This is a genomic window from Streptomyces sp. NPDC023723, assembly GCF_040639815.1.
Classification (GTDB): domain Bacteria; phylum Actinomycetota; class Actinomycetes; order Streptomycetales; family Streptomycetaceae; genus Streptomyces.
This window is the reverse complement of record NZ_JBFAAP010000002.1, coordinates 1-56,621: the sequence shown is the minus strand read 5'-3', so window position 1 is coordinate 56,621 and position 56,621 is coordinate 1. Positions and strand designations below refer to the sequence as shown.

The 56,621-nt window shown below is 73.0% G+C and carries 52 protein-coding genes and 2 pseudogenes (1 of these 54 running past the window's edge); 33 read left to right on the top strand and 21 right to left on the bottom strand.

Translation table 11 applies throughout. The features are described from left to right. From AB0G32_RS03040 to AB0G32_RS03015, 6 genes and pseudogenes are all read left to right on the top strand, one after another. Positions 1-408 carry the 3' portion of a LysR family transcriptional regulator gene (locus AB0G32_RS03040; protein ID WP_361157308.1) on the top strand. 513 nt of this gene lie to the left of the window's left edge, so only the last 408 of its 921 coding nucleotides appear in the window; the start codon falls outside the window, past its left edge; the stop codon is at positions 406-408. Positions 409-622: 214 nt separating this feature from the next. Continuing rightward, positions 623-2,157 (top strand): annotated as a pseudogene (locus AB0G32_RS03035) (aldehyde dehydrogenase family protein). A 129-nt stretch (positions 2,158-2,286) separates the two neighbouring features. Then, positions 2,287-3,843 (top strand): GMC oxidoreductase, encoded by a 1,557-nt coding sequence (locus tag AB0G32_RS03030; RefSeq protein ID WP_361157305.1) that lies wholly within the window; start codon positions 2,287-2,289, stop codon positions 3,841-3,843. After that, positions 3,840-4,916: a glycine betaine/L-proline ABC transporter ATP-binding protein gene (locus AB0G32_RS03025; protein ID WP_361157302.1), complete on the top strand. Its 1,077-nt coding sequence runs from the start codon at positions 3,840-3,842 to the stop codon at positions 4,914-4,916. The genes AB0G32_RS03030 and AB0G32_RS03025 overlap by 4 nt, the downstream gene beginning before the upstream one ends. A gap of 58 nt (positions 4,917-4,974) precedes the next feature. Continuing rightward, entirely contained in the window at positions 4,975-6,909 is a 1,935-nt protein-coding gene (locus AB0G32_RS03020) for an ABC transporter permease subunit (RefSeq protein WP_361157300.1), read from the top strand. Position 6,910: 1 nt separating this feature from the next. Further along, positions 6,911-7,873, top strand: coding sequence for an ABC transporter substrate-binding protein (locus AB0G32_RS03015; protein WP_361157297.1), 963 nt, complete (start codon positions 6,911-6,913; stop codon positions 7,871-7,873). Between the two features lie 66 nt (positions 7,874-7,939). Here the strand turns inward: AB0G32_RS03015 and AB0G32_RS03010 are convergent, their stop codons facing one another. Next, positions 7,940-8,458 (bottom strand): carboxymuconolactone decarboxylase family protein, encoded by a 519-nt coding sequence (locus tag AB0G32_RS03010; protein WP_361157295.1) that lies wholly within the window; start codon positions 8,456-8,458, stop codon positions 7,940-7,942. A 46-nt stretch (positions 8,459-8,504) separates the two neighbouring features. Here AB0G32_RS03010 and AB0G32_RS03005 point away from each other — a divergent pair, with 46 nt between their 5' ends. After that, positions 8,505-9,896: a PLP-dependent aminotransferase family protein gene (locus AB0G32_RS03005; RefSeq protein WP_361157293.1), complete on the top strand. Its 1,392-nt coding sequence runs from the start codon at positions 8,505-8,507 to the stop codon at positions 9,894-9,896. A gap of 81 nt (positions 9,897-9,977) precedes the next feature. Here AB0G32_RS03005 and AB0G32_RS03000 read toward each other — a convergent pair whose 3' ends face one another. Beyond that, positions 9,978-11,150, bottom strand: coding sequence for an FAD-dependent monooxygenase (locus tag AB0G32_RS03000; protein WP_361157291.1), 1,173 nt, complete (start codon positions 11,148-11,150; stop codon positions 9,978-9,980). A gap of 79 nt (positions 11,151-11,229) precedes the next feature. Between AB0G32_RS03000 and AB0G32_RS02995 the strand changes: the two genes are divergently transcribed. The 6 genes from AB0G32_RS02995 (at position 11,230) to AB0G32_RS02970 (ending at position 17,340) form a co-directional block, all read left to right on the top strand. Next, positions 11,230-11,925: a TetR/AcrR family transcriptional regulator C-terminal domain-containing protein gene (locus AB0G32_RS02995; RefSeq protein WP_361157289.1), complete on the top strand. Its 696-nt coding sequence runs from the start codon at positions 11,230-11,232 to the stop codon at positions 11,923-11,925. Positions 11,926-12,227: 302 nt separating this feature from the next. Continuing rightward, complete coding sequence (locus AB0G32_RS02990; RefSeq protein ID WP_361157287.1) at positions 12,228-12,542, top strand: hypothetical protein; 315 nt, start codon at positions 12,228-12,230, stop codon at positions 12,540-12,542. A 6-nt stretch (positions 12,543-12,548) separates the two neighbouring features. Beyond that, positions 12,549-13,733, top strand: a complete 1,185-nt coding sequence (locus AB0G32_RS02985) for a glutathionylspermidine synthase family protein (RefSeq protein WP_361157285.1) — start codon at positions 12,549-12,551, stop codon at positions 13,731-13,733. Positions 13,734-13,984: 251 nt separating this feature from the next. Then, entirely contained in the window at positions 13,985-15,436 is a 1,452-nt protein-coding gene (locus AB0G32_RS02980; RefSeq protein ID WP_361157282.1) for a glycine hydroxymethyltransferase, read from the top strand. Between the two features lie 174 nt (positions 15,437-15,610). Further along, on the top strand, positions 15,611-16,624 hold the full coding sequence (trpS, locus tag AB0G32_RS02975) for a tryptophan--tRNA ligase (RefSeq protein ID WP_361157280.1): 1,014 nt from the start codon (positions 15,611-15,613) through the stop codon (positions 16,622-16,624). A gap of 137 nt (positions 16,625-16,761) precedes the next feature. Continuing rightward, a complete protein-coding gene (locus AB0G32_RS02970; RefSeq protein WP_361157277.1) occupies positions 16,762-17,340 on the top strand; it encodes a 2'-5' RNA ligase family protein in 579 nt (192 codons plus the stop codon). Positions 17,341-17,390: 50 nt separating this feature from the next. Here the strand turns inward: AB0G32_RS02970 and AB0G32_RS02965 are convergent, their stop codons facing one another. Next, positions 17,391-18,146, bottom strand: a complete 756-nt coding sequence (locus AB0G32_RS02965) for a decaprenylphospho-beta-D-erythro-pentofuranosid-2-ulose 2-reductase (protein WP_361157275.1) — start codon at positions 18,144-18,146, stop codon at positions 17,391-17,393. 9 nt (positions 18,147-18,155) lie between these two features. Next, the gene (locus AB0G32_RS02960; protein WP_361157272.1) at positions 18,156-19,511 is read right to left on the bottom strand and encodes an FAD-binding oxidoreductase; all 1,356 of its coding nucleotides are present in this window, start codon (positions 19,509-19,511) and stop codon (positions 18,156-18,158) included. Positions 19,512-19,664: 153 nt separating this feature from the next. On the opposite strand from AB0G32_RS02960, the gene AB0G32_RS02955 reads away from it, so the two are divergent. The 4 genes from AB0G32_RS02955 to AB0G32_RS02940 are packed head-to-tail and all read left to right on the top strand — an operon-like array spanning position 19,665 to position 22,450. Beyond that, positions 19,665-20,180, top strand: a complete 516-nt coding sequence (locus AB0G32_RS02955) for a phosphatase PAP2 family protein (RefSeq protein WP_361157270.1) — start codon at positions 19,665-19,667, stop codon at positions 20,178-20,180. Next, entirely contained in the window at positions 20,173-21,120 is a 948-nt protein-coding gene (locus AB0G32_RS02950; protein ID WP_361157268.1) for a decaprenyl-phosphate phosphoribosyltransferase, read from the top strand. Before AB0G32_RS02955 ends, AB0G32_RS02950 begins: the two co-directional genes overlap by 8 nt. Further along, the gene (locus tag AB0G32_RS02945; protein WP_361157266.1) at positions 21,114-21,545 is read left to right on the top strand and encodes a GtrA family protein; all 432 of its coding nucleotides are present in this window, start codon (positions 21,114-21,116) and stop codon (positions 21,543-21,545) included. Before AB0G32_RS02950 ends, AB0G32_RS02945 begins: the two co-directional genes overlap by 7 nt. Next, on the top strand, positions 21,533-22,450 hold the full coding sequence (locus tag AB0G32_RS02940) for a YihY/virulence factor BrkB family protein (protein ID WP_361157263.1): 918 nt from the start codon (positions 21,533-21,535) through the stop codon (positions 22,448-22,450). Before AB0G32_RS02945 ends, AB0G32_RS02940 begins: the two co-directional genes overlap by 13 nt. Here the strand turns inward: AB0G32_RS02940 and AB0G32_RS02935 are convergent. Then, positions 22,398-23,693 (bottom strand): D-alanyl-D-alanine carboxypeptidase, encoded by a 1,296-nt coding sequence (locus AB0G32_RS02935; RefSeq protein WP_361157261.1) that lies wholly within the window; start codon positions 23,691-23,693, stop codon positions 22,398-22,400. The two genes, AB0G32_RS02940 and AB0G32_RS02935, sit on opposite strands and share 53 nt — an antisense overlap. 91 nt (positions 23,694-23,784) lie before the next feature. Between AB0G32_RS02935 and AB0G32_RS02930 the strand changes: the two genes are divergently transcribed. Together AB0G32_RS02930 and AB0G32_RS02925 are read left to right on the top strand one after the other, a co-directional pair. Then, the gene (locus AB0G32_RS02930; RefSeq protein WP_361157258.1) at positions 23,785-24,024 is read left to right on the top strand and encodes a hypothetical protein; all 240 of its coding nucleotides are present in this window, start codon (positions 23,785-23,787) and stop codon (positions 24,022-24,024) included. 35 nt (positions 24,025-24,059) lie between these two features. Next, positions 24,060-25,406, top strand: coding sequence for a metallophosphoesterase (locus AB0G32_RS02925; protein WP_361157256.1), 1,347 nt, complete (start codon positions 24,060-24,062; stop codon positions 25,404-25,406). Positions 25,407-25,447: 41 nt separating this feature from the next. On the opposite strand, the gene AB0G32_RS02920 is transcribed toward AB0G32_RS02925, so the two are convergent. Together AB0G32_RS02920 and AB0G32_RS02915 are read right to left on the bottom strand one after the other, a co-directional pair. Beyond that, on the bottom strand, positions 25,448-26,914 hold the full coding sequence (locus AB0G32_RS02920) for a HAMP domain-containing sensor histidine kinase (RefSeq protein ID WP_361158205.1): 1,467 nt from the start codon (positions 26,912-26,914) through the stop codon (positions 25,448-25,450). A gap of 5 nt (positions 26,915-26,919) precedes the next feature. Beyond that, entirely contained in the window at positions 26,920-27,609 is a 690-nt protein-coding gene (locus AB0G32_RS02915; protein ID WP_361157253.1) for a response regulator transcription factor, read from the bottom strand. Positions 27,610-27,781: 172 nt separating this feature from the next. Here AB0G32_RS02915 and AB0G32_RS02910 point away from each other — a divergent pair, with 172 nt between their 5' ends. Then, positions 27,782-30,181, top strand: a complete 2,400-nt coding sequence (locus AB0G32_RS02910; protein ID WP_361158202.1) for an MMPL family transporter — start codon at positions 27,782-27,784, stop codon at positions 30,179-30,181. Here the strand turns inward: AB0G32_RS02910 and AB0G32_RS02905 are convergent. From AB0G32_RS02905 to AB0G32_RS02860, 10 genes are all read right to left on the bottom strand, one after another. After that, complete coding sequence (locus AB0G32_RS02905; protein ID WP_361157250.1) at positions 30,174-30,932, bottom strand: TetR family transcriptional regulator; 759 nt, start codon at positions 30,930-30,932, stop codon at positions 30,174-30,176. The genes AB0G32_RS02910 and AB0G32_RS02905 overlap by 8 nt on opposite strands. A 9-nt stretch (positions 30,933-30,941) precedes the next feature. Beyond that, positions 30,942-31,424: a DCC1-like thiol-disulfide oxidoreductase family protein gene (locus AB0G32_RS02900; RefSeq protein ID WP_361157247.1), complete on the bottom strand. Its 483-nt coding sequence runs from the start codon at positions 31,422-31,424 to the stop codon at positions 30,942-30,944. 4 nt (positions 31,425-31,428) lie between these two features. After that, positions 31,429-31,836, bottom strand: coding sequence for a hypothetical protein (locus tag AB0G32_RS02895; RefSeq protein ID WP_361157244.1), 408 nt, complete (start codon positions 31,834-31,836; stop codon positions 31,429-31,431). 94 nt (positions 31,837-31,930) lie between these two features. Next, positions 31,931-32,341, bottom strand: a complete 411-nt coding sequence (locus AB0G32_RS02890; protein WP_361157241.1) for a VOC family protein — start codon at positions 32,339-32,341, stop codon at positions 31,931-31,933. Positions 32,342-32,382: 41 nt separating this feature from the next. Further along, on the bottom strand, positions 32,383-33,003 hold the full coding sequence (locus AB0G32_RS02885) for a Uma2 family endonuclease (RefSeq protein ID WP_361157238.1): 621 nt from the start codon (positions 33,001-33,003) through the stop codon (positions 32,383-32,385). Positions 33,004-33,158: 155 nt separating this feature from the next. Then, positions 33,159-33,938: a succinate dehydrogenase iron-sulfur subunit gene (locus AB0G32_RS02880; RefSeq protein ID WP_361157235.1), complete on the bottom strand. Its 780-nt coding sequence runs from the start codon at positions 33,936-33,938 to the stop codon at positions 33,159-33,161. Next, entirely contained in the window at positions 33,938-35,692 is a 1,755-nt protein-coding gene (gene sdhA / locus AB0G32_RS02875; protein WP_361157232.1) for a succinate dehydrogenase flavoprotein subunit, read from the bottom strand. The genes AB0G32_RS02880 and sdhA overlap by 1 nt, the downstream gene beginning before the upstream one ends. Before the next feature lie 17 nt (positions 35,693-35,709). Continuing rightward, positions 35,710-36,192: a succinate dehydrogenase hydrophobic membrane anchor subunit gene (locus tag AB0G32_RS02870; RefSeq protein WP_361157229.1), complete on the bottom strand. Its 483-nt coding sequence runs from the start codon at positions 36,190-36,192 to the stop codon at positions 35,710-35,712. A 5-nt stretch (positions 36,193-36,197) separates the two neighbouring features. Further along, positions 36,198-36,578 carry a succinate dehydrogenase, cytochrome b556 subunit gene (sdhC, locus tag AB0G32_RS02865; protein ID WP_361157227.1) on the bottom strand — a complete coding sequence of 127 codons (381 nt, stop codon included), beginning with the start codon at positions 36,576-36,578 and terminating at the stop codon, positions 36,198-36,200. Positions 36,579-36,810: 232 nt separating this feature from the next. Then, positions 36,811-37,305, bottom strand: a complete 495-nt coding sequence (locus tag AB0G32_RS02860; RefSeq protein ID WP_361157224.1) for a 2-oxo-4-hydroxy-4-carboxy-5-ureidoimidazoline decarboxylase — start codon at positions 37,303-37,305, stop codon at positions 36,811-36,813. A gap of 291 nt (positions 37,306-37,596) precedes the next feature. On the opposite strand from AB0G32_RS02860, the gene AB0G32_RS02855 reads away from it, so the two are divergent. From AB0G32_RS02855 to AB0G32_RS02830, 6 genes are all read left to right on the top strand, one after another. Further along, positions 37,597-39,177: a glycoside hydrolase family 20 protein gene (locus tag AB0G32_RS02855; protein WP_361158200.1), complete on the top strand. Its 1,581-nt coding sequence runs from the start codon at positions 37,597-37,599 to the stop codon at positions 39,175-39,177. 183 nt (positions 39,178-39,360) lie between these two features. Further along, the gene (locus AB0G32_RS02850) at positions 39,361-39,867 is read left to right on the top strand and encodes a hypothetical protein (RefSeq protein WP_361157221.1); all 507 of its coding nucleotides are present in this window, start codon (positions 39,361-39,363) and stop codon (positions 39,865-39,867) included. A 94-nt stretch (positions 39,868-39,961) separates the two neighbouring features. After that, a complete protein-coding gene (locus tag AB0G32_RS02845; RefSeq protein WP_361157219.1) occupies positions 39,962-40,387 on the top strand; it encodes a hypothetical protein in 426 nt (141 codons plus the stop codon). Positions 40,388-40,546: 159 nt separating this feature from the next. Then, entirely contained in the window at positions 40,547-41,167 is a 621-nt protein-coding gene (locus tag AB0G32_RS02840) for an RNA polymerase sigma factor (protein WP_361157217.1), read from the top strand. Between the two features lie 324 nt (positions 41,168-41,491). Continuing rightward, positions 41,492-42,214: an RNA polymerase sigma factor gene (locus AB0G32_RS02835; RefSeq protein ID WP_361157215.1), complete on the top strand. Its 723-nt coding sequence runs from the start codon at positions 41,492-41,494 to the stop codon at positions 42,212-42,214. Beyond that, complete coding sequence (locus AB0G32_RS02830; RefSeq protein WP_361157212.1) at positions 42,214-43,494, top strand: hypothetical protein; 1,281 nt, start codon at positions 42,214-42,216, stop codon at positions 43,492-43,494. The genes AB0G32_RS02835 and AB0G32_RS02830 overlap by 1 nt, the downstream gene beginning before the upstream one ends. 148 nt (positions 43,495-43,642) lie before the next feature. Here the strand turns inward: AB0G32_RS02830 and AB0G32_RS02825 are convergent, their stop codons facing one another. Then, positions 43,643-44,473: a L,D-transpeptidase family protein gene (locus AB0G32_RS02825; RefSeq protein WP_361157210.1), complete on the bottom strand. Its 831-nt coding sequence runs from the start codon at positions 44,471-44,473 to the stop codon at positions 43,643-43,645. Between the two features lie 201 nt (positions 44,474-44,674). Between AB0G32_RS02825 and leuE the strand changes: the two genes are divergently transcribed. The 4 genes from leuE to AB0G32_RS02805 all read left to right on the top strand — a co-directional run bounded on the left by leuE (position 44,675) and on the right by AB0G32_RS02805 (position 48,254). Continuing rightward, a complete protein-coding gene (gene leuE, locus AB0G32_RS02820; protein WP_361157207.1) occupies positions 44,675-45,325 on the top strand; it encodes a leucine efflux protein LeuE in 651 nt (216 codons plus the stop codon). A gap of 42 nt (positions 45,326-45,367) precedes the next feature. Further along, positions 45,368-46,561: a histidine kinase gene (locus AB0G32_RS02815; RefSeq protein ID WP_361157204.1), complete on the top strand. Its 1,194-nt coding sequence runs from the start codon at positions 45,368-45,370 to the stop codon at positions 46,559-46,561. Further along, complete coding sequence (locus AB0G32_RS02810) at positions 46,558-47,238, top strand: response regulator transcription factor (protein ID WP_361157202.1); 681 nt, start codon at positions 46,558-46,560, stop codon at positions 47,236-47,238. Before AB0G32_RS02815 ends, AB0G32_RS02810 begins: the two co-directional genes overlap by 4 nt. Positions 47,239-47,348: 110 nt before the next feature. Further along, the gene (locus AB0G32_RS02805; RefSeq protein ID WP_361157199.1) at positions 47,349-48,254 is read left to right on the top strand and encodes a CPBP family intramembrane glutamic endopeptidase; all 906 of its coding nucleotides are present in this window, start codon (positions 47,349-47,351) and stop codon (positions 48,252-48,254) included. 6 nt (positions 48,255-48,260) lie between these two features. Here the strand turns inward: AB0G32_RS02805 and AB0G32_RS02800 are convergent, their stop codons facing one another. After that, complete coding sequence (locus AB0G32_RS02800; protein ID WP_361158197.1) at positions 48,261-49,673, bottom strand: FAD-dependent monooxygenase; 1,413 nt, start codon at positions 49,671-49,673, stop codon at positions 48,261-48,263. Positions 49,674-49,765: 92 nt separating this feature from the next. Between AB0G32_RS02800 and AB0G32_RS02795 the strand changes: the two genes are divergently transcribed. Continuing rightward, positions 49,766-50,485: a TetR/AcrR family transcriptional regulator gene (locus tag AB0G32_RS02795; RefSeq protein ID WP_361157196.1), complete on the top strand. Its 720-nt coding sequence runs from the start codon at positions 49,766-49,768 to the stop codon at positions 50,483-50,485. Here the strand turns inward: AB0G32_RS02795 and AB0G32_RS02790 are convergent. After that, positions 50,445-51,536, bottom strand: coding sequence for an acyltransferase (locus tag AB0G32_RS02790; protein ID WP_361158195.1), 1,092 nt, complete (start codon positions 51,534-51,536; stop codon positions 50,445-50,447). The genes AB0G32_RS02795 and AB0G32_RS02790 overlap by 41 nt on opposite strands. A 250-nt stretch (positions 51,537-51,786) precedes the next feature. On the opposite strand from AB0G32_RS02790, the gene AB0G32_RS02785 reads away from it, so the two are divergent. Together AB0G32_RS02785 and AB0G32_RS02780 are read left to right on the top strand one after the other, a co-directional pair. Beyond that, positions 51,787-53,244 (top strand): glycosyltransferase family 29 protein, encoded by a 1,458-nt coding sequence (locus tag AB0G32_RS02785; protein WP_361157194.1) that lies wholly within the window; start codon positions 51,787-51,789, stop codon positions 53,242-53,244. After that, complete coding sequence (locus tag AB0G32_RS02780) at positions 53,241-55,574, top strand: glycosyltransferase (protein ID WP_361157192.1); 2,334 nt, start codon at positions 53,241-53,243, stop codon at positions 55,572-55,574. Before AB0G32_RS02785 ends, AB0G32_RS02780 begins: the two co-directional genes overlap by 4 nt. A gap of 55 nt (positions 55,575-55,629) precedes the next feature. Here the strand turns inward: AB0G32_RS02780 and AB0G32_RS02775 are convergent. Beyond that, positions 55,630-56,621 (bottom strand): annotated as a pseudogene (locus tag AB0G32_RS02775) (phospholipid carrier-dependent glycosyltransferase); the annotation flags it as partial.

The following is a 56,621-nucleotide window of genomic DNA, read 5'->3' as shown; positions in this document are numbered from 1 at the left end:
GACGACCGGATGGTCGGCGTCGCCCGGGCCGGGCACCCGCTGCTGACGGGCGAGCTGACCCCGGAGCGCTTCGCGACGGAGGCCGACCATCTCATCGTCTCCCGGCGCGGCAGACTGCACGGCCCCGTCGACGCGGCACTCGCCGGACTCGGCCTGGAACGCCGGGTGGTGGGTACCGTCGGTACGGTCCTGGCCTCGCTCTTCGTGCTCCGGGAGAGCGATCTGGTGGGCCTGGTCAGCACCTGGGCGCTGCCGCTCGCCGACGCCCTGGGCCTGGCCGTGTTCGACGTCCCGCTCGAACTTCCCCCGCTGCGCCTGGGCCTGGCCTGGCACCCCCGGCACGACGCCGACCCCGCGCACGCCTGGCTGCGGGGAGCGGTGCGGGAGCTGATGACCAGTCGCCGCTGACCGGCCGGCAGCCGTGCCCCGCCGGACCGCCGGGTCAGGTCCGCGACGGTGGTCAAAGCGCCGCCATACGGTCACACTCCCAGTGACCTACCGCACTTTCAGCCATCGATTCGGCATGCGAACGGGCGACCGGGGCAGGGCTCCCGGTCCCCGGCGTGGCATCCATCCATCTGACACACGGGCGCTGATCAGGAACGGAAGGCGGACACCGGGCATGGCGGACGAAACGGCACCCCGAGAGCTCGACGCGGAGCGCACCGGCATTCACGTGGGAGGCGAGTGGCTGGCGGCGTCCTCCGGGGCCACCCGGGAGGTCCTCGACCCGGCGGACGGGCGGCCGTTCGCCGTCGTCGCGGAGGGCGACGCGAAGGACGCCGACCTCGCGGTGGCCGCCGCGCGCCGCGCCTTCGACGCGGGCCCGTGGCCGCGCACCCCGGTCGCCGACCGCGCCGCGCTGCTGCGCCGCGTCGCCGGTCTGCTGGTCCGGGACCGGGAGCGGATCGGCCTGCTGGAGAGCCGGGACGCCGGCAAGACCGTCGAGGAGGGCCGGGTCGACGTCGACTGTGTCGCCGACGCCTTCCGCTACTTCGCGGACCTGGTCGCCGCCGAGGCCCCGGGCCGGGTGGTCGACGCGGGCACCCCCGACGTGCACAGCGTCGTCGTGCACGAGCCGGTCGGCGTCTGCGCGCTGATCACACCCTGGAACTACCCGCTGCTCCAGGCCAGTTGGAAGGTCGCCCCGGCACTCGCCGCCGGCAACGCCTTCGTGCTCAAGCCCAGCGAGATCACCCCGCTGACCACCGTCGCGCTGATCGAACTGCTGGTGGAGGCGGGGCTGCCGGCCGGGGTCGCGAACCTCGTCACCGGTCCCGGTCACACCGTCGGCGCCCGGCTGGCCGAGCACCCCGACGTCGACCTGGTCTCCTTCACCGGCGGCCTGGTCAGCGGCGTCAAGGTGGCCCAGGCCGCCGCCGTCACCGTCAAGAAGGTCGCCCTCGAACTCGGCGGCAAGAACCCCAACGTGGTCTTCGCCGACGCCTGCGCCACCGCCGACGGTTTCGACACCGCCGTCGACCAGGCGCTCTCAACGCCGCCTTCATGCACAGCGGCCAGGTCTGCTCGGCGGGCTCCCGGCTGATCGTCGAGGAGTCGGTCCGGGACCGCTTCGTCGCCGAACTCGCCCGCCGCGCCGACCGGATCCGCCTCGGCCGCGGCACCGAGCCCGGCGTCGAGTGCGGCCCGCTGGTCTCCGAGCGGCAGCGCGCCCGCACCGAGGAGTACGTCGCCGCCGCGCTCGCCGAGGGCGCGGTGCTGCGCTGCGGCGGCCGGCGCCCGGACCCCTCGGCGGTACGCCCCGAGGCCGGGTACTTCTACCGGCCGACCGTCCTGGACCACTGCCACCGCGAGATGCGCGTGGTCCGCGAGGAGGTCTTCGGCCCGGTCCTCACCGTCGAGACCTTCCGCACCGAGGACGAGGCGGTCGCCCTCGCCAACGACACCGAGTACGGGCTCGCGGGCGCCGTCTGGACCACCGACGCGGGCCGTGCGCGCCGGGTCGCTGGCCGGCTGCGGCACGGCACGGTCTGGATCAACGACTTCCACCCCTACCTCCCGCAGGCGGAGTGGGGCGGTTTCGGCAAGAGCGGTACCGGCCGCGAACTGGGCCCCGCGGGCCTGGCCGAGTACCGCGAGGCCAAGCACGTCTATCAGAACCTGGCGCCCGCGCCCGTCCGCTGGTTCGCCGGCTGACCCTTCCCGGTCCCTCTCCTCCCGGTTCCTCTCCCTGTCCCCGTCTCCTGTCCCCGTCCTCCCGCCCCCGGTCCCCGCGCCCCGACCCCCGTCCCCGTCTCCTTCCGCCCCGGCCCCTGGAGTACGCCCATGCCCCAGAACCCCCCTGTCTACGACTACGTCGTCATCGGCGGCGGCACCGCCGGCTCGGTCATCGCCTCCCGGCTGACCGAGAACCCGGACACCACCGTCGCCGTCATCGAGGGCGGCCCCAGCGACGTCGGCCGCGACGACGTGCTGACCCTGCGCCGCTGGATGGGACTGGTCGGCGGCGAACTCGACTACGACTACCCCACCACCGAGCAGCCGCGCGGCAACTCGCACATCCGGCACAGCCGGGCCCGGGTGCTCGGCGGCTGCTCCTCGCACAACACCCTCATCGCCTTCAAGCCGCTGCCGTCCGACTGGGACGAGTGGGAGGCGGCCGGCGCCGAGGGCTGGGGCGCGGTGCCGATGGAGGCGTACTGGGCCCGGCTGCGCAACCACATCGTGCCGGTCGACGAGAAGGACCGGAACGCCATCGCCCGCGACTTCGTCGACGCCGCCCAGAAGGCACTCGACGTCCCCCGGATCGAGGGCTTCAACAAGAAGCCGTTCACCGAGGGCGTCGGCTTCTTCGACCTCGCCTACCACCCCGAGGACAACAAGCGCTCCTCGGCGTCGGTGGCGTATCTGCACCCGGTCATGGACGAGCGCCCCAACCTCACCCTCATGCTGGAGACCTGGGCGTACCGCCTGGAGCTGGCCGGCCCCCGGGCCGAGGGCGTCCACGTCCGCACCAAGGACGGCGCGGAACTCCTCGTCCGGGCCCGGCGCGAGGTCGTGGTGTGCGCCGGCGCGGTCGACTCGCCCCGGCTGCTGCTGCACTCCGGCATCGGCCCGCGGGCCGACCTCGAAGCGCTCGGCATACCCGTGGCGCACGACCTGCCCGGCGTCGGCGAGAACCTCCTCGACCACCCCGAGTCGGTGATCGTCTGGGAGACGGACGGCCCCGTCCCGGACAACTCCGCGATGGACTCCGACGCCGGCCTGTTCGTGCGCCGCGACCCCGAACACCCGGGCCCCGATCTGATGTTCCACTTCTACCAGATCCCGTTCACGGACCATCCGGAGCGACTGGGCTACCGGCGCCCGGAGTTCGGCGTCTCGATGACCCCGAACATCCCCAAGCCGCGCAGCCGCGGCCGTCTGCACCTCACCAGCGCCGACCCGTCCGTCAAGCCCGCCCTGGACTTCCGCTACTTCACCGACCCCGACGACCACGACGGCCGCACCCTCGTCGACGGCATCCGGATCGCCCGGGAGATCGCGAAGACCGAGCCGCTGGCCGGCTGGCTCAAGCGCGAGGTGTGCCCGGGGCCGAACGTGCTGGGCGACGCGGAGCTGAGCGAGTACGCCCGCAAGGTCGCGCACACCGTCTACCACCCGGCGGGCACCTGCCGCCTGGGCGCGCCGGACGACCCCCTCGCGGTGGTCGACCCGGAACTGCGCGTCCGCGGCCTGGACGGCCTGCGGATCGCCGACGCCTCGGTCTTCCCGACGCTGCCCGCCGTCAACCCGATGATCGGCGTGCTGATGGTCGGCGAGAAGGCCGCCGAGCTGATCGGCGCGGCGGCCGCCGCCCCGGCCGGGGGTGACGCCCGATGAGCGCCCTTCCCGCCACCCCGGCCGAACGGCCCCCCGTCTTCTCGGTGCACGGCCTGTGGAAGGTCTTCGGCCCGAAGGCCGACCGCGTCCCCGGCGATCCGGAGCTGACCGCCCTCACCCCGGCCGAACTGCGCGACCGCACCGGCTGCACGGCCGCCGTCCGGGACGTCGGCTTCGAGGTGCGCAGGGGCGAGGTCTTCGTTGTCATGGGCCTGTCCGGCTCGGGCAAGTCCACCCTCGTCCGCTGTCTGACCCGGCTGATCGAACCGACGGCCGGGGCCATCGCCATCGACGGCGACGACGTACGGGCGATGGACCGCACCCGGCTGCGCGCGCTGCGCCGGCACCGTACCGCGATGGTCTTCCAGCACTTCGGCCTGCTCCCGCACCGCACCGTCCTCGACAACGTCGCCTACGGCCTCCAGATCCAGGGCATGGGCCGGGCCGAGCGGCGCGAACGGGCCGCCGCCGTCGTCGCCAAGGTCGGCCTGGCGGGCATGGAGCGGCGCCGCCCGGCCCAGCTCTCCGGCGGCCAGCGCCAGCGCGTCGGCCTCGCCCGCGCGCTCGCCGTCGATCCCGAGGTGCTGCTGTTCGACGAGCCGTTCAGCGCGCTGGACCCGCTGATCCGGCGGGACATGCAGGAGGAGGTGGCGCGGCTGCACCGCGAGGAGGGCCGCACGATGGTCTTCATCACCCACGACCTCCAGGAGGCGCTGCGGCTCGGCGACCGCATCGCCCTGATGCGGGACGGGCGGGTCGTCCAGCTCGGCACGCCTCAGGAGATCGTCGGTGCGCCCGCCGACGACTACGTACGGGACTTCGTCCGGGACGTGCCGCGCGAGCAGGTCCTGACGGTCCGTACGGCGATGCGGCCGGCCGCCGGCGCCGCGGAGGCGGGCCAGGGCCCCGCCGTCCGCCCCGACGCCACCGTCGCCGAGGCCATCGAGGCGGTCGCCCGCACCGGCAGCGCGGCCCGGGTGATGGAGGACGGCCGGTGCGTGGGGGTGGTGGACGCGGCGGCACTGCTCGGCGTGGTCGCCGGAACGGACCAGGCGGGGGAGGCGGTCCGATGACGACTGTCAGGGATCTGGGCGTGGTCGCCCGAACGGATCAGGCGCGGGAGGCGGTCCGATGACGACCGTCACGGCGTCCGCCGTCCCGACCGGCAGCCTCGGCAACCGCGCCGCCCGCAAACTCCTCCTCCTCGCCCTCGCCGCCGCGGTCCTCGCCCCCCTCGCCCACGCCCGCTGGTCCAGCGGGAGCTGGCCGGCCGCGCTCACCGTCGATGTCTCCGGCCCGCTGGGCGAGGTCAGCGACTGGATCATCGACAACCGGGACAGCCACCCGCTGTTCCTCTACTTCTTCGGCCACGTCAGCAACGTGATCGTGCTCGCCGTACGCGCCGGCTACCTGGCCCTCCTCGCCGTCGGCTGGGCGGGTGTCACCGCGGTCGGCGCGCTGGTCGCCTGGCGGGTGGCCGGTCTCCGGCTCGCGCTCGGCACGGCGGTGGCGTTCCTGGCCTGCGGCCTGCTCGGCATGTGGGTGCCGACCATGCAGACCCTCGCCCTGATGGCCGTAGCGGTGCTGGTCTCGGTGCTGGTGGGTGTACTCCTCGGACTGGCCGCCGGGCTGTCCGACCGGGCCGACCGGGTACTGCGCCCGGTGCTGGACACCATGCAGGTGCTGCCCGCCTTCGCCTACCTGCTCCCCGTCGTCCTGGTCTTCGGCATCGGCGTCCCCGCCGCCGTGCTGGCCACCGTCGTCTACGCCGCCCCGCCGATGGCCCGGCTCACCGCGCTCGGCCTGCGCGGCGCCGACCAGGAGGTCCTGGAGGCCGTCGAGTCCCTCGGCACCACCGCCCGGCAGCGGCTGCTGACCGCCCGCCTCCCGCTGGCCCGCAAGGAACTCCTGCTCGGCCTCAACCAGACGATCATGATGGCGCTGTCGATGGCCGTCATCGCCTCCGTCATCGGCGCCGGCGGCCTCGGCGACCGGGTCTACCAGGCGCTCGCCGCGGTCGACGTCGGCGCGGCCCTCGCGGCCGGCATCCCGATCGTGCTGCTCGCGGTCGTCCTCGACCGGGTGACCGGCGCGGCGGGGGAGCGGACGGAGAAGGCACCGGGGTCCTGGGCGGGCCGGCTGTCCGCGCTCGCCGGCGCCGTGGCCGTCGCCCTCGCCGGCCGGCTGGCCGGCCGCCTGGAGTGGCCGGAGTCCTGGGCGCTGGACATCGCCGAACCGGTCAACCGCGCCGTCGACTGGATGACCGGCCACCTCTACTCCGGCGTCCCGGTCGTCGGCGGCACCGCCGACTGGGCGGGCCACTTCACCACCTGGGTCCTGGACCCGCTGCGGGACGGCCTGCTGTGGCTGCCCTGGTGGTCCGTCCTCCTGGTGGTCGCCGCGCCGGCCTGGCTGATCGGCACCTGGCGCACCGCGCTCACCGCCGTACTGGCAATGGCCGCGATCGGCGTCCTCGACGTGTGGGAACCGTCCCTGGACACCCTCTCCCAGGTACTGGCGGCCGTCGCCGTCACCCTGGTCATCGGCTTCGCCACCGGCATCGCGGCGGCCCGGAGCGACCGGTTCGAACGGCTGCTCCGCCCGGTCCTTGACGTCTTCCAGACGATGCCGCAGTTCGTGTACCTCATCCCGGTCGTCGCCCTGTTCGGCGTCGGCCGCGCCCCCGCCGTGGCCGCCGCCGTCGTCTACGCGCTGCCCGCCGTCGTCCGGATCACCGCGCAGGGCCTGCGCGGGGTCGACCCGGCGGCCCTGGAGTCGGCCCGCTCGCTCGGCGCGACCGGCGGACAGCAACTGCGGCAGGTGCAGCTTCCGCTGGCCCGCCCGGCCCTGCTGCTCGCCGTCAACCAGGGCGTGGTCCTGGTCCTGGCCGTCGTCATCATCGGCGGCCTGGTCGGCGGCGGCGCCCTCGGCTACAGCGTCGTCTTCGGCCTGGCCCAGGGCGACCTGGCGACCGGCCTGGTGGCCGGCGCGGCCATCGTCTGCCTCGGCCTGATGCTCGACCGGGTCACCCAACCGACCGAACGCCGTGCCCGGAAGGGAGCCTGACATGCGGCTGCGGAGGCCCGAGTCCACCGCCCTTGCCCTGGCGGGCACGCTGGTCCTGCTGACCGGCTGCGGCGCCGCCGACATGACCAAGCAGGCGTCACCGTTCGCGAACGCGCAGAGCGCGAAGACGGTGACGCTGTCCGTGCAGTCCTGGGTCGGCGCGCAGGCCAACGTGGCCGTCGCCCGGTACCTGCTGGAGCACGAACTCGGCTACCGCGTCGACACCGTCCAGGTCGACGAGGTGCCCGCCTGGGACGCGCTCAGCCAGGGCCGGGTCGACGCCATCCTGGAGGACTGGGGCCACCCCGAGCAGGAACAGCGCTACGTCCAGGACAAGCGGACCATCGTGAACGGCGGCGGCCTCGGCGTCACCGGCCACATCGGCTGGTTCGTGCCGACGTACTTCGCGAAGGCGCACCCGGACGTCACCGACTGGAAGAACCTGAACAAGTACGCCGATCAGCTCCGCACCCCGGAGAGCGGCGGCAAGGGCCAGCTCCTCGACGGCTCCCCGTCCTACGTCACCAACGACAAGGCCCTGGTGACCACCCTCGGCCTCGACTACCAGGTCGTCTTCGCCGGCTCCGAGGCCGCGCAGATCACCCAGATCCAGCAGTTCGCGAAGGCGAAGAAGCCCTTCCTGACGTACTGGTACACCCCGCAGTGGCTGTTCGAGAGGGTCCCGATGACGGAGGTGACGCTGCCGGCCTACGAGGAGGGCTGCGACGCCGACCCCGCGAAGGTCGACTGCGCCTACCCGGTCACCCCGCTGCAGAAGTACCTCAACGCCGACTTCGCGCGGGCCGGCGGCAAGGCGGCCGAGCTGCTGAAGAACTTCGAGTGGACCACCGAGGACCAGAACCAGGTCTCCCTGATGATCGCCGAACAGAAGCTGTCGCCCCAGGAGGCGGCGAAGAGGTGGGTGGACAGCCACCCGGCCGTATGGCGGGCGTGGCTGCCCTGATCCGCGTACGCCGTGTCGCCTGCGAGACCGCGAGACGTCGCCTGCGAGACCGCGAGACCGCGAGTCTCAGGCGTGCTGCCCCGGCTGGTAGTGCCCCGGCGTCATCCGGCAGGTCACGCCGAACCGGTTCCAGGCGTTGATCACCGTGATCGCGGCGATCAGCTGGGCCAGTTCGGCCTCGTCGGGGAAGTGCTTCGCGGCCTTCTCGTACACCTCGTCCGGCACGAAACCGTCGGTCAGCACGGTGACCGCCTCGGTCAGCTCGATCGCCGCCAGCTCCTGCTCCGTGTAGAAGTGCCGGGACTCCTCCCAGGCGCTGAGCTGGATGACCCGCTCCACGCTCTCGCCCTGCGCCAGCGCGTCCTTGGTGTGCATGTCGAGGCAGAGGGCGCAGTGGTTGAGCTGCGAGGCACGGATCTTGACCAGCTCCAGGAGCTTGGGGTCCAGTCCCTTCCGGGCGGCGGCGTCGAGCCGGACCATCGCCTTGTAGACCTCGGGGGCGTGCTTGGCCCACTGGAGCCGGGGCGGCTGCTCGGCGGCGTACGAGGTGTCGGTCTGTGTCGTCGTGCCGGTCTGTGTCGTCATGCGTCCACCCTAGGAACGAAGCAGCCCACGGGTATGGTCCACTTCCGTGACGGAATCCTGGGCCAATCTCGGTATCGACCTGCATGTGGAACCGACCGGTCCGGGCCTGCGCCGAGGACTGACCGACGCCCTCCGCGAGGCCGTCCGCACCGGCCGCCTCACCCCCGGCACCCGGCTGCCGTCCTCCCGCACCCTCGCCGCCGACCTCGGCATCGCCCGCAACACGGTCGCCGACGCCTACGCCGATCTGGTCGCCGAGGGCTGGCTGACCGCCCGGCAGGGCTCGGGCACCCGGGTCGCCGACCGCCCCGTCGCCGCGCCTCCGGCCGGCCCCGCGCCCCGGGGCCGTATCCCCGCCCGCCCCGTCCACGACCTGCGGCCCGGCACCCCCGACCTCGCCTCCTTCCCGCGCGCCGAGTGGCTCAGGGCCGCCCGCCGGGCCCTGCTCACGGCCCCGCACGAGGCGTTCGGCTACGGCGACCCCCGGGGCCGTCCCGAACTGCGGCAGGCCCTGGCCGGCTACCTCTCCCGGGCCCGGGGCGTGCACGCCGACCCGGCCCGGATCCTGGTCTGCAACGGGGCCGCGTACGCCCTGTCCCTGCTGGGCGCGGTGCTGCGGGCCCGCGGCGTCCACACGGTCGCCGTCGAGTCCTACGGCCTGCACATCCACCGCGACCTGCTCACCGCCGCCGGTCTGCGCACCGTCCCGCTGCCCTTCGACGCCCAGGGCACCGACCCGAGCGCGCCGCCCGAGGCGGCCGGGGCGGTCCTCCTCACCCCCGCGCACCAGTTCCCGATGGGCATGGCACTGCGCCCGGACCGCCGCGCGGCCGTCGTGGACTGGGCCCGGCGCACCGGCGCGCTGGTCCTGGAGGACGACTACGACGGCGAGTTCCGCTACGACCGCCAGCCGGTCGGCGCCCTCCAGGGCCTCGACCCCGACCGCGTCGTCCACCTCGGCACCGCCAGCAAGGCGCTCGCCCCCGGCCTCCGGCTGGCCTGGGCCGTCCTGCCCGCACCGCTCCTCGACGAGGTGCTGGCCGCCAAGAACCACCTCCCCACCTGCTCCGCCCTTGACCAGCTCACCTTCGCCGAGTTCCTCACCCGCGGCGCCTACGACCGCCATGTGCGCGCCGCCCGCCTGCGCTACCGCCGCCGCCGCGACGCCCTGGTCACGGCGCTGGCCGCGCGCGCCCCCGACGTCCGGGCCACCGGCATCGCCGCCGGCCTGCACGCCGTACTCCTCCTCCCACCCGGCACCGAACAGTCCGTCGTCCAGGCCGCCACCTGGCAGAACCTGGCCCTCTATGGCCTCTCCCTGTTCCGCCACCCCGAGGCGACGGCACCTCCCCTGGACGCGGTGGTCGTCGGCTACGGCACTCCGCCGGACCATGCCTGGGCGGGGGCGCTGGACGCGCTGTGCCGGGTGCTGCCGTAGGGGAGGGGCCGAGGGCGAGGGGTCCGTCAGGCGGCGGGAGGCGTCACCGAGCGCAGGAGCCGAGGCGCTCGGGGCGCGCGGTCAGCCGAATATGGCGGCCATCCGCTCGGCCGCGTCGGGCGCGAGACCCAGCTGCTCCATCTGTGCCGAGCCCGCGCCGATCTCCGCCGTGCGTTCGAACATCTCGGTCTCGTAGGCGGCGATCGCCGCGCCGGGGTCACCGGCGTGCTCGGCGATCGCCCGGGCGAGCAGCACGCCGTCCAGCATCGCCTGGTTGGCGCCCTCGCCCACCGGTGGCATCAGGTGGGCGGCGTCGCCGAGCAGGGTGACATCCGGGTGCGAGGACCAGCGGGTGCCGACCGGCAGCGCCTCGATGTTCCGTGCGATCAGCGAGCCCGGGTCGCAGGCGTCGATCAGCGCGGTCAGTTCCGGGTCCCAGCCGGCGAACATGTCGTGGAGCCGGGCCACGGTGCCGGTCCAGTCCCCGTTGTCGAACCGCTGCCGGCCGATCCAGCCGTCGTCGGTCCGCACGGTCACCGAGACGCGGATCGTGCCGTCCCCGGACCGCTGTGCTCCGAGGTTGAGGTTGTCGCCCAGGGCCATCAGGCTGCCGGGTCCGACGAACCGCGAGATCCGGGGCCGGCGCAGGTCGGCTTCGGTGATCGTCAGCTGGAGGCAGGCGGACAGGTGCACCGGGCGCGCACCGGTGAGCAGCGGGCGGACGCGGGACCGTCCGCCGTCCGCGCCGACCAGGACGTCCCAGTCGCTCTGCGCCCCGTCGGCGAAGGTCAGCCGGTGACCGCCGGCCGGGAGCGGCTCGACGCCGGTCACGTGGCGGCCCCAGCGGATGGTGCAGTCCGGCACCTTCGACAGCAGCAGCCCGCGCAGGCTTCCGCGGTCGATCTCCGGCCGGGTGCCGTCGCCGGGCTCGGGGGCACGGCGGCCGAGGAGCTTGCCGGCCCGGTCGAGTATCCGCAGGTCCTCGCCCTCGGGCCGGGCCTCGGCCTGGAAGCCCGCGGTCAGCTCCAGTTCGTCCAGGGCGCGCTGTCCCGACTCGGGATGCAGGTCGAGGCTGCCTCCGGGCGCGTGGGCGTCCAGCCCGGCGTCCCGCTCGTACAGCGTGGCCGCGACGCCGTGCCGGTGGAGCATCCCCGCCAGCACCAGCCCGCCGATTCCGCCGCCGACGATGACGATCCGCGGCCCGGTCTGCCCGGTCTGCCCGGTCTGCCCGGTCTTCCTGTTGATCGCGCTCAACTCACTCTCCACTCCTCGATTACCGTACGCCGTACAGAACAGTACACCGTACGGAAACGGATCGACGTACGGTGAAACGGTGGATCTGATCTGGGAGCGCCCCGAACCGCGTGGCCGGACGGTCGTGCCGATCGACCGGGAGCGGATCGTGGCGGCCGCGGTCGCGCTGGCCGACGCCGAGGGGCTGCCCGGCCTTTCGATGCGCAAGGTCGCCGCCGAACTGCACGTGAGCCCGATGCGTCTGTACGGCTACGTCGCCACCAAGGAAGAACTGCTCGACCTGATGGCCGACAATGTGTACGGCGAGATCGCGGCCGCGCTCGGCGACGCGTCCGGATGGGAGTCGGCGCTGCGCACCATCGCCGTCACCACCCGCGACAGCGCCCTGCGGCACGAGTGGTTCGTCGAACTGATCGGCGGGCGACCGCATCTGGGCCCCAACGCCCTGGACGTGATGGAGGCCACCGCCGCGGCCCTGGCGAGCGCCCTGGGGGCGGACGGCGGCGACCGCCTCGTGCCGGCCCTCGGCGTCTTCAACGCCTACCTGGTCGGCGCCGTCCGCAACGAGGTCACCGAGCGGCGCCAGAGCCGGGATACCGGCACCGACGAGACCCAGTGGCGGGCGTCGGTCGGCGTCTACCTCGGACGGCGGCTGGCGACCGGGCGCTACCCCACCACCCGGCGCATCCTCGCCGGAGGCGCCGAGGCCGACCCCGCCGAGATGTTCGACTCGGAAGTCGCGATCATCATCCGCGGTGTGACCCGCACCGAGTGACGGATCAGTCGAAGAGCGCCGCGGGTGCCCATCGCCCAGGTCGTAGTGGTGGCACAGGCCCGATGCCGCGCGGTAAAGGCTCTGACGGGCTTCTGGCACGCCGGGCTGGTCCCGGCCGTGGGCGGTGGTAATGCCCGGCACAGGGCACAGAGCACAGGCGATTCGCCTACTGACCACCTCCTCACCGGCCGACCACCCCACCGCCCCCGCCCGCCTCTGCCGTACCATCCACCTGCGACGGCGGTCGGACACCTGAGCGAGCCAACTGCCGTGCGACAGACGGACAAACAGGGGGAACAGGCATGGCAGAGACCCGGCGACGGCTGCGGTCGAGCACCGTCGTGCTCGGCGGTATGGGGGTCCTCGCGGCTGCCCTGACGTCGTGCGGCTCGGAGCCCGACCGGCGCTGCGTGGACCGCGACGACTACACCTTCGCCGACGGCTACAAGGTCGTCGCCGACAAGAACTGCAAGTCCGCCACCAGCCGGTCGGCTGCCGACTGGTACTACGACTCCGACGTCGCCCGCGGCCGGGCCGACTACGGCACCTTCGACCGCGACGAGGCCGTCGACCGCGGCGGCCTCGGCTGCTCCAGCTCCGGCAGCAGCGGCGGCTGAGTCACCATGCGGCGCCGCACCATCGAACCCCGCCCCGGCTGGCAGCAGACCGTCGAGGAGCAGGGGCTCGTGTACCCCCTCACCCGCTACCCCGACGACTCCCTGCGCCCCTACTGGGACGAGAGCGCCTACTACGTCTTCTCCCTGGCCGAGGTCGAGGCGCTGGAGGAGACCGTCGAGGAACTGCACCGCATGTGCCTGGCCGCCGCCGGGCACATCGTCACCGCCGGCCGCTTCGCCGACCTCGGCATCACCGACCCGCGCGTGGCCGAGGCGGTCACCGAGGCGTGGCACCGCCGCGCCGAACTCCCCTCCGTCTACGCCCGCTTCGACCTGCGCTACGACGGCACCGGACCGGCGAAACTCCTGGAGTACAACGCGGACACCCCGACCTCCCTGGTCGAGGCGGCGTCCCCGCAGTGGTTCTGGATGGAGGAGCGCTTCCCCGGCGCCGACCAGTGGAACTCCCTCCACGAGCGCCTGATCGACGCCTGGCGGAAACAGGCCGCCCTGCTCCCGCCCGGCAGCCCGCTGTACTTCGCGCACTCCACCGCCGACGAACTCGGCGAGGACCTCATGACGGTCGCCTACCTCAAGGAGACCGCCGAGCAGGCCGGCCTGGAGACCGAGTCGATCTCGGTGGAGGACATCGGCTGGGACCGCCTCTCCGGCCGGTTCGTCGACACCCGGCTCCGCTTCATCCGCAGCTGCTTCAAGCTCTACCCCTGGGAGTGGCTCACCACCGACCGCTTCGCCGGGCACGTGCTGGCCACCCTCGACAACGGCGGCGGCACCGGCAGCACCCTGTGGATCGAGCCCGCCTGGAAGATGCTGCTCAGCAACAAGGCGCTGCTGGCGATCCTGTGGGAGCTGTACCCGGACCACCCCAACCTCCTCCCGGCCTACCTCGACGGCCCCCGCGAGCTGACCGGCAGCACCGGCTGGGTCGCCAAGCCCCTCCTCGGCCGCGAAGGCGCGGGCGTCACCATCCACCAGCCCGGTACCGCCCCCGCCCCCCGCGACGAGCCCTGCTGCTACCAGGCCCTCGCCCCGCTCCCCGCCTTCGACGGCAACCACGTCGTGCTGGGCGCCTGGGTGGTCGAGGACGAGTCGGCCGGGCTCGGCATCCGCGAGTCGGCGGGCCTGGTGACGGACGAGTACGCCCGCTTCCTGCCGCACGTGATCCTCTAGGCGCCTTCTTCTCCTTCTGCTCCTTCTTCCGCGGAGATCCAGCCCCTGGCCGTACCGCCCGCATGATGGACGCTTTACGACCGCACATCCGGCCGCCGGGTAATCTGGCCCCCGGGCCGTGACTGGCGCGCTGGGATGGGACCGACCATCGGGGAGCGGCCCCCGGGCCCCTACGCAAGGGCCCCGGAACAGTGCCGTGCGCCTGGGCCCCCGTACCGTGAACGCTGAAAGCCGACGTCCCGGAGGTCCCCATGTCAGCCGAGCAGCCGCTCTCCACCGAGTCCACCGCCTACCGCGCCGCCCTCGACGTGATCCGCGCCGTGGAGCCGCGCGTCGCCGACGCCATCGGCCAGGAGGTGGCCGACCAGCGCGAGATGCTCAAGCTGATCGCCTCCGAGAACTACGCCTCCCCGGCCACCCTGCTAGCGATGGGCAACTGGTTCAGCGACAAGTACGCCGAGGGCACCATCGGCCGCCGCTTCTACGCCGGCTGCCGCAACGTCGACACCGTCGAGTCGCTCGCCGCCGAGCACGCCCGCGAGCTGTTCGGCGCCCGGCACGCCTACGTCCAGCCGCACTCCGGCATCGACGCCAACCTGGTCGCCTTCTGGGCCGTCCTCGGCGCCCGCGTCGAGGTGCCGTTCCTGGAGAAGACCGGCGTCCGCCAGATCAACGACCTGACCGACGAGGACTGGGCCGAACTGCGCCGCGCCTTCGGCAACCAGCGGATGCTCGGCATGTCCCTGGACGCCGGCGGCCACCTCACCCACGGCTTCCGCCCGAACATCTCCGGCAAGATGTTCGACCAGCGCTCCTACGGGACCGACCCGGCCACCGGGCTCATCGACTACGAGGCGCTGCGCGCCTCCGCCCGCGAGTTCAAGCCGCTGATCATCGTCGCCGGCTACTCCGCCTACCCGCGTCTGGTGAACTTCCGGATCATGCGGGAGATCGCCGACGAGGTCGGCGCCACGCTCATGGTCGACATGGCGCACTTCGCCGGTCTGGTCGCGGGCAAGGTGCTCACCGGCGACTTCGACCCGGTCCCGCACGCCCAGATCGTGACGACCACCACGCACAAGTCGCTGCGCGGCCCGCGCGGCGGCATGGTGCTGTGCGACGACTCGCTCAAGGACCAGGTCGACCGGGGCTGCCCGATGGTCCTCGGCGGCCCGCTGCCGCACGTCATGGCCGCCAAGGCCGTCGCCCTCGCCGAGGCCCGGCAGCCGTCCTTCCAGGACTACGCCCAGCGCATCGTCGACAACGCCCGCGCGCTCGCCGAGGGCCTGCTGAAGCGCGGCGCCACCCTGGTCACCGGCGGCACCGACAACCACCTCAACCTGATCGACGTGGCCGGCTCCTACGGCCTCACCGGCCGCCAGGCCGAGCAGGCCCTGCTGGACTCCGGCATCGTCACCAACCGCAACGCCATCCCCGCCGACCCGAACGGCGCCTGGTACACCTCCGGCATCCGCATCGGCACCCCGGCGCTGACCACCCGGGGCCTGGGCACGGCGGAGATGGACGAGGTCGCCGGTCTCATCGACCGGGTGCTCACCGCCGCCGAGCCCGGCACCACCAAGTCCGGCGCCCCCTCCAAGGCGTCCCACGTCCTGGACGACAAGATCGCCGACGAGATCTCCCGCCGGGCCACCGACCTGGTCGCCGGTTTCCCGCTCTACCCGGAGATCGACCTCGGCTGATCCCCGCCGCCGGCCGCACCGGCCGGCCGGCTCCACCAGCGCCCACCACCAGCCGGGTGCCGCGTCCGTTCGACCGGACGCGGCACCCGGCTCGCGCGCGTCCGCGCGGCACCGGGAGCCCGCCGTCCACAGCCCGTTCCCGGGCGCCCCCCGCGACCTGAGAGAATGATGAACATGGCCTCTGATCGTCCTCGCGTGCTCTCCGGAATCCAGCCCACCGCGGGCTCGTTCCACCTCGGCAACTACCTCGGCGCGGTCCGCCAATGGGTGGCGCTCCAGGAGACCCACGACGCGTTCTACATGGTCGTCGACCTGCACGCGATCACGGTCCCGCAGGACCCGAAGGAACTGCGGGACAACACCCGGCTCGCCGCCGCCCAGCTGCTCGCGGCCGGCCTCGACCCGGACCGCTGCACGCTGTTCGTGCAGAGCCACGTCCCCGAGCACGCCCAGCTCGCCTGGGTGATGAACTGCCTCACCGGCTTCGGCGAGGCGTCCCGGATGACCCAGTTCAAGGACAAGTCCGCCAAGCAGGGCGCCGACCGCGCCTCGGTCGGCCTGTTCACCTACCCGGTCCTCCAGGTCGCGGACATCCTGCTCTACCAGGCCAACGAGGTACCGGTCGGCGAGGACCAGCGCCAGCACATCGAGCTGACCCGCGACCTCGCCGAGCGCTTCAACGGCCGCTTCGGCGAGACCTTCACCGTCCCCAGGCCGTACATCCTCAAGGAGACGGCGAAGATCTACGATCTCCAGGACCCGACGGTCAAGATGAGCAAGTCCGCGTCCACGCCGAAGGGCCTGGTCAACCTGCTGGACGAGCCGAAGACCACCGCCAAGAAGGTCAGGAGCGCGGTCACCGACACCGACACGGTCGTCGTCTACGACGCCGAGAACAAGCCGGGCGTCAGCAACCTCCTCACCATCTACGCCACCCTCACCGGCGCGGGCATCGGCGAACTGGAGGAGAAGTACGCCGGCCAGGGCTACGGCGCGCTGAAGACCGACCTGGCCGAGGTCGTGACCGACTTCGTGACGCCGTTCCGCGAGCGCACCCAGAGCTACCTGGACGACCCGGAGACGCTGGACTCGGTGCTGGCCAAGGGCGCGGAGAAGGCGCGGGCGGTCGCCGCCGAGACCCTCGCGCAGACGTACGACCGGGTGGGATTCCTGCCCGCCAAGCACTGAGCCGCGACCCGCGAGCGCCGCACATCACTCCCGTTGCGCCTGCCCGGGACCCGGTCGTGGCCGTACAGTCGATTAACAGGTGGCCGCACCAGCGGCCACTTCCGCCGAAGCACCGACAGGACAGAACAGGAGACGACGTGGGGACCGTAACGATCGGCGTGTCGATCGCGGTCCCGGAGCCTCACGGCAGCCGGCTGCAACAGCTGCGCGCGGGCTTCGGCGACGCCGCGGCTCACGGTATCCCCACCCACGTCACCCTGCTCCCGCCCACGGAGGTCGACGCCGGGCTGCTGCCCGCGATCGAGACGCACCTGGCGGAGGTCGCCGCGGCCGGCCGGCCGTTCCCGATGCGGCTGTCCGGCACCGGCACCTTCCGGCCGCTCTCCCCGGTGGTCTACGTCCAGGTGGTCGAGGGCGCCGAAGCCTGCGCCTGGCTCCAGAAGCAGGTCCGCGACGCGTCCGGACCGGTCGCCCGCGAGCTCCAGTTCCCGTACCACCCGCACGTCACCGTGGCGCACGGCATCGAGGAGGCGGCGATGGACCGCGCCTTCGCGGAGCTGGCCGGCTACGCGGCCCAGTGGCCCTGCACCGGCTTCGCCCTCTACGAGCAGGGCGCCGACGGGGTGTGGCGCAAGCTGCGCGAGTACCCCTTCGGCAGCACGGTGGTCCCGCCCCAGGCCGGCCACGCGGAGCGCAGCACGCTGCCCAGGACGTAGTACCAGCTGCCCAGGACGACGCAGTACCAGCTGTTTAGGACGACGCAGTACTAGACGGGCAGCCGGCGGAACACCGCGCGGGGCAGATGGCGCACGGCCGACATCACGACCCGCAGCGCGCCCGGCACCCAGACCGTCTCCGAGCGGCGCCTGAGGCCCAGCTCGATCGCGGTCGCCACCGCCTCCGGGGTGGTCGCCAGCGGCGCCTCCGCCAGACCGGCGGTCATCCGGGACCGTACGAACCCGGGGCGTACCACCATGACGTGCACGCCGGTGCCGTGCAGCGCGTCGCCCAGGCCCTGCGCGAAGGCGTCCAGGCCGGCCTTGCTGGAGCCGTAGATGAAGTTGGCGCGGCGGGCCCGCTCGCCGGCCACCGAGGAGAGCACGACCAGCGAGCCGTGGCCCTGCGTCTGGAGCGCGGCGGCGCTGACCAGGCCGGCCGAGACGGCGCCCGTGTAGTTGGTCCCCGCGACCCGCACGGCGCTCACCGGCTCCCGCTCGTCGTGCGCCTGGTCGCCCAGGATGCCGAAGGCGAGCAGCACCAGGTCGATGTCGCCCTCCGCGAAGACCTTGTCGAGGACCTCCTCGTGCGACTCGGGTTCGAGGGCGTCGAAGGCGACCGTGCGGACCTCCGCGCCGAGCCCGCGCAGCTCCTCGGCGGCCGCGTCGAGCGCGGCGCCGGGGCGGCCGGCCAGCCAGACCGTGCGGGTGCGGCGGGCCACCAGCCGGCGGGCGGTGGCCAGCGCGATCTCGGACGTACCGCCGAGTACGAGCAGGGACTGGGGCAGGCCGAAGGCGTCCTTCATGGCGGTGTCCTAGAGGTCGAGGCGGCGGGAGAGGTCGGAGACGAACACGCCGCGCGGGTCCAGCTCCGCGCGCAGCGCGCGGAAGTCGGCGAGGCGCGGGTACATCGGGGCGAGCAGTTCCGGCCGCAGCCGGGAGTCCTTGGCCAGGTAGACCCGGCCGCCGGCCGCCGCCACCTCCTCGTCGAGTTCGTCGAGGAAGGCGCCGAGGCCGGGCAGCCCGGCCGGGATGTCCAGGGCCAGCGTCCAGCCGGGCACCGGGAAGGACAGCCAGCCCGGGTCGGCCGCCCCGAACCGCTTGAGGACGGCCAGGAAGGACGGGCAGCGCTGCTCGGAGATGCGGCGCACCACGCGGCGCAGGGTCTCCTCCCGGCCGTGTCCGACGGCGAACTGGTACTGCACGAAGCCGGCCCGGCCGTAGATCCGGTTCCAGTGCGGGACGCCGTCCAGGGGGTGGAAGAAGGACGGGATGCGCTGGAGGCGGGTGGTGCGGGTGCGGGGGGCCTTGCGGAACCACAGTTCGTTGAAGAGGCCGACCGTCGTGCGGGTGAGCAGCCCGTCCGGGACATGTCCGGGGGCGGCCGGGAGGCGGGCGGTGCGGAAGGCGAGGGGGGTCCGGCGGGCCCGGCGCGGCAGCGCGTCCAGCGGGGCGTGGTCGCCGCGGGTGAGGACCGCGCGGCCGGTCGCCGCGCCGCGCGCCAGCAGGTCGATCCAGGCGACGGAGTACCGGTAGCGGTGGTCGTCGGCGGTCAGCCGGGCCATCAGGTCGTCGAGGTCGGCGGCGCGTTCGGTGTCCACGGACATGTACGAGGACTCGACGGGGTGCAGGCGGACCGTCGCGGTGAGGATCACGCCGGTCAGGCCCATGCCGCCGGCGGTCGCGTCGAACAGCGGGGTGCCCGGCGTGACGGTCCTGACTTGGCCGTCGGCGGTGAGCAGCTCCAGGGACAGCACATGCCGGGAGAAGGACCCGCAGACGTGGTGGTTCTTGCCGTGGATGTCGGCGCCGATCGCCCCGCCGACGGTGACGTAGCGGGTGCCGGGCGTCACCGGCACGAACCAGCCGAGCGGCAGCAGCACCTCCATCAGCCGGTGCAGCGAGACGCCCGCGTCGCACAGCACGGTGCCGCCCTCGACGTCGATGGCGTGGATCCGGTCCAGGCCGGTCATGTCCAGTACGGCGCCGCCCGCGTTCTGCGCCGCGTCGCCGTAGGCCCGGCCCAGGCCCCGGGCGACGGTGCCGCGCGCCCCGCAGGCGCGGACCGCGACCGCCGCCTCCTCGTACGTCCGGGGGCGGACCAGCCGGGCGGCGGTGGGGGCGGTGCGGCCCCATCCGGTGACGGGGCCCCAGTCAGTGTCGGCAGACATGGCCGCGACCGTATCGCCCGTTTACGCAGTATTGATTCTGGAATCTCCGATTGTTTCTGCTTATCCCCGAAATGGGTGATTAATGGGATGTCGCTCAATAATCCCGGAGTTTTGCCGGAGTTCCACCGTCGTCGGCATGAACAGTGGGTCCGCATGGACGACCACCTCGACGACATGGACCACCGGATCGTCTCGGCGCTCAGGGCGTGCGGCGGTGACCCGCGGGTGGCGGGCGCCGCCCGCGCGCTGTCCTTCGCGGGGGAGCACGCGGCACTGTGGCTCGCGGCCGGACTCACCGGAGCCGCCCTGGACCGCCCCCGTCGGGCGGCCTGGCTGCGCGGCACCGCCCTCACCGCGGGCGCGCACCTGGCCAGCATGGGCGTGAAACGGGTCGTGCGCCGCCCGCGCCCGGCGCATGTCCGGCCGCTGGTGCCCACCGCGGGCCGGCACTCCTTCCCCAGCTCGCACGCCACCTCCGCGGTGGCCGCCGCCGTCGCCCTCGGCACGCTCGGCAGCCGCGCCGCCTGGCCGGTGGCCGCCGCGGTCTGCGTCTCCCGGCTGGTCACCGGCGTGCACTATCCCTCGGACGTGGCGGCCGGCGCCGCCCTGGGCGCCCTCACCGCCCGGCTCGGCGCCGACTGGATGCGCGGAGGCGTGGTCCATGGCTGACACCGCCGTCCTGCGCCAGCGCGCCCGTGAGCGGCCGCCGGCCCGGCCGCCCCGCCCGGGCGGTCTGCTGACCGGCCTGGTGCGCACCGCCCGCCCCAAGCAGTGGGTCAAGAACGTCCTGGTCGTCGCCGCCCCGGCCGCCGCCGGCGAACTCCTCTCCCGGGCCGCCCTGACCCGGATCGCCCTGGTCTTCGTCCTGTTCACCGCCTGCGCCGCCGCCGTCTACCTGGTCAACGACGCCCGCGACGCCGACGCCGACCGCGCCCACCCGGTCAAACGGCACCGCCCGGTCGCCGCCGGCCAGGTCCCGGTCCCCGTCGCCTACGCGGTCGGCGGCGCCCTCGCCCTGCTCGCGCCCGCCGCCGCGCTCTGGCTCTGCCCGCCCGCCGTCGCCGCCCTGCTGACCGCCTACCTGGGCATGCAACTGGCGTACTGCGTCAGCCTCAAGCACGTCCTGGTCGTCGACCTCGTCGTGGTCAGCACCGGGTTCCTGATGCGGGCGACCGTCGGCGGGCTCGCGCTCGGCATCCCGCTGTCCCGCTGGTTCCTGATCACCACCGGCTTCGGCGCGCTGTTCATGGTCGCCGCCAAGCGCTACTCCGAGGCCGTGCAGATGGCCGGCCGGGCGGGCGCCACCCGCGCGCTGCTCACCGAGTACACCACCGGCTACCTGCGCTTCGTCTGGCAGCTCGCGGCCGGCGTCGCCGTCCTCGGCTACTGCCTGTGGGCCCTGGAGGAGGGCGGCGCCCCGCACCCCGGCCTGCTGCCCTGGCGCCAGCTCTCGGTGGTCGCCTTCATCCTCGCCGTGCTGCGCTACGCCGTCTTCGCCGACCGGGGCACGGCCGGCGAACCCGAGGACGTCGTCCTGCGGGACCGCGCGCTCACCCTGATCGGGGTGGTGTGGGCGGCGCTGTACGCGGCGGCGGTATCCCCTTGGTGAGCCTGGGCGACCGCCGGGAACTGCTCGGCTTCGCCCTGGCCGGCCTCCTCGCCTACGCCGTCGACCTCGGCCTGTTCACCCTGCTGCGCGGACCGGCCGGACTCGGCCCGCTCACCGCCAAGGCGCTGTCCTTCGTGGCCGGCTGCACGGTCGCCTACGCCGGCAACGCGCTCGGCACCTACCGGCACACCCGGCCCCGCGGCGCCCGCCCGTACGCCGTCTTCTTCGCGGTGAACCTGGCCGGCGCTGCCGTACAACTGCTCTGCCTCACCGTCAGCCACTACGGCCTCGGCCTCACCTCGCAGCGCGCCGACACGGTCGCCGGCGCGGGAATCGGCATGGCGCTGGCCACGATCCTGCGTTTCTGGGGCACACGGACACTTGTTTTCCCAACTGGGGGCAGGGTCGGATCATGGACTGGCTGAAAAAGCTTCCCGTAGTGGGCCCGTGGGTGACGCGGCTGATGGCCACGCACGCCTGGCGGTCGTACGAGCGGCTGGACCGGGTGAAGTGGGCGCGGCTGGCTGCCGCCATGACCTTCACCAGTTTCATCGCGCTGTTCCCGCTGCTCTCGCTGGGCGCCGCGATCATCGCCGCCACGCTCAGCGAGCAGCAGCAGAAGGAGGTGCAGGACAAGATCGCCGATCAGATCCCGGGCATCGCCGACCAGTTGAACATCGAGAGCCTGGTGGCCAACGCCGGCACCGTCGGGGTGATCGCCGCCGCCCTGCTGCTGTTCACCGGCATGAACTGGATCGACTCGACCCGGGGCTGTCTGCGGGCGGTGTGGGAACTGCCCGACGAGGACGAGAACCCGGTCCTGCACAAGGTCAGGGACGGCGGCATCCTGATCGGCTTCGGCGGCGCGCTGCTGGTCACCCTCGCCATCTCCACCGTCGCCTCCGCGCTGGTCGGCTGGCTCATCCGGCGGCTCGGCATGGACGGCGGCGGCGTCGGCGGGGTGCTGCTGTACATCGCCGCGTTCGCCGTCGCCGTACTCGCCGACTTCCTGGTCCTGCTCTACGTCCTGACCCTGCTGCCCGGCGCCGAGCCCGAGCGCCGCCGGCTGCTGGTGGCGGCGCTGCTCGGCGCGGTCGGCTTCGAACTGCTCAAGCTGCTGCTCAGCGGCTATATGCAGGGCGTGGCCGCGAAGAGCATGTACGGCGCGTTCGGGGTGCCGGTCGCGCTGCTGCTGTGGATCAACTTCACCTCGAAGCTGGTGCTGTTCTGCGCCTCCTGGACGGCGACCGGCAGCAAGGAGACCGAACTCGGCGGAGCTACGGGCGGGTCCGGCGGCGTACCAGATCCGGCAGCGGCCACCGGCGGTTGACCAGGAACGCGGCGCCCGCGAGCAGCACCAGCGCGCCGCCGGTGATGCCCAGCGCCGTCCCGACGCCGCCGGAGCCGTCCGTGGCGGCGGCGGCGCCGACCGGCTTGGAGCCGGTCGCGCCGTCCCCGTCGCCGCTGCCGCCGGCCTCGCCCGAACCCGTCTCGGGGGAGGCACTGGACGCGGCGCCCTGCGGGGCCACCAGCTCGCCCACCGGTTCGACCTTGCCGGCCGCCTCGAACCCCCAGTCGAAGAGCTTGGCGGTCTCCTTGTAGACCTCGTTGTGCTCGCTCTTCTCCGGGTTCATCACGGTGACCAGGAGCACCTTGCCGTCGCGCTCGGCGACGCCGGTGAAGGTGGCGCCCGCGTTGGTGGTGTTGCCGTTCTTCACGCCCGCGATGCCCGGGTACTGGTCTATGTCGTAGTCGCCGGTCAGCAGCCGGTTGGTGTTCTGGATCTCGAAGGGCTTGCGGACCGTCTTGCCCTTCTTGTTCTTGGTCGTCTCGCCCGGGAAGTCCGCGCTGACCGTCGAGCAGTACTCGCGGAAGTCCGCCTTCTGCAGCCCGGAGCGGGCGAACAGCGACAGGTCGTAGGCGGAGGAGACCTGGCCGGGAGCGTCGTAGCCGTCCGGGCTGACCACGTGCGTGTCGAGCGCCTGGAGCTCCTCGGCGTGCTCGTTCATGTCCGCGACCGTCTTGTCCACCCCGCCGTTCATCGCGGACAGCACGTGCACCGCGTCGTTGCCCGAGCGCAGGAAGACCCCCAGCCACAGGTCGTGCACGGTGTACGTCTCGTTCTCCTTGATGCCGACCAGGCTGGAGCCCGAGCCGATGCCCGCCAGGTCGGAGGGGACCACCTTGTGCTTGGTGGTCTTCGGGAACTGCGGCAGCACCGTGTCGGCGAACAGCATCTTCAGGGTGCTCGCCGGGGCCAGCTCCCAGTGCGCGTTGTGCGCGGCCAGTACCTCGCCGCTCTCCGCGTCCGAGACGATCCAGGAGCGGGCCGTGATGTCCTTGGGCAGCACCGGTACGCCGCTCGCGAGATTGGCCTGCGTGCCCGACTGTCCGAGCCGGCTGCCGCCCACGCTCGACATCTGCGCCGGGGGCGTGGCGGAGGGGCTTTCCGAGGCGTCCGGGCTCGGGGCCGCGTACGCGGCCGGCGCGGCCAGCGCGAGGGCCGAGACGGTGGTCAGGACGGCGGGAGTGACCAGCAGCGATCGCCGGACGGTCTTCTTGGGTGCGGGCACGGTCGAGAACGTACCGCCCGCCCCGCGGGCTGTCTCACCCGCCTCCCCACCCCGGACACGGGACCGGACCCGCGGCGGCGATACTGGGGGCATGAAGCTCAGCCGTCCCGTCTCCTGGTTCCTGCTCGCGTTCGGGGTGTGGTCCTGGATCATCTGGATCACTTTCGTCAAGAATCTGGCCAAGGACAGCAGCGGACTCGCGTTCGAGGACGGCGACCCCACGGCGTACTTCTGGGTCCACCTGCTGCTGGCGGTGGTCTCCTTCGTACTGGGGACGGTCGTCGGGCTCATCGGGTTGCGCGGTCTGCGCGCACTGCGCCGCACGTCATAGTCGCGGTCCGCTTCAGGGGTGGGGGTACGTACGGCATGGTGATCGTCTTCGCGCTGGTCGCGCTGGTGGTGGCGGGCGTCCTGGTGGCGGCCAACTGGTACGTGTGGCGGCGGCTGTTCCGCGACACGACCCGGCACCCGGGCGGCGTGCGCCGGGCCGGCGCGGTACTGATCGCGGGCGGCTGGCTGCTGGCCGTCGGCGCGCTGGTCGCCGAGCGCACCGGCGCGCCCTTCTGGCTCCAGCGCACCCTGGGCTGGCCGGGCTTCCTGTGGATGGCGCTCTCGATCTACCTGCTGCTGGGGGTCCTGGCCGGGGAGGCGGTACGGCCGCTGCTGCGGCGGTACCTGGAGCGGCGGGCGGCCGCCCCGGCCGCGGCGGAGCCGGCGACTGCCGTGCCGGTCGGCTCGGAACGGGCCGGGAACGCGGCCGGAAGCCCTGCCGGGCCGGCCGTCGCGCAGCCCGCTGAAACCACCCCGCAGTCCGCCGCACCCGCCCCGGAGTCCGCTGCTGCCCCGGATTCCACTGAGCCCGCTCCCGAGGCCCCGCCCCTCGCGGCCCCCTCGCGGCGGCTCTTCGTCTCCCGGGTGGTCGGCGGGGCCGCCGCCGCGGTGGCCGTCGGGACGGTGGGGTACGGGACGTACGGGGTGCTGCGCGGCCCGAGGGTGCAGCGGGTCACCGTGCCGCTGGCCAAGCTGCCGCGCGCCGCGCACGGCTTCCGGATCGCCGTGGTCAGCGACATCCACCTCGGCCCGGTGCTGGGCCGGGGCTTCGCGCAGAAGGTGGTCGACACGGTCAACGGCACCCAGCCCGACCTGATCGCCGTGGTCGGCGACCTGGTCGACGGCAGCGTCAAGGACCTCGGCCCGGCCGCCGCGCCGCTGGCCCGGCTCAGCGCCCGGCACGGCACGTACTTCGTTACCGGCAACCACGAGTACTTCTCCGGCGCCGAACAGTGGGTGGCCGAGGTGCGCCGGCTGGGCCTGCTGCCCCTGGAGAACGCCCGTACCGAACTGCCCCACTTCGACCTGGCCGGCGTCAACGACATCAGCGGCGAGAGCGAGGGCCAGGGCCCCGACTACGACCGCGCGCTCGGCGACCGCGACCGGGCCCGCGCCTGTGTGCTGCTCGCCCACCAGCCGGTGATGATCCACGACGCCGTCGACCACGGCGTCGACCTCCAGCTCTCCGGCCACACCCACGGCGGCCAGCTCTGGCCCGGCCCCCTGCTCGCCGCGGCCGCCAACCCGACCGTCGCGGGCCTGGAGCGCTACGGCGACACCCAGCTCTACGTCAGCCGGGGCGCCGGCGCCTGGGGCCCGCCCACCCGGGTGGGCGCCCCGTCGGACGTCACGGTGATCGAGCTGGCGTCCCGCCAGGCGTGACGCAGCCGACGTCCCGGCCCCGCCCCGGGACCGGACCGGCGTCACGCCGGGCGGTCCGGCGGCGGCGACGTCCGGGCGGGCAGCACGACCGTCACCGTCAGGCCCTCGCCCGGCGCGGTCCGTACGCTCACCTCGCCGCCGTGCGCCCGCACCGCGCCCTGCACGATCGCCAGCCCCAGGCCGCTGCCCGCGCCGCCGCCCGCCCGGAAGAACCGGTCGAAGACCCGCGCCGCGTCCTGGGCCGCGAGTCCCGGCCCCTGGTCCTCGACCGACAGCAGCACGCTCCCGTCCAGCGCCACCGCGGCGAGCCGCACCGGCACGTCCGCCGGCGTGTGCACCCGTACGTTCGCCACCAGGTTGCCCACCACCTGCCGCAGGCCGGACTCGTCGGCCCGCACCACCGGTTCCCCCTCGGCGGCCACCGTGACCGGCCGGTCCGGCTGCTGGGCGCGCAGGTCCTCGGCCGCGTCGCGCAGCAGCCGGCCGACGTCGACCCGGCGCAGCCGCAGCTCGGGGCGCTGGTCGAGACGGGCCAGGGTGAGCAGTTCGTCGACCAGCCGGCCCATCCGGTCGGCCTCCGCCAGCACCCGTTCCCAGGCCCGCTTCCGCTCGGCCGGCTCGCGCAGCATGCCCTTGTCGTAGAGCTGGAGGTAGCCGCGTATCGCGGCCAGCGGGGTGCGCAGTTCGTGCGAGGCGTCGGCGACGAAGCGGCGCAGCTGGGCGGTGCTCCGCTCGCGGGTGCGGTACGCCGACTCCACCTGGTGCAGCATCGAGTTCAGCGCGAGCCGCAGTTGCTCCACCTCCGCGGTGGCCTCCCGGCTGGAGGGCACCCGCCGGGTCAGGTCCCCCTCGGCGATCGCCGACGAGGTCTCCACCATGTCCTCCAGCGGCCGCATCCGGCGCCGCACGCTCATCATCGTCAGCCAGGCCAGCAGCGCCAGCAGCAGCGTGCCGACGCCCAGGTCGAGTTTGAGGCCCTTGGCGACGCCGGTGTGCAGCGCGTCGGTGGAGGTGGCGATCAGGATGAACGTGCCGTCGGAGAGCCGGGCCGCGGTGACCCGGTAGGCGGTGCCGTGCACGGTGATGTCGCGCGGCTCGGGGTCGGCGGCCAGCTCCGCCGGACCGCGCACCGCGGCGGCCAGCGCCCGCTGGCTGCCGCTCGGCCCGTACCCGGCGAGCGGCAGCGGCCGGCCCCGGCGGTCGGCCGCGGCGATGACGTTGTCCGGCGCCCGGTCCCGGGCGTCGCCGTTCAGGAACCGGTCCCGGACCAGCGCCACCGCGCCCAGCGCGTCGAGCTGCTCCATGGTGAGCGGCGAGCCGTCCAGCGACTGCCGGGTGCGGGCCAGTTCGGCGTCGATCTGGTCGGTCAGGTAGTGCCGCATGCCGACCAGGCTGACGGCGGTGGCCACCACCACGCCGATGGCCAGCAGCGCCACGTTGGCCACCGTCAGTTTCGCCCGCAGCGACGGGATGCCCCGGGTCCGGCGGCCGAGCGGCAGGGACCGCAGCGCCCTCACGCGAGCCCGTACCCGACGCCCCGCCGGGTGGTGATCAGCGGCGGCCCCAGCGCGTCCAGCTTGCGCCGCAGATAGCTGACGTACGTCTCCACCACCGTCGACTCGGACGGCGCGTGCTCGTACTGCCAGACGTGCCGCAGCAGTTGCTCCTTGGGCACGATCCGGCCGCCGTTGCGCACCAGGAACCGCAACAGCGCGTACTCGGTCGGGGTCAGCTCGACCGAGCGGGTGCCGCGCCGGACCGTGTACGTCGTCTCGTCCAGCTCCAGGTCGCGGTAGGTGAGCGGCGGCCGCTGCGGCAGCACGTCGGCGGGGCGCACCCGGCGCAGTACCGCCTGGACGCGGGCGACCACCTCGTCGATGTTGAACGGCTTGGTGATGTAGTCGTCGCCGAACCCGAGCGCGCCGACTATCTCGGCGGGCGCGTCCCGCGCGGTCAGGAAGACCACGCCCAACTCCGGTCGCCGCGCGCGCAGTTCCCTGCCCAGCGCCCGGCCGTCGCCGTCCGGGAGCATCACGTCGAGCAGCGCCGCGTCCGGCGCGGTGGTGTCGGTGAGCGTGCGGGCCTCGCGGACCGTGCCCGCGCACATCACCCCGAAGCCGTGGAAGCGCAGGGCGATGGCGAGCACGTCCGCGATGCTCGGTTCGTCCTCCACCACCAGCACGGTGCCGGGTCCGGTCGTCATGCCCCCAGTATCGGCGCGGGCACTGACATCGGGGGAGGGCCGCCGCTTTGGAGTTCCTTGAGAGTCATGCGGAGCCGGTGTCCGCGCGGGCCCGCCCCCGCCGATGCTGAGGCGCAGGACCTGGGGGACCGACCGACGTTTCCTGCGATCGAGGAGTTTGCGCGTGGCGGCATTGGCGCGGTGGTGCTACCGGCATCGGCTGGTGGTCCTGTTGTTGTGGTTGGGGGCACTGTTCGGACTCGGGGCGGGAGGGACGGCCGCGGGCTCCGACTACGCGAACGTCTTCTCGCTCCCGGACACGGACTCCAAGCGGGCCTTCGACCTGATGGAGAAGGCGTTCCCGGAGAGTTCCGGCGACACCGACACGGTGGTGTGGAAGGTCGACGAGGGCTCGGTGCGGGACGCCGGCGTACGGTCCCGGATCGAACCGGCGCTGGCGGAGATCGGGCGGCTGGCCGGGGTCGGCGCGGTCAGCAGCCCCTACGCGGACGCCGGCGCGGCGCAGGTGAGCCGGGACGGGCGGATCGCCTACGCCCAGGTCACCTTCACCGAGCAGGCCAACTCGGTGGACCTGGCGGTGATCGAGGACGTGGTGGACACCGCGCGGGGCGCCGAGCGCGCCGGGCTGACGGTGGAGCTGGGCGGGCAGGCCATCGCCCGCACCCAGGAGCCGCCGATGGGCACCGCCGAACTCGTCGGCATCGCGGCGGCGGCCGTCATCCTGTTCCTGGCCTTCGGGTCGGTGTTCGCGATGCTGCTGCCACTGGTCACCGCGGTCGCCGGGGTCGGCGGCGGCATGATGTCCACGACGCTGCTCAGCCACGTCACCGACGTGCCCGAAGTGGCCCCGCTGCTCGGCACGCTGATCGGCCTCGGCGTCGGCATCGACTACGCCCTGTTCATCGTCACCCGGCACCGGCGCGGCATCCTGCGCGGCCTGGCACCCGAGGAGGCGGCCGTGACCGCCCTCAACACCTCCGGGCGCGCGGTGCTGTTCGCGGGCGGCACGGTGTGCATCGCGCTGGCCGGGATGCTGGTGATGAACATGCGGTTCCTGGACGGCGTGGTCATCGCCACCTCGCTGACCGTGGTGCTGAGCGTGCTGGCCGCCGTCACCCTGCTGCCCGCGCTGCTCGGCTTCCTCGGCACCCGGGTGCTCAGCCGCCGCCAGCGGCGCCGGCTGGCCGCGACCGGACCGGAGCCGAAGGAGTCGGCCGGGCTCGCGGCGCGCTGGTCGGCGTACGTCCAGCGGCGCCCCCGCTCGACCGCCGCGGTGGCCGTCGTGGTGATGGCGATCCTCGCGATCCCCGTCTTCTCGCTCCGGCTCGGCGCCAGCGACCAGGGCAACCAGCCCGCGTCCACCACCACCCGGCAGGCGTACGACCTGCTCGCCGAGGGCTTCGGCCCCGGCTTCAACGGCCCGCTCCAGGTGGTCGTGGACGGCGGTGACGCCACCGGTCTGATCCGGGCGATCGAGGCCACCGAGGGCGTCGCCCAGGTGGCCGCCGTACCGCCCGCGAACGGCGTTTCCGTCATCCATGTGGTGCCGACCACCGCACCGCAGTCCGCGGCGACCGACCGGCTGATCGACCGGCTGCGCGACGACGTGATCCCGGAGTCGGGCACGGACGCGTACGTGGGCGGGGTGACGGCCGTCTTCAAGGACTTCGCCTCCGTCACCGGGGAGCGGCTGCCGTACTTCGTCGCGACCATCATCGCGCTGGGCTTCCTGCTGCTCCTGGTCGCCTTCCGCTCGCTGGTGGTACCGCTGACGGCCGCGCTGATGAACCTGGTGGCCGCCGCCGCGTCGTTCGGCGTGCTGGTGGCGGTCTTCCAGTGGGGCTGGGGCGCGGAGGCGCTCGGCTTCGGCAAGGAGGGGCCGATCACCTCGTTCCTGCCGGTCATCATGTTGTCGCTGCTGTTCGGGCTGTCGATGGACTACCAGGTCTTCCTGGTGAGCCGGATGCACGAGGAATGGGTGCACACCAGGGACAACGCCCGCGCGGTGCGGGTCGGCCTGGCCGAGACCAGCCGGGTCATCAACTGCGCCGCGCTCATCATGATCAGCGTGTTCGCGGCGTTCGTGCTCAGCGGCGACACGGAGGGCGCGATGGCGGGCATCGGCCTGGCGGCGGCGGTCGCGCTGGACGCGTTCATCCTGCGCACCGCGCTGGTGCCGGCCGCGATGCATCTGCTGGGCCGGTCCAACTGGTGGCTGCCGGCCGGGCTGGACAAGCGGCTGCCGCACCTGGCGGTGGAACCGGCCGAGGAGCCGCCGGCGGCCCAGGACGGCCCGGCCTCGGCCGTCCACGGCTTCGTCCGCACCGCCGAGGGCGACCCGGTCGAGGGCGCGTCCGTCACCCTGCTGTCGTCGTCCGGCGGCCGTCAGCTCGACCGCGTCACGGCCCTGGCCGACGGCTCGTACATCGTCTCCGTCCCGGCGCCGGGCACGTATCTGCTGGCCACCACCGCACCCGCGTACGGCTCCCGGGCCGCGCACGTCGAGGTGGCCGACGGCCCGCTGGCGTACGACGTGGAGCTGGCCGAACACGAGGTGGACGCGGTCAACTGACCTCGTCCGACGGGCGGCGCTGCCTCTTCCGCAGCGGATCGGGCAGCGCCGTCGTCATCCCCGGCAGGAAGTCCGTGAACAGCTCGTGCACCTCGCGCACCAGCGGCCGCAGCACCCGGAACCGGGCCAGCGACACGCCCCGCGCGGTGAGCCGCGCCCCCCGCTCGGCCAGCCGGTAACTCCGCTCCCGCCCCTCGGTCCGGTCGAAGATCCAGTACAGCACCAGCCCCATCTGGGAGAGCCACATCAGCTCGGGCAGGACGTCCCGGAGCTCCTCCGGCACTTTGGTCCGGGCCCCGGCCAGCACCGCGCGGTGCACGCTGATCGCCTCCACGCGCGCGTGCTCCGACTCCGGGGAGAACGGGCTGAGCGGGCTGTCCGGGTCGGCGGCGTTCTTGAAGAACTGCACCGCGAACTCGTGGTACGGCGTCGCGATGTCCAGCCACACCCGCAGGACGCCCGCCAGCCGCGCCTCCAGCTCGGTCTCCCGGGCCAGCACCTCCCGGACCGCCACCTGGTGCTCGGCGGCGATCCGGTCGTAGAAGCCCTGGATGAGGTATTCCTTGCCCGCGAAGTAGTAGTAGGCGTTCCCGACGGAGACCCCGGCCTCCTGGGCGATGGCCCGCATGGTGGTCTTGTCGTACCCGCGCTCCTGGAACAGCCGCATCGCCGTCTCCAGGATCAGGGCGCGGGTCTGCTCGGACTTGCTGAGGTGGGCCCCGTCGTCGGGGCCGTCGTTCTTCGCGGGCACGAGCGCAGCCTAGCCAGTGGCGCAGGCGCCGCCGGCACAGCCCGGCGCGCGGTAGGTCCAGCCGGCCCCCGGGTCGTACGTCCAGCCGTCCGCCCGGCGGTACCCCTGGCCGCCCCACCGCGAGCCCCGCCACTTGGCGGCGGCCAGCACCGCGCCCTTGGCCGCCCGGGCCCCCGCGGGCGTACTGAGCCGGTGCGCGAGCGGCCGGTGCTCGCGCAGCGCCCACAGCACGACGATCCAGGCGGCGGCGCCCCGGTAGACCTGCCCGGCGTCCCCGACGACGGTGATCTCGTCGAGGGCGGCGGCGTGGTCGAGGTCCGGGAACCGCCGCCGGGCCTCGGCCGACCCGGCGGGCACCGGCTCCAGCGCCACCAGCCGGGGCCGGCGCAGCAGCCAGTCCCGGACGTGGACGCACAGCCCGCACTCGGCGTCGTAGAGGACGGTCAGCCGCCGTACCGGGGTCACGGGTACGGCGGCCTGCTCGGCCGGCACCGGCTCAGCGCCCCACGGTCGGCGCGATCCAGCCCTGCGGCGGCACCGGCGGCACCTGCTCGCGCTCCATCACCCCGCGCCGCCGGATGCGGTTGAGCACGTACACGTTCCCCAGGTGCATCACGCCGAGCACCAGCAGCACCACGCCCAGCTTGGTCGACAGCGCCTCGAAGATCTGGCGGGTGTCGGTGATGGTCTCGTCACCGCTGAGGTAGAGGGCGACGAAGCCCAGGTTGACGAGGTAGAAGCCGACCACCAGGAGGTGGTTGACGGCGTCGGCGAGCTTCTCGTCGCCGTGCAGTACGTCGGCGAGGAAGATCCGTCCGTTGTGGCTGAGCGTGCGGGCCACCCAGACGGTCAGCCCGACGCTGACGGCCAGGTAGATGACGTAGGCGATGACGGTGCGGTCCATGCCCCACCCCTTCTTGAACGCGTTCAAAACTCTGACGGGTATGACTCTAGCCCCGCTTTTGAACGTGTTCAACTGAAGGGTGGAGTGGTCCGCGTCACCCGCGCCGGGCGAGCTGTGGCCGCTTGCGGTAGTCGGTGAGCCCCACGACATTCCCCCAGGGGTCGGCGAACTCCACCGTCCACCCGGTCGCACTGGAGAACGGCCCGTCGTACGCCTCGATCCCGGCGTCCGTGAGCACCCGCGCGGCGGCCTTCGCGTCCGGCACCTCCAGCCAGACCCGGGCCGAGGGCCAGGGCGGCGGCCGGTGCCCGAACCCCTCCTCGTGCCGCAGCGCGATCCCGGGCGTCTCCTTCCCGGCCTTCAGCAGCGCGATCCCGCCCTCGTCGAACCGGAACCCGACCTCGAACCCGGCCCGCTGGTAGAACTCCACCGCCTCGCCGAGATCCCCGACCGGCAGCAGCACATTGTCGAACCCGAGCAGCTCGTACGACTGGTCATCTGACATGGCGTCAGGGTAGGGCGATCATCACCCGGGAGAGCTGATTGTCATCCCTGCTCGGGCGCGCTCTTCGGCCGTCCGGCGGCAAGGACCTCGGCGACGTCGAGGGTGACCTCGGCGCCGATGGAGTGGGGGAGGGCGACGACCTCGCCGGGGGCGTGGACGCGGTGCGTGCCGTAGTCGTCCGCTGCCGGGTCGGTGAGGACATGGAGGCGCTGGTACTCGCGGTCGACGATGACGTAGACCGGGACCTTGGCCTTGGCGTAGGCGGCGACCTTGGTCCGCAAGTCGGCGCGGAAGTTGCTGGAGGTCACCTCCACGACCAGCCGGAAGCAGACCGGGTCGTAGCAGTTGTCCTCGATGTAGTGCTCGTCGAGATCGGCGTCGACCACGGCGAGGTCCGGGATCACGTAGTCCTCGGTACCGGTGGGGAGCCAGACGCCGACGCCTTGCAGCACTTCCGTGGGCCCGTCGTCCAGCCCGACCGCGATGAAAGGACGCATGAGTTTGGTGAGGGCGCGCGCGTGCGGGCCGTCCGGCGGCGGGGACACGAGGAGCTGGCCTCCGATGATCTCGACGCGGTAGCCCGGATTGCGCTCCATGAGACGGTTCGCTTCCGTGGTCAGCGGACGCTCGTCGTAGGACCGCCAGATGGGTGCTGCGGTCATCACATGCCTCCCGTGGGCTGGTGTCGAGAGCATCATCGTAGGCCGGGAGGCGCCCCGCGGCAGTACGAGCGGCGTTCACCCAAACGTGCGGCATATGCCGAGGGGCCCCGTCTCCTCCACGGAAACGGGGCCCCTCGGTCAGACGTGTGCGTACCTCAGAAGCGGCGCGTGATGAGCGCCCGCTTCACCTCCGCGATCGCCTTGGTGACCTCGATGCCGCGCGGGCAGGCGTCCGTGCAGTTGAAGGTCGTGCGGCAGCGCCAGACGCCGTCGCGGTCGTTGAGGATCTCCAGCCGCTGCTCGCCGGCCTCGTCGCGCGAGTCGAAGATGAAGCGGTGGGCGTTGACGATCGCGGCCGGGCCGAAGTACTGGCCGTCGTTCCAGAACACCGGGCACGAGGACGTGCAGGCGGCGCACAGGATGCACTTGGTCGTGTCGTCGAAGCGCTCGCGGTCCTCGGCGGACTGGAGCCGCTCGCGGGTCGGCTCGTTGGTGTCCTTCGTGATCAGGAAGGGCATCACGTCCCGGTACGCCTGGAAGAACGGGTCCATGTCGACGACCAGGTCCTTCAGCACGGTGAGGCCCTTGATGGCCTCGACCGTGATCGGCTTCTCCGGATTGATGTCCTTGATCAGCGTCTTGCAGGCGAGGCGGTTCTTGCCGTTGATCCGCATCGCGTCGGACCCGCAGATGCCGTGCGCGCAGGAGCGGCGGAAGGTGAGCGTGCCGTCCTGTTCCCACTTGATCTTGTGGAGGGCGTCCAGGACGCGCTCCTTGGGGTCCATCTCCAGCTGGAAGTCTTCCCAGACCGCCTCGGCCGAGACCTCCGGGTTGAACCGGCGGATGCGGACCGTGACGGTGATGTAGGGGGAGTCGGCGAAACCGGGCTCGGGCGAGCCGGCCGCGTCCGCCTTGTCCAGAACAGGGGTAGCCATCAGTACTTACGCTCCATCGGCTGGTAGCGGGTCTGGACGACCGGCTTGTAGTCGAGACGGATGGACTCGGTGCCGTCGCCGCCGACCTCGCGGTACGCCATGGTGTGGCGCATGAAGTTCACGTCGTCGCGGTTCGGATAGTCCTCGCGGTAGTGACCGCCGCGCGACTCCTTGCGGGCCAGCGCGGAGACGGCCATCACCTCGGCCAGGTCGAGCAGGTTGCCCAGCTCGACGGCCTCCAGGAGGTCGGTGTTGAACCGCTTGCCCTTGTCCTGGATCGAGACGTTCTTGTAGCGGGCGCGCAGCTCGGCGATCTTCTCCACCGCCGTCTTGATGGTCTGCTCGGTGCGGAACACCATCACGTTGGCGTCCATCGTCTCCTGCAGCTCGTTGCGCAGCACCGCCACCCGCTCGTTGCCGGTGGAGGTGCGCAGCCGCTCGATCTGCTCGACGACCAGGGACTCGGGGCTCTCCGGCAGCTCGACGTAGTCCGCCGAGTGCGCGTACTCGGCCGCCGCGATGCCGGCCCGCTTGCCGAAGACGTTGATGTCCAGGAGCGAGTTGGTGCCCAGGCGGTTGGCGCCGTGCACGGAGACGCAGGCCACCTCGCCGGCCGCGTACAGGCCCGGCACCACGGTGGTGTTGTCGGCCAGCACCTCACCCGCGACGTTGGTCGGGATGCCGCCCATCGCGTAGTGCGCGGTGGGCTGGATCGGGATCGGGTCCGTGTACGGCTCGATACCGAGGTAGGTGCGGGCGAACTCGGTGATGTCGGGCAGCTTGGCGTCCAGCTGCTCCGGCGGGAGGTGGGTGAGGTCCAGGTAGACGTGGTCGCCCTCGGGACCGCAGCCGCGGCCCTCCCGGATCTCCGTGTAGATGGAGCGGGAGACGACGTCCCGGGACGCCAGGTCCTTCATGACGGGCGCGTACTTCTCCATGAAGCGCTCGCCGTCCTTGTTGCGCAGGATGCCGCCCTCGCCGCGGGCACCCTCGGTGAGCAGGATGCCCATCCGCCAGATGCCGGTCGGGTGGAACTGGAAGAACTCCATGTCCTCCAGCGGCAGCCCGCGCCGGTAGCAGGCCGCCTGGCCGTCGCCGGTGAGGGTGTGCGCGTTGGACGTCACCTTGAAGAACTTGCCGGTGCCGCCGGACGCGTAGATCACGGACTTGGCGTGGAAGACGTGGATCTCGCCGGTGGCCAGCTCGTAGGCGACCACACCGGCGGACTTCTTGACCCCGTCGGCCTCGACCATGAGCTGGTCCAGGACGTAGAACTCGTTGAAGAACTCCACGCCCTCCTTGACGCAGTTCTGGTACAGCGTCTGGAGGATCATGTGGCCGGTGCGGTCGGCCGCGTAGCAGGACCGGCGGACCGGGGCCTCGCCGTGGTTGCGGGAGTGCCCGCCGAACCGGCGCTGGTCGATCGTCCCGTTCGGCGTCCGGTTGAACGGCAGGCCCATCTTCTCCAGGTCGAGGACGGAGTCGATGGCCTCCTTCGCCAGGATCTCGGCGGCGTCCTGGTCGACCAGGTAGTCACCGCCCTTGACCGTGTCGAAGGTGTGCCACTCCCAGTTGTCCTCCTCCACGTTGGCCAGCGCGGCGGCCATGCCGCCCTGCGCGGCGCCGGTGTGGGACCGGGTGGGGTAGAGCTTCGTCAGCACGGCGGTGCGGCTGCGCTTGGTCGACTCGATGGCCGCGCGCATGCCGGCGCCACCGGCGCCGACGATGACGGTGTCGTACTTGTGTACCTTCATGATTCGCAGCCCCGTGCCTAGCGGATGTTCGGGTCGAAGGTGAAGATCACCAGCGTGCCCAGCAGAATGGTGAACACCGTGGCGGTGTAGAGCAGGCCCTTGAGCCACAGGCGGGTGTTCGGCCGCTCCGCGTAGTCGTTGATGACCGTGCGCAGGCCGTTGGCGCCGTGCAGCATCGCCAGCCACAGCATCAGCAGGTCCCAGACCTGCCAGAACGGGGACGCCCAGCGGCCCGCCACGAAGGCGAAGCCGATCTTGGAGACGCCGCCGTCGAGCACCAGCTGGATCAGCAGGTGGCCGAGGACCAGGACGACCAGCACCACGCCGGACAGCCGCATGAAGAGCCAGCCGTACATCTCGAAGTTGCCCCGGGTGGACTTCGGGGACTTCTTGGTGCGCTTGCGCGGGGGCTCGATGAGCGGCGCCGGGTTGTCGACCGTGTAGACGGACGAGCCCTCGACGGGGCCCACTCCGGAGGCGGTGGAGTCAGTAACAGACATGCGCGTCAGCTCCCGAACAGTTCACGGGTGGCGTGGCCGAGGACGGGGTACAGGGCCCCGATCATCAGCACCAGCCACACGACGACGACGGACCAGAGCATCTGCTTCTGGTAGCGAGCGCCCTTGACCCAGAAGTCGACGGCGATGACGCGCAGACCGTTGAGCGCGTGGAAGAGGATGGCGGCCACGAGGCCGTACTCCAGCAGCGCGACGATAGGTGACTTGTACGTGGCCACGACCTTGTCGTAGGCCTCGGGGGAGACACGCACGAGAGCGGTGTCCAGTACGTGTACGAACAGGAAGAAGAAAATGAGGACGCCGGTGACTCGGTGAGCCACCCAGGACCACATTCCTTCCCGGCCGCGGTACAGCGTTCCAGCCGGCACGGAAGTTTCCTCCGGGAGCGGGGATTGGGGCCGCGCCGGCTTCTCTGTCGGTCGGGCCCGGCCGGGTACGGTCCACCGGCCCCCAGCATCGTAGCCAGCCGTCCGCGCGGTGCTTACAGCGGGCCTACCGGTGTGATCAAAGTTGCACGCAACGGAGTACCGCGGGCGGTTACCGACGGTTCCGGGGCGGGGGGCTTGCCCGGTTTGCCGGATGCGGGTCGCCGGTGGCCGGTCACGCCGCCCCGCGCGCCCCCAGGGCGTGCCGCAACCGTTGCCTCGCCAGCCGCCGGAGTTCCTCCGCCGTGGTCACCCGTTCGTCCTCGGGATCGTTCGCCAATCGTGACCGGATGGCGGTCAGGACGTGGTCCAGGCATTCGCCCTCGGGGATTCCGTCGAGACAGATGACGAACACGTGTCCGAAGCGGGACTCGTAGGCGGCATGGGCCGCGCGCAGGGCGGTGCCGGCCGCCGCGTACGTGCCCGTGGGGAGCGCGGGCAGGGATTCCGCCGCCAGGGCCTCGGTCAGGTCCTGCGGGATCAGGTCGTACGACGCCTCGTCGGCGGCCGCCAGCAGGGCGGGGACGTCGGGGTACGGGCGGTGGGCGGCGAGGCGGTGGGCCCAGCGGGCGCTGTGCAGGCAGGTGAGGAGGGTGTGGACGGCGTCCTCGGGGCTCGCGGTGTTGAAGAAATGCAGCGGGGCCGCGGTGGCTCGGGTTTGGGCCGGCACGGGTATGGCCACCCGGCCGGGGAGATCTGGAAGACGGTGCGCAGGCAGCGTGGGTCCTTGTGCGTCACGTGTGTGTCGGCAGGGGCTTGTGCGAGTTGTGTGGCGTCACGTTAGCGAGTGAGGGCATGACATGTCCGAGCGATGCCTGAATTTCACCCGAACGGGAGAGTTTCAGAACGAGTGGTGGACGTCTCCCGTCGTTACCGGACACCGTTCCGCCACCGGCCGTAGGTTGGCGTCGTGAGTCAGCACGGGCGCCGGAATCCGGCGCGGCAGAAGGTGCGGCGGCAGGTGCGGCGGCGCGCGGTGGCCGCCGGTACGGCGGTCGTGGCGCTCGGGGCGGGGCTGTGGGCCTGCGACGGAGGGCCGGCCGAGCCGTCGGGCCGCTCCGCCGAGGGGGTCGCCGCGGCCTCGCCCTCGGACAGCCCGTCGCCGAGCCGGTCCTACCCGCTGTCCAGCGAGCCCCGCACCATACCCGCGGTACGCGACCACACCCCGGAGCGCGGCCCGGGCTGGAAGCCCGCCGACGACCATCGCGTCGTGGTCTCCGACGCCGCCCTCGCCGACGAGGGCAAGCTCGTGGCGAGCGAGCTGGGGCTGACGTACGCGGGGGAGAAGGACGACCAGAAGTCCGGGGACCTGCGGCTGGAGACCAAGAAGGCCGACGGGGCCGGCGGCGAGTCGTACACCATGACCGTGCGGGACGGGCGGGTCACCGTCAGCGCGCCGGGCGAGAGCGGGGTCTTCTACGGGACGCGGACCCTGAAGCAGGCGGTCGCGGCGGACGGCGCGGCGCCCGAGGGAGTGGTGCGGGACGAGCCCGCCAAGGAGCGGCGCGGGTTCATGCTGGACATCGCCCGCAAGCACTACTCGGCCGACTGGATCAAGGACCGGATACGCGAGATCGGCGACCTGAAGTACAACGAGCTGGGGCTGCACTTCTCCGACGACCAGGGCTTCCGGATCGAGAGCTCGTCCCACCCGGAGATAGTCTCCGCCGACCACCTCACCAAGGCCCAGGTCAAGGAGATCGTCGCGCTGGCGGACCAGCGGCACATCACCGTCGTCCCCGAGATCGACTCGCCCGGCCACCTGGGCGCGGTCATCGACGCGTATCCGGACCTCCAGCTGCGCAACGCGCAGGGCACGGCGACCAGCGGGGCGATCGACATCTCCAAGCCCGGGGCCGCCGACATCGTGGACGACCTGATCGACGAGTACTCGGACGTCTTCCCGGGCGGCCAGTGGCACCTGGGCGGTGACGAGTACCAGGCGCTGACCGTGTCCGACCCGGAGACCTCCTACCCGCAGCTGGCCGCCGCCGCGCGGGAGAAGTACGGCTCCGGCGCCACGGTGGAGGACCTCACCGCGGGCTGGCTCAACGACCGCGCGGCCACCGTGCAGAAGAACGACCGCACCCCGCGCGCCTGGAACGACGGTTTCTTCAAGGACAGTGACCCGAAGGCGGCCGACGACATCAAGGTGGCCTACTGGACCGGCAAGGAGATCGGCGCCCGGCAGCCGGCCGAGTACCTCGCCGAGGGCCGGGACGTCATCAACTACAACGACGAGTTCCTCTACTACGTGCTCGGACAGCCGCAGACCTTCGTCTACCCGACCGGCGAGCGGATCTACGAGCAGTGGACCCCGCGGGTGATCCGCGGCACCTCGGCGGTCGACGCGAAGTACGACGACCAGATCCTCGGCGGCAGCTTCGCGGTCTGGGGCGACTACCCCAGCGCCCAGACCGAGGACCAGGTCGCGGACGGCATCCGGCTGCCGCTGGCGGCGACCGTGCAGAAACTCTGGGACCCGGGCGACCCGGAGCTGACCTGGACGCAGTTCCGGACACTGGATGGCCGGCTCGACTGACGCGGCCGGCTCGACTGACTCGGCCAACTCGGCTGATCCGGCGTACGCCCGCGCGCACCCGGACGTTCCCGCGCCGTTCCGGACCGGAGCGGCGCGGGAATTGTCCGGGACTTGCTGCGGACTTCACTCGACTGTGGTGGTGTTTGGGCGAGTCGTACGTGAACGGAACACGGGGGGCCGGACATGGGCTACTGGGGGTATCTCGTCGTGGGCCGCGCCGAGCGGCCGCTCGCCGCGCTGGACGCGCTGCCCGGCACCGCCGACGGCATGACCGCGCGCGCGTCGGGTCCGGACGGCTGGCAGGTGTGGGAGTACCCGGGCCAGTCCGGCGTCGGCAACATGAACGACCTGGCGGCCCGGACCGGCGCGCCCGCGCTGTTCGGGTACGTGATGGACGGCGCCTGCGTGGTCGTGGAGGCGGCGGCGCCGCGCAGCGGGGCGTGGACGACCTGCCTGGGCCGCAAGGCGATGGCCGGGTACCTCGGGGTGGCGGACGACGGACTGACCCTGGAGGACTACTTCCTGGAACCGCCCGACGCCGCCGACCGGGCCGCCGCCTGGGCCGGGGAGGCGGGGCACCCGGCGGACGCCGGGGACCTGCTCGGCGTACTGACGGCCGAGCCGTCGGCCGAGGGCGCGGAGGAGCTGTTCTTCCGGCTGCTGGACCGGCTGGGCGTGTTGCGCTCGTGACCGTCCGGCGCCGGGATGTGACGGTCCTGCGCCGGTTGCGGGCAGCCGCCCCGATCCGGGTGACGAAAGATCGCCGGGCGACGCTGCTGCCGATGTGACGACTTGGATCAGTACGACAGCGACGGCGACAGCGACGGCGGCACCCGGCACCCGGCCCTCCGCCGCCGCCCGGCCGGTGCGGTGGGCGGCGGACGCGGTGAGCGCCCTGCGCGAGGGCGCGCGGCTGCACCTGGACTACTCGGCGCAGAGCCTGTGGCGCGTCGACCGGACGATCGAGGGCATCCGCCGCGAGGAGGCGCCGTACGCGGCGGTGGAGACCGTGCTGCGCGGGTTCGGCGCCTACGCCGGTGAGGTGATCGTCCGGGCGACGGGCGGCGAGTGGTGGACGTCCGGCGGCGACCACTGGGTCCGCACCCCGGACGGCCGCCTGTGGGACCCGATCGACGAGGCCCGCCGCTGCTGGACCGGCGACGGCTCGCTCCGGCTGCTGTGCCGGGAGGCGACGGCCCGCCGGTCCTGACGTCCGCGCCTGTGACACTTCGGTGCGGCGTGACGCTGATGACCGTGGGGACGAGGCACGGCCGGGACCGGTCGCGCCACCACCAGCAGGCAACCCGCACGGGACTCGCACAGAGCTCGCACGGAACGTGCGCAGAGCTCGCACGGACGAGGACGGTTCTTGGGCCACGGAGCGGAACGGCGCCGCGTACCCGCCCGCGACGAGGCGCTGGGCGCGGCCGTGGCGCGGGCCCAGCAGGGCGACGAGGCCGCCTTCGCGGTCGCGTACCGGATCGTGCAGCCCGGTCTGCTCGGCTATGTGCGCGGGCTGGTCGGCGACCGCGACGCCGAGGACGTGGCGTCCGACGCCTGGCTGGAGATAGCCCGGGACCTCGGCCGGTTCCGGGGCGACGGCGCGGGGTTCCGCGGCTGGACGGCGGCCATCGCCCGGCACCGGTCCCTGGACCACCTGCGGCGACTGCGGGCCCGGCCCCGGCCGGCGGCGCTGGACCGGGACGTCCTGGAACTGCCGGGCCCGGACTCCACCGCCGACCGGGCCCTGGAGTCGCTGTCCACCGCCGCCGCCCTGGAACTGCTCCGCGGGCTGCCCCCGGACCAGGCGGAGGCGGTACTGCTGCGGGTCGTCGTCGGCCTGGACGGCCCGGCCGCCGCGCGCGTCCTGGGCAAACGGCCCGGCGCGGTGCGCACCGCCGCCCACCGGGGCCTGAGACGGCTGGCCCGGGAACTCGCCACCGACGGCGCGACGGACGAGCCGCCCCACCCGCTGGGGGAGCCGACCTGACCCTGTAATCCGTGCGAACCGAGGCAACGGCCGGGGCCGCCACCCCCCACAGGAGAGGCCCCGGCCGTCGCGCGGTACGGGTCGCGCGGCGACCCGTATCTTCTTCTGCGTCAAGCGCGCGGTTTCTGTCACACTCCCGCGCGTCACGGGTTAGTTGCGTCTTGTACGGCCCATCCGCAGGGCATGGACGGGGACCGGTTTCACGACGTAACGTGCCTTTCGCGCCGGAGTGTGGAGGGCGGTGCCCCGTCCCGAGCTGCGGTAGACCGCCGCGACCACCCACGGAGAAGCAGGCGCAATCAGGCGCAAAGAGAGGCGCGCGCGGTGCTGGGGGACGACGCGGAGCTGACTGCCGCCGTACGTGCGGCACAGGACGGGGACGAGACCGCGTTCCGGACCGTGTACCGCGCGGTGCAGCCGCGGCTGCTCGGCTACGTACGCACCCTGGTCGGCGATCCCGACGCCGAGGACGTCGCCTCCGAGGCGTGGTTGCAGATCGCCCGGGATCTGCACCGGTTCGACGGCGACGCCGACCGGTTCCGCGGCTGGGCCGCCCGGATCGCCCGCAACCGCGCGCTGGACCACATCCGGATGCGCGGGCGCCGGCCGGTGATCGGCGGCGACGAGTCGGAGCTGACCGGGCGGGCCGCGCCCTCCGACACCGCCGGTGAGGCCATCGAGGCGCTCAGCACCGGCACCACCCTCTCCCTCATCGCCGGCCTGCCGCAGGACCAGGCCGAGGCGGTCGTCCTGCGGGTGGTGGTCGGCCTGGACGCCAAGACGGCCGCCGAGACGCTGGGCAAACGCCCCGGGGCGGTCCGTACCGCCGCGCACCGCGGTCTGAAGCGGCTGGCCGAACTGCTCGGCGGTGAAGCGGGCGGTGAAGCGGGCAGCGCGGTGGGTGTGGAAGCGGGCGCGGGAGCGGACGGCGATCCGGAGCCGGCCGTCCGTATCCGCGCGGTGCCCGCGCAGCGAGAACCGCGCGGCCCCGCGGTGACGTCCGCGACTGTGACGCAAAGCGGCGCGCGGACGCAGAAGGACATGTGATGGCGGACAAGCAGGGCGGCCGGCTGGACCGCGAGACGGCGGAGCGGGTGCTGCGCGGAGAGCCGCCGGTGACCGGTGATCCGGTGGCCCGGGCCCGTGCCGAACGGCTCGCCGCCTCCCTCGCGACGCTGGCCGCGCCCGCCCCGCCGGCCGGCGCGGAACTCCCCGGCGAGGCCGCCGCGCTGGCCGCCTTCCGGGCGGCGCGGGCGGCCGGCCCCGGAACGCCCGAAACGGCGGGGCAGGCGGCCCCGGCCGGTGGCCCGGACACGTCCCGAACTCCCCTCGTGCGGATCGGGCGGACCGGTGGGCGTGACAACGATGCCCGGCGGCTTCGCCGGCCCCGCCCGTTGCGGCTGGGGCTGGCCGCGGTGCTGGCCGCCGGAATGGTCGGCGGGGTCGCCGTCGCGGCCGGGACCGGGGCGCTGACGCCCTTCGGCGACGCTCCGGAACCCGCCTCCTCCGTCTCCGGCGCGGTGTCGCCCGACCGCCCGCTGATGTCGCCCTCCCCGCGCGACGTCCCGCAGGGCGAGGGCACGGACGGTTCCGCCAGTACCTCCCCGACCGGGAAGGACACCGCGGAGAACGGGCAGAGCGGCGGTGCCACGACGCGGGACCCCGGTACGGACACCGGCCTCGGGGCCGGCGCCGACGACCCGGCGGCCGGCGCCGCCGACGCGCGCGAGGGCCTCGCCGGGGCCTGCCGCGACCTGCGCTCGGGCAAGGAACTGGACCGCGCCCGCGGGCGGGCCCTGACCGAGGCGGCCGGCGGCTCCGCCCGGGTCAGCGGCTACTGCGCCGAACTCCTGGCCGGCTCCGGGAAGAAGTCCGGGAAGGACAGCGACGACGACCACGACTCGGGCAAGGGCCGCGGCGGGTCCGTCAAGGGCGACGACGGCGACGACGGTGACGACGGCGGTGACGGCGGTGACGAGGGCAAGGACGACCACGCGTCCGGCGGGGACGGCGCCCGGCCGACGCGGAACGCCAGCGTCCTGATGGACACCGGCGCGGACGGGGAGGGGGACGACGGTCGTCGGCAGCACGACTCAGGCGGCCGGTCCGGCCGGCCGGACACCCGCCGGTCCGAGTCCCGGTCCGAATCGCGGTCCGAGTCCCGGTCCGAGTCGCGATCCCAGTCACAGCCCCAGACCCAGTCACAGCCGCAGACCCAGATCCAGCCCCGGTCCCAGACCCGGCCGGACCGTGCCACGCACGAGGCGGCGACGGGTTCCGGCCGGGACCTCGCCCAGGTCGGAGCGGTGTCCGCCGTGCGGGTGTGACACTTTCGGGCGCCCCGACGCAGTAGGAAGTGAGCCGACTGGTCATCGGCTTCGCACCGAGCCGGGGTTCCCCCCGTACCCGTGGCTCGTGCAACCGGCGCGGGCGGGACACGTTCCCCCGGTCCCGTCCGCGCCCCCTCTCATCGCCTCACCGGTACACGACGACCTTGTCGCCGTCGCGGACCTGGGCGTACAGCTCCTTGACCGCCGCCTCGTCCCCCACGTTGACGCACCCGTGCGACGCGCCCGCGTAGCCGCGGGCCGCGAAGTCGGACGAGTAGTGCACGGCCTGGCCGCCGCTGAAGAACATCGCGTACGGCATCGCCGAGTCGTACAGCGTCGACCAGTGGTTCCGGGACTTCCAGTAGACGGAGAAGACGCCCTCCCGGGTCGGGGTGCCCCGCGAACCGAAGCGGACCGCCATCGTCGACACGGTCCGGCCGTCGATCATCCAGCGCAGCGTCCGGCTCTCCTTGCTGACGCACAGCACCCGGCCGGTCAGACAGCGCGGGTCGGGCGCAGCGGCGGGCTGGCCGCCCATGAGGTACAGCTCCCAGTGGCCCGGCTCGCTCGTCATGCCGCGCAGCCGGTCCCAGGTGACCGTGTCCGTCCGGCCCGTCACCGGCAGCCCGCGCTTGCGCTGGAAGCCGGCGACCGCCTGCTCGGTCAACTCGTCGTAGGTGCCGGTCGGCCCGTCGTACAGCCAGGCGATCTGCCGCAGCCGGGCCTGCAGTTCGCGCACGTCCCGGCCGGTGGCGCCGGGGGCCCAGAGCACGGCGGCGGGGGCGGCCGGAGTCACCGGCGCGGAGCTCCGCTCCGGGGGCCCGGTGGTCGCCGGGCTGCCGCTGCCCGGCAGTTCTATGTGCACCGGCGAGCGGCCCTTCCCGTCGCCGTCGACCGGCTGCACCGTGCAGCCGCAGACGGCGGCCGCCAGAGCCAGCAACGCGGCGAACCGTGTTCCCGTACGCGCCTCACGCATCGACGTCATCGTCACCCGGGATGTCTCCCCGCGCGGGGCGGCTCCATACCCGAACGGGTGGCCGCGGGCGGGAAGTCGCCCGTCACGGCTACGTGTCCCACAGAGGCGTCCGTGCCCGGCTCTGCGCGGACACCACTCTCGACTTTCTCGACGGCTGGAACACCCCGGCCCGCTGTCGTACCCCCGTGCGACACTCCTTGCATGTTCGGCGTCATCGATCTCCCGACCTACCTCGCGGGCCTCGTCCTCATCGTGCTGCTCCCGGGGCCCAATTCGCTCTACGTCCTCTCCGTCGCCGCCCGGCGCGGTGTCCGTGCCGGCTACCGGGCCGCCGCCGGGGTCTGGTGCGGGGACGTCGTGCTGATGACGCTCTCCGCGGCCGGGGTCGCCTCGCTGCTCCAGGGCAACGCGGTGCTGTTCGGGATCGTGAAGTACGCCGGCGCCGGATATCTGACCTGGCTCGCGATAGGCATGCTGCGGGCGGCCTGGACGATGTGGCGGACCCGGCGCGAGCGGGCCGCCGCGCCGGTGCCGGACGCGCCCGCGGGTGAGGAGCGGCCCTACCGCCGGGCCCTGGTGGTCAGCCTGATCAACCCGAAGGCCATCCTCTTCTTCGTCGCCTTCTTCGTGCAGTTCGTCGACCCGGGATACGCCTACCCGGCGCTCTCCTTCGTCGTCCTCGGCGCCTTCGCCCAGCTGTTCAGCTTCCTGTACCTGAGCGCGCTGATCTTCAGCGGCACCCGGCTGGCCGCCGCCTTCCGCCGCCGCCGGCGGCTGTCGGCGACGGCGACTTCGGCGGCCGGGGCGCTGTTCCTCGGCTTCGCGGTGAAGCTGTCGCTGGCGAGTTCCTGATCCAACGCCCCTGATCCAACGCCCCCGGAGAGGTGGCCCCCGATGGACCCGCGCGGCGTCGCGGCCCGCTGGAGCGCGCTCGGCGTGCTGACCCGGGACGCGCTGGTCACCGTACTGCTGGCGCCCGTGGTGTTCGCGCCGGTGACGGCGTCGATCGGCGCGCAGTTCGGGGATCTGCCGCCGCGGCCGTACGACCTGCCCGGGGTGCTGCTCAGCGCGCTGCTGTGGCTGCCGCTGGCGGTGCGGCGCCGGTGGCCCGGCGGCTGTCTGGTGGTGGTGGCGCTCGCCTTCGGGGCGCGCGAACTGGTGGCGTACCCGCCGGTGTTCGCCAGTGTGGGGCTGTACGCCGCGCTGTACGGCGTGGGCGCCCACGGCGGCCGGACGGCGGACCGGGTGCTGCCGCTCGCGGGCAGCGCGCTGTACCTGGCGTTCGCGCTCGGGCTGCACGCCCGGGGCGCGCCGCACGACCCGGCCGCGTACGTCCTGATCTACCTGGTGCTGGCCGCGTTCTGGGGCGCGGGCCGCACCGTACGGGCCCGGCGGGCCGCCGAGGCGGACCGGCGGCGGCTCGTCGCCGAGGCCGCCGTGGCCCGGGAACGGGCCGGGATCGCCCGCGAGTTGCACGACGTGGTCACCCACCACGTCACCGCGATGGTGGTGCAGGCCGACGCCGCGCAGTACCTGCTCGCCGACGCCCCGGACCAGGTCGCCACCGGGCTCGGCGCGATCGGCGACGCCGGCCGGCACGCGCTGACCGACCTCCAGTACCTGCTGGGCGTGCTCAAGGCCGCCGACGGGGCGGACCCCGGCACGGCGGTGGCCGGGCCGGGCAGTGTGGCGGACCTGGTGGCGCGGACCCGGGCGGCGGGGCAGCCGGTGGAGCTGACCGAGCGGGGCGAGCGGCGGCCGGTGGCCTCGGCGGTGGAGCTGGCCGCCTACCGGGTGGTGCAGGAGGCGCTGACCAACGCGCTCAAGCACGCGCCGGGGCGGCCGACACGGGTACGGGTGGAGTACGGGGCGCGGCTGCTGGAGGTCGAGGTGATCACCGGGGCGGCGCCGGCCGCCGGCCCCGTGACCGCCGGGCCGGGTCCCCGGCCGCTCGGCCGGGGCGGCGGGCTCGGACTGCTCGGGCTGCGCGAGCGGGTGAGCGTGTGCGGCGGCGAACTGCTGGCCGGGACACGGCCGGACGGCGGGTTCGGCGTCCGGGCCCGGATACCCCTGACGGAGGCGGCATGACCCTGCGGGTGCTGGTCTGCGAGGACCAGGAACTGGTGCGGGCCGGCTACACGGTCATCTTCTCCGCCCAGCCGGACCTGGAGGTGGTCGGCGAGGCCGCCGACGGCCGCACCGGCGTGGCACAGGCCCGGCGGCTGCGCCCCGACGTGGTGGTGATGGACATCCGGCTGCCGGTCCTGGACGGCATCGAGGCGACCCGGCTGCTGGCCGGACCCGAGGTCGCCGACCCGGTGAAGGTACTGGTGGTGACCACCTTCAACCTCGACGAGTACGTGTACGAGGCGCTGCGGGCCGGCGCCAGCGGGTTCCTGCTGAAGAACGCGCCGCCGCGCGAACTGGTCGACGGCATCCGGACCGTCGCGGCCGGCGAGTCGCTGCTGGCGCCCGCCGTCACCCGGCGGCTGGTGGGCCGGTTCGCCGACCGCGTCCGCCCGGCCGGCGGCCGCCGCGCGGCGGCCGTCCCGGACGCGGTGGCGGGGCTCGCGCCGCGCGAGCGGGAGGTGCTGCGGCTGATCGCCGAGGGGCTGTCGAACGCCGAGATCGCCGACCGGATGGTGCTCAGCCGCGAGACGGTCAAGACGTACGTCTCCCGCATCCTGACCAAGCTCGACCTGCGCGACCGGGTGCAGGCGGTGGTGCTCGCGCACCGGGTGGGCCTGGTGCCCGCCGACGACTGAACAGGGCACGGGCGCCCCCCGGTTGCCCCCGGTGTCCCCCGGGAGAGCTACCCGCGCTGTCCACCGCGGGGGGACGTGCGGGCCCGCCCGCCGCTCGTAGCGTGCCGGACATGGATCTCTCGAAGGCGGCGGCGCCGCTGGCACCGCTGAAGCCCCTGTTCGCCCAGACGCCGGTCGGCGCCACCCGCCGGGTGCGCCCGGCCTGGCTCCGGCTGGTACTGCTGGTGGTGGTCTTCCTGGTGGTGACGTCGGTCGCCGCCGGGGTACGGGCCGTGGCCGGCGACAACCCGGTGCTCTCCCTGCTCGGCGGCGGACTCGTCGTGGTGGGCGCGCTCGCCGCCTACGCGGCCGTCGTCCGGGCCCTGGAACAGCGTCCGGTCACCGAACTGGACCCGGCGCGCGCCTGGCCGGACCTGCGGTTCGCGACTCTGACCGGACTGGGGCTGTTCGCCGCGACCTTCGTCCTGATCGTCCTGTGCGGCGGGTACGACACCGAGGGCGGGGTGTCCGTCGGTGGCCCGATCACCGTGTTCGGGCTGATGGCGGGGGTCGCGGTCACCGAGGAACTGCTCTTTCGCGGGGTGGTCTTCCGGCTGGTGGAGGAGCTGACCGGCACCAAGGGCGCGCTGGCCGTCTCCGCCGTGCTGTTCGGCGGGCTGCACCTGGTCAACCCGGAGGCCACGGTGTGGGGCGCGCTGGCCATCGCCGTCGAGGGCGGGCTGATGCTGGGCGCCGCCTACGCCGCCACCCGTTCCCTGTGGGTGCCGATCGGTCTGCACCTGGGCTGGAACTACGCCCTCAGCGGGATCTTCGGGGTGACCGTCTCCGGCGACGACGGCGCCCCGGCCGGCCTGCTGCACGGCGCCCTGACCGGCCCCGAGGCGATCACCGGGGGCGCCTTCGGACCGGAGGCGAGCGTCTTCGCCATCCTGGTCTGCGCGGTGCCCACGGTGCTCTACCTGCGGGCGGCGGGCCGCCGGGGCCGGGTGGTGGCGCGGGGCCACCGCGCCCCCTGACGGCCCCTACAGTCCGACCCGGTGCAGGTACTCCGCCGGCCCAGCCGCCCCGGAAGCGCCGCTCCAGCCGACGTAACCGTCCGGCCGGACCAGGAACAGGCCGCCGCCGTACGCCGGGTGGGCCGGTCCGCGCACCACCCGTACCGCCTCCGGCAGCGACGCGGGTGCCTCGGCGTCCAGCGCGAGCAGCGTCCAGTGCGGCCCCCGGAACGCGTCGAAGAGCCGGCCGCCCGCCACCGTCGCGTCGGGCGCGCGGTCACCGGCCAGCACCGGGCCGGCCGGGTCGGTACGGGTCTCCCGGCTGAGCGACGACTCCCGGTAGTGCAGGCCCAGTTGGGACGTCGCCGCGCCGCGCCGCACCTCGCCCCGGTGCACGCCGCTGGACAGGCCGAGCATCTCGGCGGCGACCGCGCGGCGCTCCTCCTCGTAGGTGTCGAGGAGGGCCGGGTCCGCGCCGCCGCGCAGCACCGCGCCCAGCTTCCAGCCCAGGTTGTAGGCGTCCTGCACGCTGGTGTTCAGGCCCTGTCCGCCGGCCGGCGAGTGCACGTGGGCGGCGTCCCCGGCCAGGAACACCCGGCCGGCCCGGAACCGGTCCGCCAGCGCCTCGCGGGGCCGGAAGTCCGAGGCCCAGCGCACCTCGGTGACGTCCTCGGCGGCGAGGTGGGAGCGGTCGGCGACGATCTTGCGGACACCGTCGGGGGAGAGGTCGACCTCGGTGCCCGCCGGGAAGTCGGCGTAGACCTGGAAGTCCTCGGTGCCGGCCAGCGGGCAGGCGGCCAGTACGACGCTGTCCTTGCTGACCGGTCCCTCGCCCGCCGCGAAGAAGTGCCAGTTGTCCCGGTCCAGGCCGGTGATCCGGACGTCCGCCACCAGCATCGGCCGGGGGTCGACCATCCGGCCCGCCATCCCCACGCCGAGCGCCCGGCGCACCGCCGAGCGACCGCCGTCGGCGGCGACCGCGTACCGGGCACCGAGCTCCGTACCGTCGGCGCACCGGGCCCGTACCCCCGACTCGTCCTGGACCAGGTCCACCACCTCCCGGCCGAACTCGACCCGGCCGCCCAGCTCCGTCAGCCGCGCGTACAGGATCTCCTGGGTGCGCCACTGCGGCACCATCCACGACGAGGCGTACGGCGCGGAGTCGTCCGGCTCCATCGGGTCGGCCATGTGGTACTCGCCGAGCCGCTCGCCGTCCCGCCAGATCATCCCGACCGGGTAGGCGCCGCCCGCCGCCTGGATCGCGTCGATCACGCCGAGGTCGTGGAAGACCTCCCGGGTGCGGGGCTGGAGGCCCTTGCCGCGCGAGCCGGGGAACAGCCCGGCCGCCTTCTCCACCACCAGCGCGGTCACCCCGCGCCGGGCCAGGTCGATGCCGAGGGCGAGTCCGGTGGGACCCGCGCCGACGATCAGTACGTCCATACCGTCCGTTTTCACGCATCTCTCCTTAACGTCGTTAAGTAGCGTCGGTGACGAGCATGCCCTTAACGACGTTAAGGTGTCAAGCTGTGGGAGTGGAAAGTGGAACGACGGGACGGCAGCGCACCCCTCTGGACCGCGGCCGGGTCGCGGACACCGCGCTGCGCCTGCTGAACGAGACGGGACTGGACGGCCTGACGCTGCGCGCCATCGCCCGCGAGCTGGACGTCAAGGCGCCCGCGCTGTACTGGCACTTCAAGGACAAGCAGGCGCTGCTCGACGAGATGGCCACCGAGATGTACCGCCGCATGGTCGCCGGGACCGCCCTGGACCCGGCCGACACCTGGCGGGAGCGGCTGCTGCGGATGAACCGGGGGCTGCGCGCGGCGCTGCTCGGCTACCGGGACGGCGCCAGGGTGTTCAGCGGCTCCCGCTTCACCGGCGCGGTGCACGCCGAGCAGATGGAGCAGACCCTGGGACTGCTCACCGCCGCCGGATTCACCCTCGCCCAGGCGGTCGCGGCGACCAACACGACCTACCTGTTCACCCTCGGCTTCGTCACCGAGGAACAGGGCGTCGAACCGCGGCCCGGCGAGCGCCGCGAGGGCTACGACCTGGCCGAACGGGCCAGCGCGATGGCCGGCTACCCGCTGACCGCGGCGGCCGGCCCGGAGATCTTCGCCGACTACGACCGGCGCTTCGCGGAGGGACTGGCGCTGATCGTCGACGGCGTCGCGGCCCGGTACGGGGTCGGCCGGCCGGACCGGGGCCCGGTCAGCGGGTCCGGGACAGCGCCGCCCGCAGTCGCGGGGTGAGCGGCTGCTCGACGAATCGGTTCAGCAGCCAGGCCAGTACCAGCATCGAGGCGATGGTCAGCACGAAGGTCGCCGCCGACGGCACCCCCAGCGTGCGGTGCAGGACGTGGATCACCACCCAGCCCAGGTGCTCGTGGACCAGGTAGAACGGGTACGTCAGCGCCCCGGCCACGGTCAGCCAGCGCCAGTTCGCCCGGCTCAGCCAGCCCAGCGCGATCGCCGCCACCGCCACGAAGCCGAAGGCGACGACCGCGATGATGCCGAAGGCGGTGCGGTGCGCGAAGGCGTTCGGGTCGGTGGCGTCCCACAGGTTGTCCACCGCGTAGTGCTGCCCGATCAGGAAGCACACGGCGGTCAGCGCCCAGGCGTGGGCGTCCCGTCGGTCGCGGTGGATCAGGTACAGGCCGATGCCGCCGATGAAGTACGGGGCGTACTCCGGCATCAGCAGCAGGTCGAGCAGCGGCTCCTGGGAAGCCTGCGCCAGCACCGCCGCCAGCAGCCAGCCGCCGCTGAACAGCAGGACCCGGCGGCGGTTCGCGCCGGGCAGCACGACGCACAGCGCGAACAGCGCGTAGAAGCGGATCTCCACCCACAGCGTCCAGCACACGCCCAGCACCCGGTCGGCGCCCAGCGGCTGCTGCATCAGCGTCAGGTTGACCAGCGCGTCGCTGGGTGACACCGCGTCATAGGCGACCACCGGCAGCGCGAACACCGCCGTCACCAGGAGCACCGCCACCCAGTAGGCGGGCATCAGCCGCGACACCCGGGAGGCGAAGTACGCGGTCAGGGTCCGCCCCCAGCCGCTCATGCAGATCACGAACCCGCTGATCACGAAGAACACCTGGACGCCCAGGCAGCCGTAGGAGAACAGCGTGTGCAGCGTCGGGAACTGGTGGGCGGCCGAACCGCCCCAGGCGGTGGTGACGTCGCCGCCGCGGCCGCCGTAGTGGTACGCGGCCACCATCAGCGCGGCCACCAGCCGCAGCCCGTCCAGGGCGCGCAGCCGGGAGACCCGACGCGGCGCCGAAGCGGTCTCCGGCGCGGCGGGCACATGGGCCGCCTCGGCCACCGGTCGGACGGTCGCGCTGGTCACGGAAAGCTCCTCGCCGGATGTCTGACAGCGGTGTGTCCGCTGTGAACTCCCGAGCACCGTAACCAGCACGCCAGTCCGAATCACAGGCATGGCCGTTCGAGGACGCAACGATTCGCCCTGTGGATGTGGCCCGTTCACCCGTCTGTCGTTTTGGCTTTCTAAATTCGCCCGACATCCCCTGCGGCAAGAAGAAAAACTCAGGAGTGGCATGACGAGGGTCCAGAACAGACGTGCGCGCGGGGGTGAGCTGGACGCCTGCCTGCGCGCCTGCGCGGTGCACAGCGGCAAGCTCGTGGGCAGCCTCGACCGACGCCGTGTGGAACTCGCCGAGGAGCTGCGCAAGCTGCTCGTCGTGTGGGGCACGCACCGCGTCGACGCCCCGGCCCCGGCCGCGTCCGGTGCCACCGCCCTGCTCAAGCGCGCCGTCAAGGGCGCGTCGGCCCCGGCCGCCGGCACCATCCCGGCCGAACTGCTCGACGCGCTGCTGGCCGTCGCCAACAAGGCCCTCCAGTGCGGCTACGACGACGAGCTGAACCTCGCGCTGGTCATCAGCGACACCGTGCTCGCCCAGCGGAAGAACTCCCGGGCCGGCTGGCGGCTGCGCGCCCGGCTGCTTGAGGCGCTCGGCGACGAGGCGGACGCGATCGAGGCGTACGAGAAGTACACCTCCCTCACCGACGCCGACGGCTTCGGCGTCCGCCCCCGGATCGCCGGTCTGCGCGCCGCGGCGGAGCAGGAACGCGAACTGCTCGGCCTGCTGGTCCGGCAGTGCCCGGCGGCCCGGGAGCACGCCCGCGGCGAGGCCACCGACGTATGGGCAGAGGGACTGGCCGCGCACGCCGCCGGTGACTGGGCCGCCGCCGAACCGCGGCTCGTGGCAGCGCTCCTGATCCAGGCCGAGCAGGAGGCCCCGGTCGCCGACCGGCAGGACCTGCTCAGCCAGTACCTGGACCTGCGCACCGCCGTCGACACCGACCTGCCGGCCCTCACCGAGGTGCTCGCGCTCTACGCCGGGCAGCGCCGCAACCGGATGCGCGGCCCGGTCGCCGACCCCACCGTCGGCGGCGTGCAGTGGGTCACCCTCGGCGAGTTCCGCAACCTGGTGGCCGGCAAGTCCGTCTGCCTGATCGCCAACTCCGGCCGGGTCGGCGCCAGTTCCATGGGCTCCCAGATCGACGACTACGACCTGGTCGTGCGCTTCAACTCGTACAAGATCGACCCGAAGCACACCGGCAGCCGCACCGACATCCACGCCACCATCCACAAGCACGGCTTCAACTGGGACCAGAAGGTCACCACCCGGCTGGTCTTCGGCGGGATCTCCGGCGACTGGAAGTGGTCGCTGCGCAACCGCCTGGTCCCCGGCGCCCAGACCTACCTGGGCGACGAGTCGCTGCGCTGGCCGGTGCGCAACATCGGCCGGCTCGGCGCCGACGTCTGGTCGGGCATCCCGACCACCGGCTTCAACACGCTGTTCCTGCTGGACTTCCTGGACGTCAGCCCGAAGCTCGACCTGATCGGCTTCGACTTCTACGAGTCCGGCGCCTACCGGGTGCCCGAGGCGATGAAGCTGGCCATCACGTCCGTGCACGAATACACCAGCGAGAAGGAATGGGTCATGCAGCGGGCCCAGAGCGTGACCGACATGAGGATATCCCTGCGATGACGACGACCTCCCCGATACCGGCCGCCGCACCCCAGGCCCCGGTGACCGCGGCCCACGACATCACCGGCAAGCGCCGCATCGCCTTCGCGTCCTACGTCGACGAGAACTACCTCCCCGGCTTCCTCGTCCTGCTGCGCAGCCTTGCCCTGTCCAACCCGAGCGTCTGCGAGGACTTCGTCGTCCTCTACGACGACCTGCGCCCCGGCTCGATCGCGAAGATCCGCGCCCTGCACCCGCGCATCGTGCTGCGCCGGGTCAACGCCGAGCACTACGACTCGTACCAGAAGGGCGACCAGGACAACTACCTGGTCCGCAAGGCGTACTTCATCCTGGACGTCTTCCGCATCCGCGAGTACGACACCGTCATCACCCTGGACACCGACATGGTGGTCCTCGGCGACCTCGGCGAGCTGCTCAAGCTGCGCGAGGGCCTGGCGGCCGTCCCGCAGTTCTTCTACGGGCAGCACAAGCTCAACTCGGGCCTGCTGGTCATCCAGCGCGAGTACCTCTCCGACGCGTTCTGCGCCAAGCTGGACGCCACCGGCCGCAGCGGCGACTACGAGCTGGACAAGCACGACCAGGGCATCCTCAACGCCGTCCTGGACGGCGACTTCGTCCGCCTCGACGCCCGCTACAACTTCGTCAAGCGGCGCCTGTCCGGCGACCTGCCGGTCCCCGAGGACACCGCGATCCTGCACTTCACCGGGCGGCACAAGCCCTGGCAGGGCGGCGAGTCCGGGTACGCCCAGGCGGAGGACCGCTGGCGCGAGTTCGACCTGAGCGACGCCGACTTCCACGCGGCCTACCTCGACTCCTCCGGCGGCCTCCACCACGACCTGCTGGTGCACTACGGCACCCCGCACGTCAAGCGCACCGGCAACGTCGAGTACGCCCGCAAGGTGGCCGCCGCGCACATCGCGGCCGGCGACTACCAGGACGCCGTCGACCTCCTCTCCGGCGTCCGCGTCCCGCTCGACGAGGCCTGGCCGCACGAGGTGCTCGGCCACGCCCTGCTGAGCGTCTCCCGCTACGCCGAGGCCAAGGCCCAGCTGCTGCTGGCCGCCGCCGCGCCCAACCGGGCCGCCACCGCCTACTCCCGGCTCGCCCAGATGTCCTGGGTGCACGGCGACAACGCGGCGGCCCTGAAGTACGCCACCGCCGGTCTCGCCGTCGACATCACCCACCGGCCCAGCCGGCTGTGGGCGCAGCGCGCGGCCTCGGTGCCCGCGCAGGAACTGGGCGCCCCCGAGGACCAGCTCGCGCACGTCGCGTTCTACATGGACCGGCAGGGCAACGCCGGCGACAAGCTGCTCCCGGAGACGGTCCGGCTCGGCTTCGGCCCGGACACCAGCACCCGGCGCTGGCACTCCGTGCACGCCCACCGCTACTTCGACCAGGAGGCCCTGGCGCGGGTCAACGCCCGGCGCGGCCTGGTCATCGGCGGCGGCGGCCTGTTCATCCCGGACACCATGCCGAACGGCAACAGCGCCTGGCAGTGGAACGTCCCCGACGAGCACCTGCGCGCCGTCGACGTGCCGATCATGGTGTACGCGGTCGGGTTCAACGCGTTCGACGGGCAGTCCTACCGGGCCGGCCGGTTCCGCGAGAGCCTGCGCCTGCTGGTGGAGAAGTCGGCCTTCTTCGGCCTGCGCAACCACGGCTCCATCGCCAAGGTGCGGGCCATGCTCCCCGAGCACCTGCACGGCAAGGTCCGCTTCCAGCCCTGCCCCACCACGGTCAGCCGCCAGCTGGTGCCGGGCTGGACCGACCCGTCCTACCGCGAGGACACCGTCCTGCTCAACGCGGCCTACGACCGTGCGGGCCTGCGCTTCGGCCACGACTACGCGCACTTCCTCGGCGAGATCGCCAAGGCGGTGCGGGGCATCGGCGCGCACACCGAGGTCAAGTGCGTGGCGCACTCGCTGGACGACGAGAAGATCGCCTTCGACCTGCGCCGCGAGCACGGCATCTCGCTGCCGGTGATCCCGATGTACGACTTCGACAACGACGAGATCCGGGACCTGTACGCCAAGACCCGCCTGGTCATCGGCATGCGCGGGCACGCCGGCATGATCCCGTTCGGGGTCGGCACCCCGATCATCAGCCTGATCTCGCACCCGAAGATGGCGTACTTCCTGGCCGACATCGAGCGTCCCGAGTGGGGCGTCTCGGTGCACGACAAGGACCTGGGCGCGATCCTCACCGAGCGGGCCATCGGCATCCTGGACAACCACGCCAAGACGGTCGCCGACGTCCACGACCGCCAGGCCGAGCTGTGGCAGGTCACCGAGGCCAACGCGGCCGACATCCGGGCGATCCTGGCCGGCTGAGCCGAGGACATCACCTTCGCGGCCGTGATGTGCGGGGGCTCCCGGCCCCCGCACATCACGGCAGACGGTAGATCGTGATCGAGTGGCCGACCTGGTCCACCGCCCTGCCGCGGCCGATCAGCGCGGCCAGCGGGGCCTCGGCCGTGGCGGCCGCGGAGTCCGAGACGACCAGCAGTCCGCGCACCTCGTCGCGGGCGGCCGTCAGCGGGTCGGCGGCGTGGATGCCGTAGTACGAGGGCTCGCCGCTGCCCTTGTAGACCAGCCAGACCTTGTCGTGCGGGTAGCGCTCCCGGAGGCGGTCGGCGAGCCGTCCGAGGTCCTGGCCCCAGTCGACGTTCGAATCATGCAGCCACAGATGGGTCTTGGCCGGACCGCCGAACGCCTCATTCGCGTACGGCAGGTAGTACGGGTACGTGCTGACCGAGCTGACGCCGGCGAACGCGACGAGCGCCGCGGTCGCGGCGTGCGCCCACCACCGCCGGACAGCGGTCACGGCCGCCGCCGCCACGGCCAGGAAGAACGGCATGAAGATCGCGTACCGCACGCCCAGGTCGCGGTGGCCGGTCATGGCCGTGGCGAGCAGGACGGCCGTGGGCAGCAGCACGTACGGGACGGCCGGCCGCAGCCGCCGGATCAGGCACAGGCCCACGGCACCGGCCGCCCCCAGGGCGAGCAGGCCGAGCGGGGTCTTCACCAGCAGGGCGGCCGGCAGGTAGTACCAGAGCCCGCCGTAGTAGATCCGGCCGTGCAGGAAGCCGGGCCGTACGATCTCCTCCTTGCTGAACTGGAGCAGCATCCCGTCGCGGTACTCGTGCGGGAACGGCAGCAGGTGGGCGGCTGCCGCCCGCAGCCCGTGCACCGTCGGCAGGTCCGCGGGCGCGGTCCAGCGCAGCCGCGGATCGACGACCAGATAGGAGGCCCAGACCACGGCGACCGCGATCAGCGCCGTGCCGGCCGCGGCCGCGAGGCCGAGCGCGAGCAGCCTCCACCTTCTCCTGGCTGCCATGCTTGCTGAGGAGCTCCTGGATGGCCTTCGCCTGGTCCAGC

Coding starts and splice junctions, on each gene's coding strand:
- AB0G32_RS03015 (WP_361157297.1), top strand. CDS start 6,911: ATGCGGCTGCGGAGGCCCGAGTCCACCGCCCTTGCCCTGGCGGGCACG.
- AB0G32_RS02940 (WP_361157263.1), top strand. CDS start 21,533: ATGGACTGGCTGAAAAAGCTTCCCGTAGTGGGCCCGTGGGTGACGCGG.
- AB0G32_RS02965 (WP_361157275.1), bottom strand. CDS start 18,146: ATGAAGGACGCCTTCGGCCTGCCCCAGTCCCTGCTCGTACTCGGCGGT.
- AB0G32_RS02930 (WP_361157258.1), top strand. CDS start 23,785: ATGAAGCTCAGCCGTCCCGTCTCCTGGTTCCTGCTCGCGTTCGGGGTG.
- sdhA (WP_361157232.1), bottom strand. CDS start 35,692: ATGAAGGTACACAAGTACGACACCGTCATCGTCGGCGCCGGTGGCGCC.
- AB0G32_RS02830 (WP_361157212.1), top strand. CDS start 42,214: ATGGCGGACAAGCAGGGCGGCCGGCTGGACCGCGAGACGGCGGAGCGG.
- leuE (WP_361157207.1), top strand. CDS start 44,675: ATGTTCGGCGTCATCGATCTCCCGACCTACCTCGCGGGCCTCGTCCTC.
- AB0G32_RS02885 (WP_361157238.1), bottom strand. CDS start 33,003: ATGACCGCAGCACCCATCTGGCGGTCCTACGACGAGCGTCCGCTGACC.
- AB0G32_RS02915 (WP_361157253.1), bottom strand. CDS start 27,609: ATGACGACCGGACCCGGCACCGTGCTGGTGGTGGAGGACGAACCGAGC.
- AB0G32_RS02950 (WP_361157268.1), top strand. CDS start 20,173: ATGGCTGACACCGCCGTCCTGCGCCAGCGCGCCCGTGAGCGGCCGCCG.
- AB0G32_RS02815 (WP_361157204.1), top strand. CDS start 45,368: ATGGACCCGCGCGGCGTCGCGGCCCGCTGGAGCGCGCTCGGCGTGCTG.
- AB0G32_RS02870 (WP_361157229.1), bottom strand. CDS start 36,192: ATGTCTGTTACTGACTCCACCGCCTCCGGAGTGGGCCCCGTCGAGGGC.
- AB0G32_RS03010 (WP_361157295.1), bottom strand. CDS start 8,458: ATGACGACACAGACCGGCACGACGACACAGACCGACACCTCGTACGCC.
- AB0G32_RS02810 (WP_361157202.1), top strand. CDS start 46,558: ATGACCCTGCGGGTGCTGGTCTGCGAGGACCAGGAACTGGTGCGGGCC.
- AB0G32_RS02825 (WP_361157210.1), bottom strand. CDS start 44,473: ATGCGTGAGGCGCGTACGGGAACACGGTTCGCCGCGTTGCTGGCTCTG.
- AB0G32_RS02895 (WP_361157244.1), bottom strand. CDS start 31,836: ATGGACCGCACCGTCATCGCCTACGTCATCTACCTGGCCGTCAGCGTC.
- AB0G32_RS02890 (WP_361157241.1), bottom strand. CDS start 32,341: ATGTCAGATGACCAGTCGTACGAGCTGCTCGGGTTCGACAATGTGCTG.
- AB0G32_RS02990 (WP_361157287.1), top strand. CDS start 12,228: ATGGCAGAGACCCGGCGACGGCTGCGGTCGAGCACCGTCGTGCTCGGC.
- AB0G32_RS03025 (WP_361157302.1), top strand. CDS start 3,840: ATGAGCGCCCTTCCCGCCACCCCGGCCGAACGGCCCCCCGTCTTCTCG.
- AB0G32_RS02785 (WP_361157194.1), top strand. CDS start 51,787: ATGACGAGGGTCCAGAACAGACGTGCGCGCGGGGGTGAGCTGGACGCC.
- AB0G32_RS02780 (WP_361157192.1), top strand. CDS start 53,241: ATGACGACGACCTCCCCGATACCGGCCGCCGCACCCCAGGCCCCGGTG.
- AB0G32_RS02955 (WP_361157270.1), top strand. CDS start 19,665: ATGGACGACCACCTCGACGACATGGACCACCGGATCGTCTCGGCGCTC.
- AB0G32_RS02925 (WP_361157256.1), top strand. CDS start 24,060: ATGGTGATCGTCTTCGCGCTGGTCGCGCTGGTGGTGGCGGGCGTCCTG.
- trpS (WP_361157280.1), top strand. CDS start 15,611: ATGGCCTCTGATCGTCCTCGCGTGCTCTCCGGAATCCAGCCCACCGCG.
- AB0G32_RS02850 (WP_361157221.1), top strand. CDS start 39,361: ATGGGCTACTGGGGGTATCTCGTCGTGGGCCGCGCCGAGCGGCCGCTC.
- AB0G32_RS02805 (WP_361157199.1), top strand. CDS start 47,349: ATGGATCTCTCGAAGGCGGCGGCGCCGCTGGCACCGCTGAAGCCCCTG.
- AB0G32_RS02980 (WP_361157282.1), top strand. CDS start 13,985: ATGTCAGCCGAGCAGCCGCTCTCCACCGAGTCCACCGCCTACCGCGCC.
- AB0G32_RS02880 (WP_361157235.1), bottom strand. CDS start 33,938: ATGGCTACCCCTGTTCTGGACAAGGCGGACGCGGCCGGCTCGCCCGAG.
- AB0G32_RS02960 (WP_361157272.1), bottom strand. CDS start 19,511: ATGTCTGCCGACACTGACTGGGGCCCCGTCACCGGATGGGGCCGCACC.
- AB0G32_RS02985 (WP_361157285.1), top strand. CDS start 12,549: ATGCGGCGCCGCACCATCGAACCCCGCCCCGGCTGGCAGCAGACCGTC.
- AB0G32_RS03020 (WP_361157300.1), top strand. CDS start 4,975: ATGACGACCGTCACGGCGTCCGCCGTCCCGACCGGCAGCCTCGGCAAC.
- AB0G32_RS03030 (WP_361157305.1), top strand. CDS start 2,287: ATGCCCCAGAACCCCCCTGTCTACGACTACGTCGTCATCGGCGGCGGC.
- AB0G32_RS02800 (WP_361158197.1), bottom strand. CDS start 49,673: ATGGACGTACTGATCGTCGGCGCGGGTCCCACCGGACTCGCCCTCGGC.